52 protein-coding genes are annotated in these 56,783 nt (G+C 72.2%); 32 read left to right on the forward strand and 20 right to left on the reverse strand.

Translation table 11 applies throughout. From position 1 onward, the window contains the following. Positions 1–116: 116 nt before the first annotated feature. From otsB to AB0F61_RS01525, 3 genes are all read right to left on the reverse strand, one after another. Positions 117–941 carry a trehalose-phosphatase gene (gene otsB / locus AB0F61_RS01515; RefSeq protein ID WP_357802118.1) on the reverse strand — a complete coding sequence of 275 codons (825 nt, stop codon included), beginning with the start codon at positions 939–941 and terminating at the stop codon, positions 117–119. 67 nt (positions 942–1,008) lie between these two features. Further along, on the reverse strand, positions 1,009–1,362 hold the full coding sequence (locus AB0F61_RS01520) for a hypothetical protein (protein WP_357802121.1): 354 nt from the start codon (positions 1,360–1,362) through the stop codon (positions 1,009–1,011). A 162-nt stretch (positions 1,363–1,524) separates the two neighbouring features. Beyond that, positions 1,525–1,968, reverse strand: a complete 444-nt coding sequence (locus tag AB0F61_RS01525; protein WP_355027993.1) for an XRE family transcriptional regulator — start codon at positions 1,966–1,968, stop codon at positions 1,525–1,527. A 264-nt stretch (positions 1,969–2,232) separates the two neighbouring features. On the opposite strand from AB0F61_RS01525, the gene AB0F61_RS01530 reads away from it, so the two are divergent. The 6 genes from AB0F61_RS01530 to AB0F61_RS01555 all read left to right on the forward strand — a co-directional run bounded on the left by AB0F61_RS01530 (position 2,233) and on the right by AB0F61_RS01555 (position 7,562). Beyond that, a complete protein-coding gene (locus tag AB0F61_RS01530; RefSeq protein WP_354995764.1) occupies positions 2,233–2,577 on the forward strand; it encodes a hypothetical protein in 345 nt (114 codons plus the stop codon). 28 nt (positions 2,578–2,605) lie between these two features. Continuing rightward, complete coding sequence (locus AB0F61_RS01535; RefSeq protein ID WP_357076516.1) at positions 2,606–2,941, forward strand: hypothetical protein; 336 nt, start codon at positions 2,606–2,608, stop codon at positions 2,939–2,941. A gap of 415 nt (positions 2,942–3,356) precedes the next feature. Further along, the gene (locus AB0F61_RS01540) at positions 3,357–4,772 is read left to right on the forward strand and encodes a PhoH family protein (RefSeq protein ID WP_357802125.1); all 1,416 of its coding nucleotides are present in this window, start codon (positions 3,357–3,359) and stop codon (positions 4,770–4,772) included. A gap of 277 nt (positions 4,773–5,049) precedes the next feature. Beyond that, entirely contained in the window at positions 5,050–5,727 is a 678-nt protein-coding gene (locus AB0F61_RS01545) for a lytic transglycosylase domain-containing protein (RefSeq protein ID WP_357802128.1), read from the forward strand. Between the two features lie 107 nt (positions 5,728–5,834). Continuing rightward, positions 5,835–6,488 carry a rhomboid family intramembrane serine protease gene (locus tag AB0F61_RS01550; protein ID WP_357802131.1) on the forward strand — a complete coding sequence of 218 codons (654 nt, stop codon included), beginning with the start codon at positions 5,835–5,837 and terminating at the stop codon, positions 6,486–6,488. Between the two features lie 105 nt (positions 6,489–6,593). Beyond that, positions 6,594–7,562 (forward strand): NAD(P)/FAD-dependent oxidoreductase, encoded by a 969-nt coding sequence (locus AB0F61_RS01555; RefSeq protein ID WP_357802134.1) that lies wholly within the window; start codon positions 6,594–6,596, stop codon positions 7,560–7,562. Positions 7,563–7,656: 94 nt separating this feature from the next. On the opposite strand, the gene AB0F61_RS01560 is transcribed toward AB0F61_RS01555, so the two are convergent. Together AB0F61_RS01560 and glpX are read right to left on the reverse strand one after the other, a co-directional pair. Next, positions 7,657–8,661, reverse strand: a complete 1,005-nt coding sequence (locus AB0F61_RS01560) for a DMT family transporter (RefSeq protein ID WP_357802136.1) — start codon at positions 8,659–8,661, stop codon at positions 7,657–7,659. Then, positions 8,658–9,689, reverse strand: coding sequence for a class II fructose-bisphosphatase (gene glpX / locus AB0F61_RS01565; RefSeq protein ID WP_357802137.1), 1,032 nt, complete (start codon positions 9,687–9,689; stop codon positions 8,658–8,660). Before glpX ends, AB0F61_RS01560 begins: the two co-directional genes overlap by 4 nt. A 159-nt stretch (positions 9,690–9,848) precedes the next feature. On the opposite strand from glpX, the gene AB0F61_RS01570 reads away from it, so the two are divergent. Beyond that, complete coding sequence (locus AB0F61_RS01570; protein ID WP_357802139.1) at positions 9,849–10,496, forward strand: DUF4245 domain-containing protein; 648 nt, start codon at positions 9,849–9,851, stop codon at positions 10,494–10,496. Positions 10,497–10,725: 229 nt separating this feature from the next. Beyond that, on the forward strand, positions 10,726–11,574 hold the full coding sequence (locus tag AB0F61_RS01575; RefSeq protein ID WP_357802141.1) for a hypothetical protein: 849 nt from the start codon (positions 10,726–10,728) through the stop codon (positions 11,572–11,574). Positions 11,575–11,617: 43 nt separating this feature from the next. Here the strand turns inward: AB0F61_RS01575 and AB0F61_RS01580 are convergent, their stop codons facing one another. Together AB0F61_RS01580 and xseA are read right to left on the reverse strand one after the other, a co-directional pair. Continuing rightward, entirely contained in the window at positions 11,618–11,839 is a 222-nt protein-coding gene (locus AB0F61_RS01580) for an exodeoxyribonuclease VII small subunit (RefSeq protein ID WP_030328827.1), read from the reverse strand. 45 nt (positions 11,840–11,884) lie between these two features. Then, entirely contained in the window at positions 11,885–13,099 is a 1,215-nt protein-coding gene (gene xseA / locus AB0F61_RS01585; RefSeq protein ID WP_357802144.1) for an exodeoxyribonuclease VII large subunit, read from the reverse strand. Positions 13,100–13,202: 103 nt separating this feature from the next. Between xseA and AB0F61_RS01590 the strand changes: the two genes are divergently transcribed. Both AB0F61_RS01590 and AB0F61_RS01595 read left to right on the forward strand, forming a co-directional pair. Then, positions 13,203–14,189, forward strand: a complete 987-nt coding sequence (locus AB0F61_RS01590; RefSeq protein WP_357802146.1) for a 4-hydroxy-3-methylbut-2-enyl diphosphate reductase — start codon at positions 13,203–13,205, stop codon at positions 14,187–14,189. A 40-nt stretch (positions 14,190–14,229) separates the two neighbouring features. Then, positions 14,230–14,664: a hypothetical protein gene (locus AB0F61_RS01595; protein ID WP_357802148.1), complete on the forward strand. Its 435-nt coding sequence runs from the start codon at positions 14,230–14,232 to the stop codon at positions 14,662–14,664. Between the two features lie 9 nt (positions 14,665–14,673). Here the strand turns inward: AB0F61_RS01595 and AB0F61_RS01600 are convergent, their stop codons facing one another. Further along, a complete protein-coding gene (locus AB0F61_RS01600) occupies positions 14,674–15,837 on the reverse strand; it encodes a DNA recombination protein RmuC (protein WP_357802151.1) in 1,164 nt (387 codons plus the stop codon). A gap of 54 nt (positions 15,838–15,891) precedes the next feature. On the opposite strand from AB0F61_RS01600, the gene AB0F61_RS01605 reads away from it, so the two are divergent. Continuing rightward, positions 15,892–16,740, forward strand: a complete 849-nt coding sequence (locus AB0F61_RS01605) for a hypothetical protein (RefSeq protein WP_357802154.1) — start codon at positions 15,892–15,894, stop codon at positions 16,738–16,740. 70 nt (positions 16,741–16,810) lie between these two features. On the opposite strand, the gene ppc is transcribed toward AB0F61_RS01605, so the two are convergent. Together ppc and AB0F61_RS01615 are read right to left on the reverse strand one after the other, a co-directional pair. Next, a complete protein-coding gene (gene ppc, locus AB0F61_RS01610; protein ID WP_357802157.1) occupies positions 16,811–19,597 on the reverse strand; it encodes a phosphoenolpyruvate carboxylase in 2,787 nt (928 codons plus the stop codon). 129 nt (positions 19,598–19,726) lie between these two features. Further along, positions 19,727–20,800: a hypothetical protein gene (locus tag AB0F61_RS01615; protein WP_357802159.1), complete on the reverse strand. Its 1,074-nt coding sequence runs from the start codon at positions 20,798–20,800 to the stop codon at positions 19,727–19,729. Positions 20,801–20,871: 71 nt separating this feature from the next. On the opposite strand from AB0F61_RS01615, the gene AB0F61_RS01620 reads away from it, so the two are divergent. The 6 genes from AB0F61_RS01620 (at position 20,872) to AB0F61_RS01645 (ending at position 30,746) form a co-directional block, all read left to right on the forward strand. Further along, positions 20,872–21,912 carry a S66 peptidase family protein gene (locus tag AB0F61_RS01620; RefSeq protein WP_357802161.1) on the forward strand — a complete coding sequence of 347 codons (1,041 nt, stop codon included), beginning with the start codon at positions 20,872–20,874 and terminating at the stop codon, positions 21,910–21,912. A 100-nt stretch (positions 21,913–22,012) separates the two neighbouring features. Further along, a complete protein-coding gene (locus AB0F61_RS01625; RefSeq protein ID WP_357802164.1) occupies positions 22,013–23,389 on the forward strand; it encodes a S8 family serine peptidase in 1,377 nt (458 codons plus the stop codon). Between the two features lie 133 nt (positions 23,390–23,522). Next, complete coding sequence (gene mfd, locus AB0F61_RS01630; RefSeq protein ID WP_357802168.1) at positions 23,523–27,152, forward strand: transcription-repair coupling factor; 3,630 nt, start codon at positions 23,523–23,525, stop codon at positions 27,150–27,152. A gap of 64 nt (positions 27,153–27,216) precedes the next feature. After that, on the forward strand, positions 27,217–28,023 hold the full coding sequence (locus AB0F61_RS01635) for a hypothetical protein (protein ID WP_357802171.1): 807 nt from the start codon (positions 27,217–27,219) through the stop codon (positions 28,021–28,023). Positions 28,024–28,025: 2 nt separating this feature from the next. Then, complete coding sequence (locus AB0F61_RS01640; protein WP_357802173.1) at positions 28,026–28,997, forward strand: nucleoside triphosphate pyrophosphohydrolase; 972 nt, start codon at positions 28,026–28,028, stop codon at positions 28,995–28,997. A gap of 129 nt (positions 28,998–29,126) precedes the next feature. Beyond that, positions 29,127–30,746 carry a DUF885 domain-containing protein gene (locus AB0F61_RS01645; RefSeq protein ID WP_357802176.1) on the forward strand — a complete coding sequence of 540 codons (1,620 nt, stop codon included), beginning with the start codon at positions 29,127–29,129 and terminating at the stop codon, positions 30,744–30,746. Here AB0F61_RS01645 and AB0F61_RS01650 read toward each other — a convergent pair. Then, on the reverse strand, positions 30,743–31,315 hold the full coding sequence (locus tag AB0F61_RS01650) for a DUF3592 domain-containing protein (protein ID WP_357802178.1): 573 nt from the start codon (positions 31,313–31,315) through the stop codon (positions 30,743–30,745). The two genes, AB0F61_RS01645 and AB0F61_RS01650, sit on opposite strands and share 4 nt — an antisense overlap. A gap of 289 nt (positions 31,316–31,604) precedes the next feature. On the opposite strand from AB0F61_RS01650, the gene AB0F61_RS01655 reads away from it, so the two are divergent. After that, positions 31,605–32,603 carry a DUF1996 domain-containing protein gene (locus tag AB0F61_RS01655; protein ID WP_357802180.1) on the forward strand — a complete coding sequence of 333 codons (999 nt, stop codon included), beginning with the start codon at positions 31,605–31,607 and terminating at the stop codon, positions 32,601–32,603. Positions 32,604–32,641: 38 nt separating this feature from the next. Here AB0F61_RS01655 and AB0F61_RS01660 read toward each other — a convergent pair whose 3' ends face one another. Further along, a complete protein-coding gene (locus AB0F61_RS01660) occupies positions 32,642–33,100 on the reverse strand; it encodes a DUF4333 domain-containing protein (RefSeq protein ID WP_357802182.1) in 459 nt (152 codons plus the stop codon). A gap of 17 nt (positions 33,101–33,117) precedes the next feature. Beyond that, complete coding sequence (locus AB0F61_RS01665) at positions 33,118–33,816, reverse strand: hypothetical protein (RefSeq protein ID WP_357802185.1); 699 nt, start codon at positions 33,814–33,816, stop codon at positions 33,118–33,120. Between the two features lie 235 nt (positions 33,817–34,051). Here AB0F61_RS01665 and AB0F61_RS01670 point away from each other — a divergent pair, with 235 nt between their 5' ends. Then, on the forward strand, positions 34,052–34,348 hold the full coding sequence (locus AB0F61_RS01670; RefSeq protein ID WP_357802187.1) for a WXG100 family type VII secretion target: 297 nt from the start codon (positions 34,052–34,054) through the stop codon (positions 34,346–34,348). Between the two features lie 90 nt (positions 34,349–34,438). Further along, positions 34,439–38,833: an FtsK/SpoIIIE domain-containing protein gene (locus AB0F61_RS01675; protein ID WP_357802189.1), complete on the forward strand. Its 4,395-nt coding sequence runs from the start codon at positions 34,439–34,441 to the stop codon at positions 38,831–38,833. 92 nt (positions 38,834–38,925) lie between these two features. Here AB0F61_RS01675 and AB0F61_RS01680 read toward each other — a convergent pair whose 3' ends face one another. Both AB0F61_RS01680 and AB0F61_RS01685 read right to left on the reverse strand, forming a co-directional pair. Further along, positions 38,926–39,591, reverse strand: coding sequence for a hypothetical protein (locus tag AB0F61_RS01680; protein ID WP_357802192.1), 666 nt, complete (start codon positions 39,589–39,591; stop codon positions 38,926–38,928). After that, positions 39,588–39,893: a hypothetical protein gene (locus tag AB0F61_RS01685; RefSeq protein ID WP_357802195.1), complete on the reverse strand. Its 306-nt coding sequence runs from the start codon at positions 39,891–39,893 to the stop codon at positions 39,588–39,590. The genes AB0F61_RS01680 and AB0F61_RS01685 overlap by 4 nt, the downstream gene beginning before the upstream one ends. A 207-nt stretch (positions 39,894–40,100) precedes the next feature. Here AB0F61_RS01685 and AB0F61_RS01690 point away from each other — a divergent pair, with 207 nt between their 5' ends. The 6 genes from AB0F61_RS01690 to AB0F61_RS01715 all read left to right on the forward strand — a co-directional run bounded on the left by AB0F61_RS01690 (position 40,101) and on the right by AB0F61_RS01715 (position 45,947). Continuing rightward, positions 40,101–41,945, forward strand: coding sequence for a putative T7SS-secreted protein (locus AB0F61_RS01690; protein ID WP_357802198.1), 1,845 nt, complete (start codon positions 40,101–40,103; stop codon positions 41,943–41,945). Positions 41,946–41,955: 10 nt separating this feature from the next. Further along, positions 41,956–42,522: a type VII secretion system-associated protein gene (locus AB0F61_RS01695; RefSeq protein WP_357802201.1), complete on the forward strand. Its 567-nt coding sequence runs from the start codon at positions 41,956–41,958 to the stop codon at positions 42,520–42,522. Positions 42,523–42,536: 14 nt separating this feature from the next. Continuing rightward, positions 42,537–43,922 (forward strand): hypothetical protein, encoded by a 1,386-nt coding sequence (locus tag AB0F61_RS01700; RefSeq protein WP_357802204.1) that lies wholly within the window; start codon positions 42,537–42,539, stop codon positions 43,920–43,922. A gap of 43 nt (positions 43,923–43,965) precedes the next feature. Next, complete coding sequence (locus AB0F61_RS01705; RefSeq protein ID WP_357802206.1) at positions 43,966–44,553, forward strand: hypothetical protein; 588 nt, start codon at positions 43,966–43,968, stop codon at positions 44,551–44,553. A 123-nt stretch (positions 44,554–44,676) separates the two neighbouring features. Further along, entirely contained in the window at positions 44,677–45,225 is a 549-nt protein-coding gene (locus AB0F61_RS01710; RefSeq protein WP_357802209.1) for a sigma-70 family RNA polymerase sigma factor, read from the forward strand. After that, positions 45,222–45,947: a zf-HC2 domain-containing protein gene (locus AB0F61_RS01715; protein WP_357802212.1), complete on the forward strand. Its 726-nt coding sequence runs from the start codon at positions 45,222–45,224 to the stop codon at positions 45,945–45,947. Before AB0F61_RS01710 ends, AB0F61_RS01715 begins: the two co-directional genes overlap by 4 nt. A gap of 37 nt (positions 45,948–45,984) precedes the next feature. On the opposite strand, the gene AB0F61_RS01720 is transcribed toward AB0F61_RS01715, so the two are convergent. The 4 genes from AB0F61_RS01720 to AB0F61_RS01735 form a co-directional block, all read right to left on the reverse strand. Then, complete coding sequence (locus AB0F61_RS01720; RefSeq protein ID WP_357802725.1) at positions 45,985–47,421, reverse strand: neutral zinc metallopeptidase; 1,437 nt, start codon at positions 47,419–47,421, stop codon at positions 45,985–45,987. Positions 47,422–47,537: 116 nt separating this feature from the next. Further along, positions 47,538–48,455 carry a hypothetical protein gene (locus AB0F61_RS01725; protein ID WP_357802214.1) on the reverse strand — a complete coding sequence of 306 codons (918 nt, stop codon included), beginning with the start codon at positions 48,453–48,455 and terminating at the stop codon, positions 47,538–47,540. Between the two features lie 147 nt (positions 48,456–48,602). Then, positions 48,603–49,469, reverse strand: a complete 867-nt coding sequence (gene nudC / locus AB0F61_RS01730; RefSeq protein WP_357802216.1) for an NAD(+) diphosphatase — start codon at positions 49,467–49,469, stop codon at positions 48,603–48,605. After that, on the reverse strand, positions 49,466–50,161 hold the full coding sequence (locus tag AB0F61_RS01735; protein WP_357802219.1) for a hypothetical protein: 696 nt from the start codon (positions 50,159–50,161) through the stop codon (positions 49,466–49,468). The genes nudC and AB0F61_RS01735 overlap by 4 nt, the downstream gene beginning before the upstream one ends. A 213-nt stretch (positions 50,162–50,374) precedes the next feature. On the opposite strand from AB0F61_RS01735, the gene eno reads away from it, so the two are divergent. The 4 genes from eno to AB0F61_RS01755 are packed head-to-tail and all read left to right on the forward strand — an operon-like array spanning position 50,375 to position 53,456. Next, positions 50,375–51,658 (forward strand): phosphopyruvate hydratase, encoded by a 1,284-nt coding sequence (gene eno / locus AB0F61_RS01740; RefSeq protein WP_184181511.1) that lies wholly within the window; start codon positions 50,375–50,377, stop codon positions 51,656–51,658. Positions 51,659–51,689: 31 nt separating this feature from the next. Next, on the forward strand, positions 51,690–52,331 hold the full coding sequence (locus tag AB0F61_RS01745) for a septum formation initiator family protein (RefSeq protein WP_357802727.1): 642 nt from the start codon (positions 51,690–51,692) through the stop codon (positions 52,329–52,331). Between the two features lie 34 nt (positions 52,332–52,365). Beyond that, a complete protein-coding gene (locus AB0F61_RS01750) occupies positions 52,366–52,923 on the forward strand; it encodes a DUF501 domain-containing protein (protein WP_357802223.1) in 558 nt (185 codons plus the stop codon). Then, complete coding sequence (locus tag AB0F61_RS01755; protein WP_357802225.1) at positions 52,920–53,456, forward strand: amino-acid N-acetyltransferase; 537 nt, start codon at positions 52,920–52,922, stop codon at positions 53,454–53,456. Before AB0F61_RS01750 ends, AB0F61_RS01755 begins: the two co-directional genes overlap by 4 nt. On the opposite strand, the gene AB0F61_RS01760 is transcribed toward AB0F61_RS01755, so the two are convergent. After that, complete coding sequence (locus AB0F61_RS01760) at positions 53,457–54,329, reverse strand: PHB depolymerase family esterase (protein ID WP_357802729.1); 873 nt, start codon at positions 54,327–54,329, stop codon at positions 53,457–53,459. It abuts the gene before it with no gap. Positions 54,330–54,435: 106 nt separating this feature from the next. On the opposite strand from AB0F61_RS01760, the gene AB0F61_RS01765 reads away from it, so the two are divergent. Then, a complete protein-coding gene (locus AB0F61_RS01765; RefSeq protein ID WP_357802227.1) occupies positions 54,436–55,473 on the forward strand; it encodes a helix-turn-helix transcriptional regulator in 1,038 nt (345 codons plus the stop codon). Between the two features lie 22 nt (positions 55,474–55,495). After that, a complete protein-coding gene (locus AB0F61_RS01770) occupies positions 55,496–56,437 on the forward strand; it encodes a Ppx/GppA phosphatase family protein (protein ID WP_357802731.1) in 942 nt (313 codons plus the stop codon). Positions 56,438–56,783 lie beyond the last annotated feature (346 nt).

Consider the following 56,783-nt stretch of genomic DNA (forward strand, 5'->3'; position numbering starts at 1 on the left):
CGTCGATCATCGTCTGGGCCTCCGGCGAGGCGACGATCTCGGTGTAGCTGCGCCCCTCCAGCGGCCCGCCGGCGACCCAACCCCGGATCGCGTCCAGTCGCCGCGGGGCCGGTCGGTCAGGGCAGGTGGGTGAGCGCCTGGGTGAGGAAGTCACCCAGGGCGGCCGGGGACTCGATCGTCAGGTCGGCGGCGTTTGCCACCTCGTGGCCGGTCTCCGGGTTGGCCACGGCCACGCAGACGCCGAGGAAATCCGGGTCGGCGGCGGCGCGGGCGCGCAGTGCGGCGAAGGCCTTGATGTCCGAGACGTCGTCACCGAAATACCAGGCGCCGGTGGCGCCCTTGATCGCCTCGCCGATCACCATGCCCTTGTCCCGGTCGACAGGCGGTTTGAGCTCCAGCACCATCCGCCCGGCCTGGACGCGCAGCCCCAGCCGGTCGGCCTGTGCCTGCCCCCACTGCTGCACGGTCGGGCCGAGCTGTGGGGCGGTACGCCAGTGCAGTGCGACGGAGAGCCGCTTGTATTCCACGAGCGTGCCGGGCGGCAGCTCCGCTCGGGCGAGGTCGGCCAGCTCCGCCATCGTCGGCACCCAGGGCAGCGCGGCCGGCTCGGTCACCGTCTCGCCGCCGGAGTGGCTGTGCTCCAGCCCGTAGAGGCCGTAGAGGTCCACGCCGGTGAGCCCGCCGAGCTGTTCCCGAAGGAACTCGACGGGCCGGGCGGAGACGATCGCGACCCGCTGCACGACCGGGGCCAGCGCCTCGATCGCGGCCAACGCCTTGGGCGCCGGGCGTACCGCGGTCGGATCGTCGTCGACGGGCGCGAGCGTGCCGTCGAAGTCGAAGAAGAGCACGGTCCCGGCCGCCCGGGTGGCGGTGGTCCGCCAGGCCTGGTCGGCGTTCAACGGAGTTGTCGGCTGGTGATTGCCCAGATTCAACGGCGGCACGCGCGTCAGCGTACCCCGGCGATGAAGGCTCATTCCTGGCCGAGCGGACCCGTTGGGCGGTAGGCGATCAGCGTTCGGCGGCTCCTCGTCCGCGCCGACCGAACGGCACCACCGCCGCGTCCTGGCCGTGGCTCAACAGGTAGCCCTCCACGAACCCGGTATTGCGATCGCCGGTGTGGTTCTCGATCTCGTTGAGTCGTGCCACCAGGAACTCGGTGAGCGCGCTGATCCGGTCGTTCATCCGCTCGTGCAGCTCGGCGACGACGGCCAGGACGACCGCGGTACCGGCGGTGATGAGTACAAAGAGGTTGACGAGCAGCGGAAGCTGCCCGCCGTTGACCGCGAGGGTCACCGCGTTGCCGGTCGCCCACAGTGTCATCGACACCGTCGCGACCACGACTGCCAACCACTTCAGGGTCATGGACAGACCCCTCCTTATGTCCCGCAGGGCTGGGTTCGGCCTTGTCCCGTCCCCCCGCCGATGACGAGCCCAAGCAGTACGAGTAGGGACGCTAGCGTGCCCGTTCCGGCCCCGGAGGCAAACGAATAAACCCGACCAGGCGTTCTTTCGCCATCTGAGGAACTAGCCTGCTTGATTGCCTCTATTTCGGACATCGACCGGCAACGTTGGGCGGTATGCGAGATATCTGATGGTTTCACGGATGTGGAACTTCTCCGCGTCCGAGACGTTGGGGTCGACCAGGCGGCGGAGCAGAGCCTCCACGTCCGGGTCCATCGGAGGGGCGGGCTGGCCGCTGCGGGGGCCGGCCGCGGTGCGGTCCCAGCCGAGCGCGGCGAAGGCGGCCGCCGGATTCAGCCCCAGGCCCTCGCAGAAGGCGACCACCCGTTCGGCTTCCGGGTCGCTGGCCCAGTCGCCCCGGACCCACCGGTTGATGGTCTGCCGGGAGACGCCGGTGCGCCGGGACACCTCGGTGCCGCTCCAGGCTCGGGTCGCTCGGGCTTCGTCCAGGGCGCGGCGGACGAAGGTGGCGAAGGCGATCTTCCGCGCATTGGCCGTCTCGGTCACTCCGTGACGGTACGGCCAGCCGGCGGCGAGCGCGCGCCCCGGCTCGCCACTGTCACGCATACGTGACGGGATCTTCGGATTTCCGGTAAACGATTCAGCGCCACTGTTGAGGGGTGTCACGCGGGCAGAATAGATGCCCGTAGTGACGAGCGTAAGCGGACGAAAAGCTGATACTGTCACGCCCATGGGACAATCTACGGTGTGTCACGTGCATGAGACGATTGGTGCTCACATGCGTCACGCCCCCGGTTCCGAGGGGGTGTGGTGACCGAGCTCGCCACCCGCGCCCAGGCCTTCGGGCTGATTGCCGAGGGGGTGGCCGCGGGGCTGACCGCCCCCTGGCGCCTCTACCTCGCCCGAGGCTGCCGCTATCTGTCGCTGAGCGTCGGCGACCGCGCCGAGTGGAACGCCTGGCGTACCCATCTCGGCTGCCCGGAGCTGAGCGTCCGGGTCTACGACGCCGGCGGCGAGATCCGCCGGTCCTCGGTGGCCGAGATCGTGCTGGACGGCTGCCGGATCAGCGTCGAGCTGGTCGAGGAGGTCAGCACCGACGACCTGGACCGGCTGCTCGTCGCGGATCCCACCACGATCGAGCCGGAGGAGCGATGACCGGGCTTCCGGGCCGGGCGGTCGCCCGATGAGCCCGTTCCTCGCGGTGTTCCTCGTCCTGGTGCTCGGCGCGACCAGCTACGCGGCCGGCCGGTTGCACGGGCAGCTCAGCTACCGCATCGGCTACCGCTTCGGCTACCGGCAGGGCTACTTCGACGGTGACCGGGGCGCCTGGAACCGGCGTCGCCGCGACGCCCAGGCCGCGATCGCCTCCGCCTTGTCGGTCTCCCCGGCGGGCGTCGTCCGTTCGGCCAGCACCGTCGCCCGCCCCGGCACCACGTACACCGGCTCGTCGTTCAGCGCGCCGGCCGCCCCGATCACCGGGCGGCACCCGACCGGCACGCTCGTTCGACGGACCGGTTGAGGTCGGTCGGCGGGCACGGGCCCGCCGGCCGGCACCACCGACGCGGTGCGTCGTCCGCGGCGGACACGCACCGTCGGGGTCACGTCAGACCGGTGACGGTGACCCCAACCGGCCGGGGTGCGCGCAGGGGGCATGCATCCCGGCCGGTTCCGCCGCGCCCGTTCGCCCACATCCGCGCTGGTGCGGGCCTCGGCGAACGGGTGTGCGGACACCCGACTCGGGAGATCCACGTCCGGCCACTAGCCGGAAGGGTCCGGCGGGGCTAGCGTCTAGGCATGGCACGGGGTTCTCCCGAGCCAGCCGGTCCGCCCGGATCTGCGACCTCGCGCATGGGGTTCCGCATCCGACCCCGTGTCCCCGGGCACCGGAGGAGGCGGAACACGGGTGGCGGGTGCCCATCCGTCGGAGCAGGCCTGTGACGACTCGCCGTACCACCGCCGGTGCCGACCAGACCCCGGCCGCGACTGCCACGACCCGCCGTGCCACCAGGAGCCGCCGTACGGCGGCTGCCGCGCCGGCCGACCCGAAGGAGCCGCGACCAGCCGGCCAGGCCTTTGTCCTGGACACGTCAGTGCTGCTCTCCGATCCGGCGGCGTTCCACCGGTTCGCCGAGCACGAGGTGGTGCTGCCTCTGGTGGTCATCACCGAGCTGGAAGGCAAGCGGCACCATCCGGAGCTGGGCTGGTTCGCCCGGCAGTCGCTCCGGATGTTGGACGACCTCCGGGTCCGGCACGGCCGACTCGACCGTCCGGTACCCGCCAACGACGCCGGTGGCACCCTGCGGGTGGAGCTCAACCACACCGACGACGGCGTGCTGCCGCCCGGTTTCCGGACCGAGAGCAACGACGCCCGGATCCTCTCCGTCGCGCTCAACCTCGCCGCCGAGGGGCGGGAGGTGACACTGGTCAGCAAGGACATGCCGCTGCGGGTCAAGGCTGCCTCGGTGGGCCTGCGCGCCGACGAGTACCGCCACGGTCAGGCCAGCGACCCGACCTGGACCGGCATGTCCGAGCTGGAGTTGACCGAGGAGCAGATCGGGTCGCTGTACGCCGGCGAGACGCTCGACCTGGACGAGGCGGCGGGTCTGCCCTGCCACACCGGCCTGGTGCTGCACTCGGGGCGTGGTTCGGCGCTCGGGCGGGTGCTGCCGGACAAGTCGGTCCGGCTGGTCCGGGGCGACCGGGAGGCGTTCGGGTTGCACGGCCGCTCGGCCGAGCAGCGCATCGCCCTCGACCTGCTGCTCGACGAGTCGATCGGGATCGTGTCGCTGGGCGGCCGGGCCGGCACCGGCAAGTCGGCGTTGGCGCTCTGCGCCGGGCTGGAGGCGGTGATGGAGCGCCGCCGGCACAAGAAGGTGATCGTGTTCCGCCCGCTGTACGCCGTCGGCGGCCAGGAGTTGGGCTACCTGCCCGGGTCCGAGTCGGAGAAGATGTCGCCGTGGGCCCAGGCGGTCTTCGACACGCTCGGCGCTGTGGTGCACGAGAACGTGCTGGAGGAGGTCACCTCGCGGGGCATCCTGGAGGTGCTGCCGCTGACCCACATCCGGGGGCGCAGCCTGCACGACGCCTACGTGATCGTGGACGAGGCCCAGTCGTTGGAGCGCGGGGTGCTGTTGACAGTGCTGTCCCGGATCGGCCAGGGCTCCCGGGTGGTGCTCACGCACGATGTGGCCCAGCGGGACAATCTGCGGGTCGGCCGGCACGACGGGGTGACCGCTGTCATCGAGGCGCTCAAGGGTCATCCGCTGTTCGCCCACGTCACCCTCAGCCGGTCGGAGCGGTCGCCGATCGCCGCGATGGTCACGGATCTCCTGGAGGACATCCCGATCTGACGGGTGCTTATGTGGGGGTTTGTCCGCATATTTAGTGTGGTGCAGATCACAAACAGCGTGGTTGGTTTCCCATCAGCCTCACTGTGCGCAATCGTGTCCCACGAGCGTCCACGCGCCACCGGGATCGTTGATGATCGAACGTCGCGAGACGGACGACATCGGCGGCGGTCGGTGCGTCGGCGCGACCGGCAGACGGTCGGGGCGCTCGTGGCACGGTTGACGGTCCACCTGTGGCCGCGCCGCGCCGCGTCCATGCCCCCGACGAAGGGACCACTTCGTGAGTCGGCTGTGGAGCCGGTTGGGCGCCCGTACGGCTGCTGTAGCGCTGCTCTCCGTGGGCGTTGCCGGTGGCTTCTACCTGGGCGAAGACCGGGAAACCCAGCAACAGGGGCTGACCGAGCAGGTCAGCCGCGAGGTCGACCAGGCCGACCTCGCGTACCAGCGCGAGCGGCAGGCCGCCCACCAGGTGCAGTTCTCCAAGCAGCGGGCCGCCGAGTACCAGGCCAAGCTGCGGGCGGCGCAGGCCGCGAAGGAAGCCGCCGAACGAGCCCGCAAGGCCGAGGCCGCCGCGGCGTCCCGCAAGCGCGAGCGCGAAGCCGCCAACGCGCCCGCCAAGCCGTACGACGGGCCCATCCCGGCGTCCTGCGAGGAGTACAGCGGCAACCGCAAGACCGGCTGCGCCCTGATGATCGACGCGGGCTTCGGCATCGCCGAGTTCCCCTGCCTGGAGAAGCTCTGGACCAAGGAGAGCGGCTGGAACCACAAGGCCCGCAACTCCTCGTCCGGCGCGTACGGCATCCCCCAGGCGTACCCGGGCAACAAGATGAGCGCCATCGCGTCGGACTGGCAGACCAACCCCGCCACCCAGATCAAGTGGGGGCTGGGCTACGTCAAGGGCAAGTACAAGACGCCCTGTGGTGCCTGGACCTACTTCCAGAACAACAACCACTACTGACGGCTTCCGAAGGCGGGGCGGGTGGCTCTCCACTCGCCCCGCCTTCGCGCGTACTCCGGACGGGATGCGAGTGGCGGTCGGCCGCTTTTGCTGATAGCAGTTGTCAGGTGACCCTGCACCCGTCAAGCGGCGACCCCTTCCGGTTCGGCACCGAGGCGTTCTACGCCGCGCTCGGCCGGGCGTTCGTCGCCATGTGCGCGGTGGTCCCGTTCCTCTTCCTCATCGAGGCCGTCGACCAGGGGCTCGCTTTCGGCCTGGACGCCAACGCCGGCATCATCCCGCAGCGCATCGAAGGGTTGGACGGGGTCTTCTTCTCCCCGTTCCTGCACCACGGCTTCGACCACCTCTACAGCAACAGCATTCCGCTGATCCTGCTGGGCACGTTCGTCCTGGCGGCCGGCGCCCGCCGCTTCCTCTGGTCGACCCTGGTCATCATCCTGGTCAGCGGGCTCGGCGTCTGGTTCACCGGCTCGCCCAACTCGGTGGTGGTCGGCGCCAGCGGCGTCATCTTCGGCTACCTGGGCATCCTGCTCACCCGGGGCATCGTCGAACGCAGCTGGTGGAACTTCGCGGTCTTCCTGTTGGTCGGCCTGCTCTACGGCTGGCAACTGGTCGGCATCCTCCCCACCGACGAGCGGATCTCCTGGCAGGGCCACCTGTTCGGCCTGCTCGGCGGGGTGGTGGCGGCGATCCTGTTCCGTCGCCGACGCCCGACGGTGGACGGGCCGGACCATTTCGGGTCCACACTCAGCCTGCCCTGACCAATTCTCCGGCGCGCCCCTGAGACGTGCTTGCCGGACCGCCGCCACCCGCCTACGGTCGAGATCAGCAAGCGTTGATCCGTAAGCGGAAAGCGACGGTACGCCATGCGTGAGGTCGATATCGCCGTGATCGGGGCCGGTCCGGCCGGTCTCTTCGCCGCGTACTACGCCGGGTTCCGGGGTCTGTCGGTGGCGGTGATCGACGCGCTGCCTGAGCCCGGCGGTCAGGTCACCGCCATGTACCCGGAAAAGTTGATCCTCGACGTGGCCGGCTTCCCCGCCGTCAAGGGGCGGGACCTGGTGGCGAACCTGGTCGCACAGGCCGCCCCTTTCGCACCCGAGTACCTGCTCAACACCCGTGCCGAGAAACTCTCGTACGCCGACGACCGCCCGGTGCTCGGCCTGGCCGGGGGCGAGCAGCTCGGGTGTGGGGCGGTGGTGGTCACCGGTGGGCTCGGCAGCTTCAGCCCTCGGCCGCTGCCGTGCGCCGACGGCGCTCCCGGCACCGGGATCGTCTACTTCGTCACCGAGCCGGCCGCGCTTGCCGACCGGGACGTGCTGATCGTCGGTGGTGGCGACTCCGCGTTCGACTGGGCGTTGGCGCTGCAACCACTTGCCCGTTCGGTGACCCTGGTGCACCGCCGGGAAAAGTTCCGGGCGCACGCCTCGACGGTGGCCCGGGTGCTGTCCCTGCCGGTGCGGGTGATGGTCAACGCCGAGGTCAGCCGGCTGATCGGGGAGGGCGCGGTGACCGCCGCCGAGGTGACCGTACGCGGTGGTGCCACCGAGACGCTGCCGGTGGACACCGTGGTCGCCGCGCTGGGCTTCACCGCCGACCTGGGCCCGCTCGCCGAGTGGGGGCTGCGCCTGGACCGCCGGCACATCCTGGTGGACAGCGCGATGGCGACAAACCTGCCCCGGGTCTTCGCGGCGGGTGACATCACCGAATACCCGGGCAAGGTGCGGTTGATCGCCACCGGCTTCGGCGAGGCCGCGACGGCTGTCAACAACGCGGCAGTGGCCATCGACCCGAGCGCCCACCTCTTCCCGGGGCACTCCTCCGACGCCGGCTGACCGTCGGTATCGGACTCCGACCGACCCGTGTCCGGATCGAGACACGTTCGGCGCAGTGCCGCCAGCGTGGGGGTCTGATCTGCGCGGAGGTCGGTCAGCGGGCGGGTCGGTCGGCGGCCGGGCCGGTCAGTGGGCGGGCCGGTGGCGCCAACGCGGCGATCAGCACCGCCACCATGGTCAGCGCGGCGCCGAGCAGGGTGTTCGGGCCTGGGTGGGAGGCCGCCGTGGGCAGCACCAGGTCCAGCAGGACCGCCCCCACGATCTGGCCGGCGATGGTGGCCAGGCCGAGCAGGAGCACCCCGGTGAACCGCACGATCGCGGCGGCGATCGCGATGAACACGATGCCGATCGGGCCGCCCAGGTAGAGCCACGGCTCGCTCGGCAGGTGGCCGGTCGGCCAACCGCGTACCGCGATGTCGATGGCGAACGCGACGAGCAGGGTGGCGGTGCCGACGGCGAAGTTGACGAGCGTCGCGGTCAACGCGCTGTCGGCCGCCGCCCGGACCCGCCCGTTGACCGCCTGCTGCCAGGCGGTGCCCACCCCGGCGACAAGCGGCAGCAGGGCCAGCGCCAGCGTGCCCGGAGCACCGAGCCGGTCGCCGACCGCCAGGCCGACCGCGAGCACGGTGAGGACCGCGCCGGCCAGTCGTTGCCGGGTCACCGGCTGCCGGCCGGTCGGACCGATGCCGGCCCGGTCCACGGCGAGGCTGCTGCCGGACTGGCCGGCGACCACGGCCACGGTGAAGACCGCGACGCCCAACGTACCGATGGTGAGGCCCTGGGAGGCCACCAGGAACGCCCCGCACATGCCACCGAGGCACTGCCACGGCCGCAGCGTGCCCGTCGCGAGCGCGCGCCGCACCCCGACCAGACCCCGCCGCCCGGCGGCGGTGGCGGGCACCAGCACCAGGAGCACCACCAGGCCGATGCCGAACGAGACGACCGCGGCGGCGAAGCCGTCGGCGAGGCGTACCCCCAACTCGCCGTTGATGCGGGACTGCACCGCCACCGCGACCCCGGAGACGGACGCCAGCGCGACGCCGGTGATCCGGCGGGCGGCCGACAGGACCTGCGGTGTCTCCGTGTTGGTGGCTGTCACTCCTGCTCAGCCAGCGGACGACCGTCGAAGTCGACGGCGGAGTAGAGCGCCAGCTTCTCCAGCCGGTGATACGAGTCGATCACCCGGATGGTGCCGCTCTTCGACCGCATCACGATCGACTGGGTGTACGCGCCGCCGGCCCGGTACCGCACCCCGCGCAGCAGATCTCCGGAGGTGACGCCGGTCGCCACGAAGAAGCAGTTGTCACCGGTGACCAGATCATCGGTGCCCAGCACCCGGTCCAGGTCGTGCCCGGCGGCGAGCGCCTTCTCCCGTTCCTGCTCGTCGCGCGGCCAGAGCTTGGCCTGCATCGCGCCGCCCATGCACTTCAGGGCGCACGCGGAGATGATGCCCTCCGGGGTGCCGCCGATGCCCATCAGCACGTCGACCTCCGACTCGCCCCGCGCCGCCGCGATGGAGCCCGCGATGTCGCCGTCGGAGATGAACCGGATGCCCGCCCCGGTCCGGCGGATCTGTGCGACCAGGTCGTCGTGGCGGCTGCGGTCCAGCACACAGACCGTCACCTCGGAGACGTCGGTGCCCTTGACCTTCGCGATCCGGCGCAGGTTCTCGGCCACCCCGGCGTTGATGTCCACCACATCGGCGTACGCCGGCCCGACGGCGAGCTTCTCCATGTAGAAGACGGCGCTGGGGTCGAACATCGCACCCCGCTCGGAGACGGCGAGCACCGCGACGGCGTTCGGCATGCCCTTGCTCATCAGGGTGGTGCCGTCGACCGGGTCGACGGCGACGTCCACCTCCGGGCCGGTGCCGTCGCCGACGTGTTCGCCGTTGAAGAGCATCGGGGCGTTGTCCTTCTCGCCCTCGCCGATCACCACCACGCCACGCATCTGGATCGAGTTGATCAGCTTGCGCATGGCGTCGACGGCCGCGCCGTCGCCGCCCTCCTTGTCGCCCCGGCCCACCCACCGGCCGGCCGCCATGGCGGCGGCCTCGGTGACCCGGACCAGGTCGAGGGCGAGGTTTCGGTCGAGATCCTGTGGGATCCGCGTCCTGGTGTTGGTCATGACGGCTGCTCCTCCTCGCGACGGTGCGGGGACGACCGGCGGCGGGGCGGTCCCCACTGCCGGCTCTGTCGCTGATCCTCACACGATGGCCGACCGGGCGTTGGCGCGGGGCGGTGATGGCCTGGATACCGCCGGTCGGGCGGCTGCGAAGATAACGGGGTGGAACCCGCACAGCCAGCCGACCGCGCACCCGCCGACCGCACGCCACCCGACGGTCAGCCGCCGGTCGACGTCCCAGTCGTGTCCGGCGGTGAACCCGCCGGCGATGACCCGACGCCACCGCCGCGGGTGCAGTCCGCCAGATCCGAGCGGTCGCCGAAGGACATGGCGATCTCGCTGCTGGTGCTGCTCGTCCCGATCGCGCTGCTGCTGGCGTTCTACCGCGGCTTTCTCGGTGGTGACCAGGCCACGACCGTCGATCCGGCCCCGGCCATCGAGCAGGCCCGCTCGGCGAACGCGTTTCCGGTGAGCCAGCCGGAGGGGCTCGGCTCCGACTGGTCGACGGTGAGCGCCCGCTACCAGACCGTCGACGGCGGTGCGAACCTGCGTATCGGCTATCTCACACCGGAGGGGCGAGGCGTCCAACTCCTGCAGAGCAGTGTGCCGGCCGAGCGGCTGCTCCCCGCCGAGTTGACCGACCAGGGTCAGCCCCAGGGCCCCACCGAGCTGGCCGGGCGGACCTGGCAGCTCTACGCGGCCCGGGGTAACCAGCAGGCGCTGGTCCTGCTGGAACCGACCCGCACGGTGATCGTCGTCGGCGATGCCCGGGACAACGAACTACGCGAGTTGGCCGGCTCGCTGCACTGAGCGGGCTGGACCGATCGACGGATCCGGTGGCGGTGAAGGGTTGCTTCCGCGATGGTCGCGGAGGCAATCGGACACAAGGGTGATTGTCCGACGCGCCAACAGGGAACAGAGAGGGAGTGACCCCGGGCGCGCTGCTCGGCCCGGGTCGCGCGGCGCGGCCGACGGTGCTGTCGCGTCGCCCGGTTTCCGGCGCCGTCCAGGCCGTCGGGTGACCCTCTTGGGAGACACTATGACTGTTCGACGACTCGGCGCCGGCCTGGTAGCCGCCGCTCTGTTCACGCCCGCCCTGGCTGCCTGCGGCGACGGGACGACCGGCACCGCCGGATCGACCGCGTCCCCGACGGTGACCGCGTCCGGCACGGCCAGCCCCTCCGGTGCCCCGGCGGCGGGCGACGCCAAGCAGGCCCTGCTGGACTCCACCAAGGAGATCAGCAGCGGCAACTTCCGGTTCACCCTCGCGGGCGCCGGCTCGACCGTCGAGGGCCAGGTGCACCAACCGAGCCAGAGCGCGGAGATGAAGGTCGCCATCGGCGGTCCCTCGTCCGACCTGGCGATGAAGCTCGACGTGATCCACTTCAAGCCGGACAGCTGGGTGAAGCTGGAGCTGACCGGCCCCACCGCCGACAGCCTGCCCGCCATCAAGCAGCTCAACCTCGGCAAGTACCAGCACCTCGACCAGGCCCGGATCAAGGGCAACCGCAACCTCGGCTTCGACTTCGACAAGGTCGACCCGGCCGGCAGCGCGGTGCTGACCCAGGGCATCACCGAGGTCCGCAGCACCGGCACCGGCGCGTACGCGGGCACCATCGACGTCACCAAGGCCGCCGAGGCGGGCTCGCTGAACGCCGCCACGATCGCCGCGCTGGGCACCCAGGCGAAGACGGTTCCCTTCACCGCGAAGGTGGACCCGCAGGGCCGGCTCAGTGAGCTGGTGCTGCAGTTGCCGGCCGCCGGGCAGACTGCCGCCCAGGAGATCAAGATGACGTACTCCGACTACGGTGCCGCCACCGCTGCGCAGAAGCCGCCGGCGGGCCAGGTCGTCGAGGCCCCGGCCGAGCTGTACAGCCTGTTCAACTGACGTGTCCGGGTGGGGCGGCTCCGGCCGCCCCACCGGCGGTCGGTCAGGAAGCGGGCTCCTGCCGGGCGGCGTCGATCCGCGCCCGCGCCCCATCCAGCCAGCGTTGGCAGATCACCGCCAGCGCCTCGCCGCGCTCCCAGAGCGCCAGCGACTCCTCCAGCGACGTGCCGCCGGCCTCCAGCCGCTCAACCACCGAGGCCAGCTCGGCGCGGGCCTGCTCGTAACTGAGCCGTTCGTCCGGCCCGGCCTTCGTGTCGTCAGTCATCGCACCCATCTCAGCACACCGCTCGCCAGGTCACCGCGCCGCCACTCAGCCGTCGACGGTAGCGGCCAGTTCGCCGTCGGCGAGGCGTACCCGCAGCGGGTCGCCCTTGCCCACCTCGGCCGCTGCCCGCACCACGTGCCCGTCGGCGCGCTGCACGATCGCGTACCCCCGGTCGAGGGTGGCGGCGGGGGAGAGCGCGCGCAGCCGGGCGAGGGTGTGGCGCAGGTCGTCCTCGGCGGCGGTGAGGCGGTGCTCCAGGCAGCGGCCGGCCCGCTGGCGCAACGCGGTCAGCTCGGTCGCCCGATGCTCCACCATCACCTGCGGTCGGGCCAGCACCGGCCGGGAACGCAGCCCGTCGAGCCGGTGCGTCTCCCGATCGACCAGGTTGCGCACCGCCCGTTCCAGGCGGTGCCGGGCCTGACCGATGAGGCGTACCTCCTCGGTGAGGTCGGGGACGACCCGCTTGGCCGCGTCGGTCGGGGTGGAGGCACGGACGTCGGCGACGTAGTCGATCAGGGGCGCGTCCGTCTCGTGACCGATCGCGCTGACCACCGGCGTACGGCAGCCGAACACCGCGCGGCAGAGCGCCTCGTCGGAGAAGGGCAGCAGGTCCTCGATGCCGCCGCCGCCGCGGGCAATGATGATCACGTCGATGGTCGGATCGGCGTCCAGCACCCTGAGCGCGTCGACGATCTGCGGCACCGCGGACGGCCCCTGCACGGCCACGTTCACCGTGCGGAACTCCACCGCCGGCCAGCGTCGCCGGGCATTCGTCAGCACGTCCCGCTCCGCCGCCGACGCGCGCCCGGTGATGAGCCCGATCCGGCCGGGCAGGAACGGCAGTCGGCGCTTGCGGGCGCGGTCGAAGAGCCCTTCGGCGGCGAGCAGCTTCTTGAGCTTCTCCAGTCGGGCCAGCAGCTCACCGAGCCCCACCTGGCGGATCTCGTCGGCGCGCAGGCTCAACGTGCCCCGGGCGGCGTAGAACTCCGGCTTGGCGTGCAGCACCACCCGGGCACCCTCGCGCAGCTCCGGCGCACCGGCGTCCAGCACGTCCCGGTTGGTGGTGACGGTCAGGCTCAGGTCGGCCGACGGGTCACGCAGGGTGAGGAAGACAGTGCTGGCCCCGGGGCGGCGGCTGATCTGCGCCACCTGCCCGTCCACCCACACCCAGCCGAGCTTGGCGATCCATGCCCCCACCTTCTGGCTGACCACCCGCACCGGCCAGGGCTCCTCCGCGCTGCTCCGCGCCCCCTCGGTCACCCGCCCACCCTACGGACCCTCGCGGTGATCAAGAAGTTTGCGTCGGCATCGGGCGCGTTCCTCTTGATCACCGGGTCGGTCCGGGGGCACGTACGATGGACGGGTGACTGAGGCTGAGGCGACTCCCCGGACCGGCAAGCGCGTGCTCCTGGCGAAGCCCCGCGGCTACTGCGCTGGCGTCGACCGCGCGGTGCAGACCGTCGAGGAGGCGCTGAAGCTCTACGGCGCCCCGATCTACGTGCGCAAGCAGATCGTGCACAACAAGCACGTCGTGCAGACCCTGGAGGCCCAGGGCGCGATCTTCGTGGAGGAGAACGAGGAGGTGCCGGAGGGGTCCACCGTCATCTTCTCCGCGCACGGCGTGGCTCCCGAGGTCTACGAGCAGGCCAGGGCGCGCTCGCTGAAGGCGATCGACGCGACCTGCCCGCTGGTCACCAAGGTGCACCACGAGGCGAAGCGGTTCGCCGCCGAGGACTACGACATCCTGCTCATCGGCCACGAGGGGCACGAAGAGGTCATCGGCACCGCGGGTGAGGCTCCCGCGCACATCCAACTGGTCGACGGCCCGGACGGCGCCGACAAGATCACCGTCCGGGATCCGGAAAAGGTCGTCTGGCTGTCCCAGACCACGCTCTCGGTCGACGAGACGCTGGAGACGGTGGCCCGGCTCAAGCAGCGACTGCCCCTGTTGCAGTCCCCGCCCAGCGACGACATCTGCTACGCCACCTCCAACCGGCAGCACGTGGTCAAGGAGATCGCCCCCGACTGCGACGTGGTGATCGTGGTCGGCTCGACGAACTCCTCCAACTCGGTCCGCCTGGTCGAGGTCGCCCTGGACGCGGGCGCGCGCGCCGGCCACCTGGTCGACTTCGCCCACGAGATCGACGACGCCTGGCTGGAGGGGGCCAACACCGTCGGCCTGACCTCCGGCGCGAGCGTCCCGGACGACCTGGTCCAGGAGGTGCTGGCGTACCTCGCCGCCCGGGGCTTCGCCGACGTCGAGGAGATCACCACCGCGAACGAGCGGCTCACCTTCTCCCTCCCGCAGGAGCTGAAGCGGGACATGAAGGCCGCGGCGGCGCGCGGCTGAGCACGGGAACGAACTCGACCCGGCGTACGTCAGATCCGGCATGAGGACCATTCGGCTCGCCGTCTGCGCGCTTACCGTCTGCGTGGCGCTGAGCGCCTGCGGCAGTCAGGACGCCGGACGCGGCAACCCCCCGCCGACGCCGACCGGGACGCAGCCGGTGACCAGCCAGCCCACGCCCGACCCGACCGGCACCCCGTCGATCGTCGACCCCGCACCGCCCACCCGGCCGTCGAGCCCGAAGCCGGGCGGCCCGAGCACGCCCCCGGGCGTCCGAGCCACCACCCTGACCGGCACCGTGCAGAGCGGTGTGGAACCCAACTGCGTACTGCTCGACGGTTACCTGCTGCTCGGAGGGCCACGGGACGTGCTGACCCCGGGTGCGCGGGTGGAGGTCACCGGCCGCGCCGAGCCCGGCATGATGACCACCTGCCAGCAGGGCACCCCGTTCGTCGTGTCGAACGCCAACCGGTCCTGACCGGCCGCGCTAGCGGGCCGTGACCTCGTCGTCGGCCGGATCGGCCAGCTCGGGCGCCTGCGGCTGTCGGGGCGTCAACTCGACCTGCGCGGGCGTGGCCAACTCCTCGTCCGACACGCCCAGCTCGGCGAGCTTGCGCGCGCTGACCAGCACCCGGGCCTCCAACGAGCCGACCGCCCGGTTGTAGGCGGTCACCGCCCCGGCAAGTGACGACCCGAGCTTGCCCACGTGGTCGCCCAGGGTGGAGAGCCGACCGTACAGCTCGCGGGCGAGGGTGTGCACGGCCAGCGCGTTACGGGCCAGCGCCTCCTGCCGCCACGAGTAGGCGACAGTGCGGAGCAGGGCGACAAGCGTCGCCGGCGTGGCCAGCACCACGTTGCGGGTGAAGGCGTGCTCCAGCAGCGTCGGGTCCCGCTGGAGCGCGACGTCGAGGAACGGGTCGGCGGGGACGAACAGCACCACGAACTCGGGTGAGTTGTCGAACGCCGACCAGTACGACTTGGCGGCGAGGGCGTCGACGTGCCCCCGCAGGTGGCGGGCGTGCGCGTCGAGGTGGGTGTCCCGGCCACGCTCGTCGCGGGACTCCATGGCCGTCAGGTACGCGTCGAACGGCGCCTTGGCGTCCACCACCACCGATCGGCCGCCGTGCAGCCGGACCACCAGATCCGGGCGGACGACCTGCCCGTCGTTGTCGGCGGTGACCTGCTCGGAGAAGTCGCAGTGCTCCAACATCCCGGCCGCCTCGACGATCCGGCGCAACTGGTGCTCGCCCCAGCGGCCCCGCACCTGCGGTGCGCGCAGCGCCGCCACCAGTTGCTTGGTCTCGGTGCGCAACTCACCGGAGACCGCGTTCATGGAGCGGACCTGCTCACGCAGCTCGGCGTACGCGTCGACCCGGTCGTGCTCCAGCTCGGCCACCCGCTGCTCGTAGCGGCGCAGGGTGTCGTGCAGCGGCGCGACAGCTCGGGCCACCGCCTCCTGCGACTGCGCGGTCGCCTCGTAACTCAACGCCCGCATCGACTGCTCCAGCCGGCCCTCGCCCTCCCGGGTGGCGGCCAGGGTGGCATCGAGGCGGGCGATGTCGGCCGCCGATCGGGACCGGGCCGCGAGCCAGCCCACCGCCCCGCCGGCGCCGAGGCAGACGATCACCACAAGCAGCGTCGAGACGTCCATCACCGGAGCTTGCCAGACCGGTACGACGTGCGAGGCGGGGGTACGTTCGTTGACATGGAACTTGTGCTCTGCCTCGCCGTGGTGGTGGTCGGCGCGTTGGGCGCCGCGGCGCTCGTCCGCGCCCAAGCTGGAGCCCGCCAACGCACCGCGCTCGGCGACGCCCGCGCGGAGGCGCAGCGGTGGTACGAGCGCCTCGGCGGCCAGTTGCTGAACCTGCACGGCGACGAACCAGCGGTACGTCAGGCGCTTGCCGATGCCGGCGAGCGGTACAACGCGGCCGGCTCCCAGTTGGAGCAGGCGCGCACCCCGCACCAGTTCGGGCTGGCCCGGGAGACCGCGCTTGAGGGGCTGGCGTACATCCGGGCGGCGCGTACCGCGCTGGGCATCGACCCGGGCCCGGAGGTGCCGACGCTTGCCGCCGCACGCGGCGTCGGGCAGCTCACCAAGGAGCGCGAGGTCGACGTGCAGGGGCAGACCTTCCGGGCCGGCCCGCAGCCCGGTCGGGAAACGCCGTACTACTACCCCGGTGGGCGTTATCAGGGTCGGCCGGTGCCGGCCGGTTGGTATTCGACGCCGTGGTGGAAGACGGCGCTGGGCGCCGGCGCCGGTGTGCTCGGCGGCATCCTGATCGCCGACGCGCTGTTCTCGCCGGCCTTCGCCGACCCCGGGTACGGCTATGACGCCGGCTACCAGGAGGGCTTCGGTGACGGTGTCGATCAGGGCGGTGACGGCGGCGACCAGGACTTCGGCGGTGACCAGGGTGGCGACTTCGGCGGTGACCAGGGTGGTGACTTCGGCGGCGGGGACTACGCCGGTGGTGACTTTGGCGGCGGCGATTTCGGCGGCGGCGGCTTCGGTGGCGGGGACTTCGGCGGTGGCGATTTCGGCGGTGGCGACTTCTGACCGTCGTTGCGTGATCTGACAGAACAGGCCCCGGTCGCAGCGACCGGGGCCTGTTCCGCGTTCTGGCTGATCAGCCGGTGTTGCGCATTCCGGCGGCGATGCCGTTCACCGTGGTGAGCAGGGCCCGCTCCAGGGCGGTGCCGTCGCTCGGCGCGCGTCGGCCGCCCGGCGCGGTGGCCACCGCCCGGCCGGCGGCACCGGACTCCCGGTACTGCCGCAGCAGCGCCACCTGGAGATGGTGCAGCGGCTCCAGGTAGGTGTCGCGTACGGCGAGGGTGCGCTGGAGCACCGGCGAGTTTTCCAGCAGGGCGGGCGAGGCGGTCACCGCCAGCACCTCCCGCTTGGTCAGCTCGTACTCCTGCTCGATCTGTTCGAAGATCGGGTGCAGCTTCTTCGGGACCAGGGTCTCGACGTACCGGCGGGCGATGCTCAGGTCGGTCTTGGTCACCATCATCTCGACGTTCGACAGGAACGTGCGGAAGAAGTGCCAGTTGCGGTGCATCTCGGCGAGCACGTCCGCCAGGCCGGCCTCGCGGGCGGCGGCCAGCCCGGAGCCCACGCCGAACCAACCCGGCACGATCTGCCGGGTCTGCGTCCACCCGAACACCCACGGGATGGCCCGCAGACCGGACAGGCCCGCGCCGGTGTTCGGGCGCTTCGCCGGCCGGGAGCCGATGTTGAGCGCGCCGAGCAGCTCGGTGGGGGTGGACGCCCAGAAGTACGCCGGCAGGTCCGGGTCCTCGACGAGCGAGCGGTAGGACCGGTACGCCGACTCGGAGACCACGTCCATGGTGGCGTCCCAGCGTTCCAACATCTCGGCCGGCTGCCGTGGCGCGGTGTGCAGCAGGGTCGCCTGGAGCACCGCGGCGAGGGTGAGTTCCAGGTTCTCCCGGGCCAGGGACGGCAGGGTGTACTTGTCGGAGATCACCTCGCCCTGCTCGGTCACCTTGATCGCGCCGTCCAGGGTGCCGTACGGCTGCGCCAGGATCGCCTCGTGCGTCGGCCCGCCGCCGCGCCCGACCGTGCCGCCCCGGCCGTGGAACAGCCGCAGGTGTACGCCGTGCCGGGCGGCCACGTCGCGCAGCGCGCGCTGCGCCCGGTGGATCGACCACTGGCTGGTGGTGATCCCGGCCTCCTTGTTGGAGTCGGAGTAGCCGAGCATGACCTCCTGCACGTCGCCCCGGGCGCTCACCAGCGCCCGGTACGCGGGCAGCGACAGCAGGTCGTCGAGGAGTTCGCCACCGGCGTTCAGCTCGGCCGGGGTCTCCAGCAGCGGCACGAACCCGATCCGGGCCCGCCCGCTGTGCACGTCCACGAGGCCGGCCTCGCGGGCCAGCACCACAGCGGCCAGCACGTCGTCGACGCCCATGGTCATCGAGATGATGTACGACTCGATCACCTCGGTGCCGAACCGGTCCTGGGCCTCCCGGATCGTGCTGAACACGTCGAACGTCTTGCGGGTGGGCTCGGTGAGCGGGGTGTCGAGGGTGGACAGCGGCCGGCGGCCGGTCAGCTCGTCGGCCAGCAGCTTGGTGCGTTCCAGCCGGGTCAGCGCCGGATAGTCGGAGACCTCGCCGACGGCCTCGTAGAGCTGGGCGAGCACCGCGTGGTGCGCCTCGGCGTGCTCCCGGACGTCCATGGTCGCCAGGTGCAGGCCGAACGCGGAGACCGTACGGATGGTGGAGGCCAACCGGCCGACGGCGGTGAGCTGCCCGGAGTTGCGGGCCAGCGAGGCGCGCAGCAGATCCAGGTCGGCGATCAGCTCGGCGGAGCCCTGGTAGTCCCGGCCGGGCACGTGCGCGGTGCCCTGGCGCAACCGCTGCCGGGTGTTGGCGAGCTTCGCCTTCACGCAGCGCGCCTTGAGCCGGTACGGCTCCTCGGCGTTGACCCGGCGGAACCGCGTCGCCACCTCGGGCAGCGCGTCCAGGTCGGCGGCGAGGCTGGCGGAGAGGTCAAGCGACACCCCGCGCAGCCGGCGGGAGACCGAGACCTCGTTGATCAGGTGATCCATCGCCTTCTCGGTGGCCGCGATGCCGTGCTCGTGCTGGATGGTCAGCACCTCGCGGGTGACCGCCGGGGTGACGAACGGGTTGCCGTCGCGGTCGCCGCCGATCCAGGTGCCGAAGCTCAGCGGCCGGGCCGTCGGCGAGGTCTCCACGCCGAGGGTGCGCAGCGTGTCGGCCAGGTCGTCGAGCACCTGCGGGGCGGCCTCGGCGTAGAGGTCACGCAGGTAGTAGATGGCGTTGCGGGCCTCGTCGGTCGGGTCCGGCCGGTCGAGGCGCAGCTCGTCGGTCTGCCACATCAGGTCGAGCAGCTCGGCCAACCGACGGTTGGCCGGGCCCTCGTCGCTGGCGCCGTAGAGGATCGCGTTGGCGGTCTCGGTGTCCAACTCGTCGGCGATCGCCCGCAGCTTGGACAGGATCGAGCGGCGGGCCGCCTCGGTCGGGTGGGCGGTGAAGACCGGGCGCACCGCCAGCCGGCGGGCCGCGTTGGCGATCTCCTCGGCGGGCACCCCGCGCTCGGCGATCATCTTGGCGGCCTGGTCCAGCCAGCCGCCCTGCACCGCGCGACGGCGGCGCAGATCCCGGGCGCGGTGCACCTGCTCGGTGATGTTGGCGAGGTGGAAGTAGGTGGAGAAGGCGCGGGCCAGCTTGGTGCCGGTGGTCACGTCGAGCCCACCGAGGCGTTGGGCGGCTGCCGGGGCGTCGGTGCGGACCTGGGCGCGGATCTCCTCGACGAGGTCGAGCAGCGGCCGACCCTCCTGGCGGGCCAGCGTCTGCCCGAGCAGGGTGCCGAGCCGGCGGATGTCGGCACGCAGCGCGGCGTCGGGGCCGTCGTGGTCGTGCTGGTCGGTCACGGTGCGCTCCCTCACGTGGTTACGAAGGACAGCGCTGTCCGACTTACTGGATGGTATCCGCGCGCACCGGGTGTCTGGAGGGCCCCCTGGTGATCCACTGTCTCCGAGGTGGTGTTTTCGGGCGTGATCTCAGCCACCGTCGCGGGCTGCTCCGGGGCCACCGGAGGCCGACCCGGGACCGGGGCGGACTGACCCGGGACCGGCGGTGGCGGCCCGGCGGCCCCGAACCAGGCTGGCGCTGACCAGGCCGAACGCGCCGAGCACCGCCCAGAGGGTGAGGGCGATCGCCGGCCAGCCTGCCGATCGCCAGTCGAAGTAGACGGCGGCCTTGGTCAGGTCGTTGGCGAGCCCGGGGATGTTCCACCGGTGCATGCCGCGCAGCAGGCCGGGCAGGAACTCGGGCGCGTAGATGCCGCCGGACCCGGGGTTGCCGAGCACCACCAGGAGCAGGATGACAAGCGCGGTGCCGGCGACACCGAGCCAGCCCTGGATGGCGCTGGCGAACATCGCGGCGGCGAAGACGGCGAGCGCGCCGATGGCGGCGATCGTCGGTACGTCGTGGTGCCAGATGTCCAGCACCGGTCCGACCACCACCGCGCCGGCGATGCCGAGCAGCACGCTGTAGACGGCCAGGGCGGCGATGCGCAGACCGGCCCGCCGTGCCGTACGCGGGGTGGTGCCGACGGACAGCCCGAGCACTGTCGAGGCGAGGTAGCCGCCGAGCACGTACCCGACGTTCAGGTAGAAGGGCACCACCCCGCGCGGGTCGGCGGAGGTGACAGGCACCTTGTCGACGATCTGGAGCGGGGTGCCGCTGCGGGTGGCGGCGGTGGTGAGCACCTCCCGGATCGCGCTCGTGGCGGACGGGCCGGAGGCGCTGGACACGGTGAGGAGCAGGCCGTTGTCGGCTCCGGTGCTGAGCACCGCGTACACCGCCCGGCTGAGCAGGCCGTCCTCGGCGGCGCCCGCGTCGTCGTACCCGATCGGTTTGATGATCGTGGTCTGGCCTCGGATGGCGTCGAGCGTCGCCCGGGCGCGCTCGTCGCCGACGGCGACGCCGACCGGCAGGTCCCGCGGGGTGGGCTGGTGCAGCGCGCCGACGTAGGCGGCGATGAACGCGGTGGCCAGCGCGAGGGTGCCGAGGAGCAGCCCGATGCTGCGCGGTGCCCAGTCCCGGGCTCGCCCCTGCGGGTTTTCGTCCATGTTGTCAGCGTATGGTCCGGTTCGCCGTCCGCCGGGCGGAAACCCCTTGGCTGGTCGGATAGCTTCTGATCATGGTGACGCTGCGCTACCCGCCCAAACCGCGGCGGGGCGACCGGGTCGCGGTCGTCTCGCCGTCCGCCGGCCTGCCGGCGATCTTCCCCCACGTGTACGAGTTGGGGCTGCGTCGGCTGCGTGAGGAGTTCGAACTGGAGCCGGTGGAGTATCCGACCACCCGGGTCATGGGGGCGGACCCGCGTGACCGGGCCCGGGACCTGACCGCCGCCTTCGCCGACCCGAGCATCACCGCCGTGCTCGCCACGGTCGGCGGCAACGATCTGATCACGGTCACCCCGCACCTCGACGACGACGTGGTGCGGGCCAATCCGAAGCCCTACTTCGGCTACTCCGACAACACCAACGTGCTCAACCACCTCTATCGGCTGGGCATCGTCGCCTACCACGGCGGATCGGTCCTGGTGCACCTCGGCCGGCCGGGCGCCGCACACCCGCTGACCTTCGACTCGCTGCGCGCCGCCCTGTTCAGCTCCGACTGGTACCCGCTGACGCCCGCGACCACCTGGGGTGACCGACCGAACCCGTGGACCGAGCCCGAAACGCTGGCGTACGAGCCGGAGATGCTGCCCGGCGAGGGCTGGCGCTGGCGGGGACCGGAACGTGTGGTGCGGGGACGTACCTGGGGTGGCAACCTGGAGATCCTGCACTGGCTGATGGCCACCGACCGGGTGCCCGCCGTCGCCGAGCTGGCCGGGTCCGTGCTTGTCGTCGAGACCTCGCAGGAGATGCCCGGCGCGCAGGAGGTGTTCCGGATCGTGCGGAACATGGGGGAGCGAGGGCTGCTCGCCGCCTTCCCGGCGATCGTCGTCGGCCGACCGAAAGCGTGGGATTTCGACAAACCGCTGTCGGTGCCGGAGCGCTCGGCGTGGGGCGAGGCCCAGCGGGAGGCGATCATCCGCGCCCTCACCCCGTACAACCCGGACGCGGTGCTGGTCTTCGATGTCGACCTCGGTCACACCGACCCGCAGTTGATCATCCCGTACGGCGGCGAGATGGTGGTCGACGCCGTCGACCGCCGCATAGCGGTTCGCTACTGACCATCGCCCGACGGGATAACCGGCGCTTTGTGGGGGCCTACGAGAGCGGTGGCGATGTGGGAACATCCTGCCCGTCACGCATCGAACGGGGGAGAACCACATGGAACGTGGCAACCGTCTGCCGTCTGCTGCGCGCCGCCTGGAGCGGCTGCTCTGCGCCTGCCTGCTGCTGGCAATCGGGACGGTCGCGGTGCCGGCGCCGGCTGCCGCCGCACCGCAGACGCGCAAACAACAGTGGTACCTGGACACCCTGCGGATCCCGCAGGCCCATCGGATCACCACCGGGCAGGGGGTCATCGTCGGTCTGGTCGACACCGGCGTCGACGCCACCCATCCCGCCCTGCGCGGGCAGATCCTGCCTGGTCACGGTGTCGGCAATGACGCCCCCGCCGACGGCCGGACCGACCCCGACCGGAAGAAGGCCCACGGCACCGCCATGGCGGGCCTGATCGTGGGCAACGGTAAGGCGCCCGGGGGCTATCTCGGCATCGCACCGGGGGCGAAGATCTATCCGGCCGCACTGGGTAGCGACCTCACCGACGGGGCGATGCAGTTCGCCGTCCGGTGGGCCGTCGACAACGGCGCGAAGGTGGTCAACATCTCGGCCGGCGGCGAAGAGATGAGCTGGGAACACTACAGCGCCGTCAAGTACGCGCTCGACCATGACGTGGTGGTGGTGTCCTCGGCGGGAAACACCCTCGACGGTCGGGTCAAGGTGCAGGCGCCAGCCAGCGTGACGGGTGCCGTCGCGGTCGGCGGCACGAGCCGGCGCGGTGAGTTCTTCACCGGTTCGGTCCAGGGGCCGGAGATGGTGATCGCCGCGCCGCAGCAGGACATCATGCTGGCCAATCCGCTCCGGGAGGACGGCTACGGGATGCTCGCTGACGGTGGCACCAGTTCCGCCGCCGCCATCGTCAGCGGGGTGGTCGCCCTGATCCGTGCCCGCTACCCGGACCTGGACGCCAACGGCGTGATCAACCGCTTGATCCGGACCGCCGACGATCGCGGCGCGCCCGGCCGGGACCCGCAGTACGGCTTCGGACTCATCGATCCGGTGGCGGCCCTGACCGCCGACGTGTCGCCGGTCACCGCCAACCCGCTGGGGGTGCCGAAGGACCCCTGGAAGTCGACGTCCACCGGTTCGAACGTGCGCTACGACAGGCTGGCGATCGTCGTCGGCGTGCTCGTCGCCGTCCTGCTGGGCATCGTGCTCCTGGTGGTCCTCCTAACCCGGTCGCGCCGGCGACGCCCCGTCCCCGGGGCAGCCGGGCCCCCGCCCGGCTGGGCACCGCCGCACCAGCCGGCGGTGGGCGGTCACCCCCCGGCGGGCCAGTCGACGCCGCCCGGTTGGGCGCCGACGCCGCCCGGTTGGGCGCCGACGCCGCCCGGTTGGGCGCCGACGCCGCCCGGACCGCCGGCGCCGGGGCAGGTCCCACCAGCGCCGGAGGGCCACCTGCCGGGGCGGCCGGCGCGGTGAGTCGGCCTCCGGGCGCGTAGCGAGCGCGGGACACGGAGGCCCCGGCGAGAGATAGGCTGGCGGGCGAACACCCCCCGTCCCGGCCGGACGAGGGGCATCTGTCGTGTGCCGAGCGCCCTGGAAGTGATGACACATGCTCACCGGCCTGTTCTCCGCAGCCCTCGCCGACCCGGCCCTCGCCCGGGTCCGTGACCTGGCGCGTTCCGGTGCGGCGCAGGTCGACGGCCTCGATCTGACCGCCCCGTCGGCACTGCGCCCGTTCGCCGTCGCGGCGGTCGCCGCCGACGATCAAGGGGCCGGTCGACCGGTGCTGGCGGTGACCGCCACCACCCGGGAGGCCGACGACCTGGCCGCCGCGTTGGGTGGGTTGCTGCCGGCGGACCAGGTGGTGGTCTTCCCCTCCTGGGAGACGCTGCCGCACGAGCGGCTCTCCCCACGCTCGGACACTGTGGGTCGGCGGCTGGCCGTGCTGCGCCGGTTGGCGCACCCGGAGTCGACCGACGCGCACGGCGGCACCGGGCCGCTGCGGGTGGTCGTGGCTCCGGTCCGTTCGCTGCTCCAACCGCAGCTCAAGGGTCTCGGTGACCTGGAGCCGGTGCAGCTCGCCGCGGGCGAGGAGGCAGACCTGGAGGAGGTCGCCCACCGTCTGGTCGACATGGCGTACGCGCGGGTCGACCTGGTCACCAAGCGCGGCGAGTTCGCCGTACGCGGCGGCATCCTGGACGTCTTCCCGCCGACCGACGAGCACCCGTCCCGGGTCGAGTTCTGGGGCGACGAGGTGGAGGAGATTCGCACCTTCGCCGTCGCCGACCAGCGGACCATCGAGCAGGTTCCGCTGCTCTGGGCGCCGCCCTGCCGTGAGCTGCTGCTCACCCCGGCGGTCCGCGAGCGGGCCGCCGCGCTCGCCGAGCAGCACCCCGAGCTGGCGGAGATCCTGGACAAGCTCGCCGAGGGCATCCCGGTGGAGGGGATGGAGTCGCTGGCGCCGGTGCTTGTCGGCCCCGACTCGCTGGAGTTGCTGCTGGACGCCATGCCGGCCGGCACCCACGTGCTGCTCTGCGACCCGGAGCGGATCCGCACGAGGGCGCACGATCTGGTGCGTACCTCGGAGGAGTTCTTGCAGGCCAGCTGGGCTGCCGCCGCGGTCGGCGGCCAGGCCCCGGTGGACGTCGGCGCCGCCGCCTTCCGGACCCTCGGTGAGGTGCGCGCCACCGCCGGCCAGCTCGGCCAGCCGTGGTGGACGCTGTCCCCGTTCGGCTTGGTGGAGGCCGAGGCCGCCGAGACGCGACAGCCCTGGGAGGACGCGCCCGAGCAGGCCGCCGTCACCCCGGACGACGCCATCGCGGTGACCCTCGCCGCCCAGCCGGCGCCGCTGTACCACGGCGAGACCACGCGGGTGGTCGAGGACCTCAAGCGCTGGGCTGGCGAGGGCTGGTCGATCGCGCTTGTCTTCGAGGGGCACGGCCCCGCCCAGCGGGCGGTGGAGGTGCTGCGCGACGCCGGTCTGGGCGCGCGGTTGACCGAGGAGGTGCCGACCGCGCCCGTCCCCGGCGAGCTGGTGGTCACCTGTGGCGCGCTGAGCAGCGGGTTCGTGGACGAGGCGTCCCGCTTCGTGCTGCTCACCGGCAATGACGTGACAGGTGGTCGGGGCAGCTCGACGCGGGACATGCGCAAGATGCCGAGCCGGCGGCGCAACACCATCGACCCGCTGGAGCTGAAGGCCGGCGACCACGTGGTGCACGAGCAGCACGGCATCGGCCGCTACGTCGAGCTGGTGCAGCGCACCGTCAACGGCGCCAGCCGCGAGTACCTGGTGATCGAGTACGCGGCCAGCAAGCGGGGCCAGCCCGGCGACCGCCTGTTCGTGCCCACCGACCAACTCGACCAGCTCTCCCGCTACGTGGGCGGCGAGCAGCCGACCCTGCACAAGATGGGCGGCTCGGACTGGCAGAAGTCCAAGGCCCGGGCCCGCAAGGCGGTCCGGGAGATCGCCGCGCAGCTCATCCAGCTCTACGCCGCCCGCAAGGCGTCCAAGGGCCACTCGTTCGGCCCGGACACCCCGTGGCAGCGCGAGCTGGAGGACGCCTTCCCCTGGCAGGAGACGCCGGACCAGCTCGCCGCGATCGACGAGGTCAAGCGGGACATGGAGCAGACCGTCCCGATGGACCGGCTGATCTGCGGCGACGTCGGCTACGGCAAGACCGAGATCGCGGTACGGGCGGCCTTCAAGGCGGTGCAGGACGGCAAGCAGGTGGCGGTGCTGGTGCCGACGACGCTGCTGGTGCAGCAGCACTACAACACGTTCGCCGAGCGGATGAGCCAGTTCCCGGTCGAGATCCGGCAGTTGTCGAGGTTCCAGACCCCGAAGGAGACCGAGCGGACGTTGGAGATGGTCGCCGACGGCACCGTCGACATCGTCATCGGCACCCACCGGCTGTTGCAGACGGCCACCCGGTTCAAGCAGCTCGGCCTGGTGATCGTCGACGAGGAGCAGCGCTTCGGTGTCGAGCACAAGGAGCACCTGAAGACGCTGCGCGCCTCGGTCGACGTGCTGAGCATGTCGGCCACCCCGATCCCACGGACCCTGGAGATGGCGATCACCGGCATCCGGGAGATGTCCACCATCGCCACCCCGCCCGAGGAGCGGCACCCGGTGCTCACCTTCGTCGGCGCGCAGGACGACCGGCAGGTGGCGGCGTCCATCCACCGCGAGTTGCTCCGCGACGGGCAGGTGTTCTACCTGCACAACCGGGTCGAGTCGATCGACCGGGCGGCACGGCGACTGCGGGAGCTGGTGCCCGAGGCGCGGGTCGCGGTGGCGCACGGTCAGATGGGCGAGGACGCCCTGGAGAAGGTCATGGTCGGCTTCTGGGAGAAGGAGTTCGACGTCCTGGTCTGCACCACGATCGTGGAGTCGGGCATCGACATCCCGAACGCCAACACGCTGATCGTGGAGCGGGCCGACCTGCTCGGCCTGGCCCAGTTGCACCAGATCCGGGGCCGGGTCGGCCGGGGCCGCGAGCGGGCGTACGCGTACTTCCTCTACCCGCCGGAGAAGCCGCTCACCGAGCACGCCCACGAGCGGCTGGCGACCATCGCCCAGCACACCGAGCTGGGCGCCGGCATGTACGTGGCGATGAAGGACCTGGAGATCCGGGGCGCCGGCAACCTGCTCGGCGGTGAGCAGTCCGGGCACATCGAGGGTGTCGGCTTCGACCTGTACGTGCGGATGGTCGGCGAGGCGGTCTCCGCGTTCAAGGGTGAGCGGCCCGAGGAGGAGACCGACGTCAAGATCGACCTGCCGGTCGACGCGCACCTGCCGCACGACTACGTGAGTGTGGAACGGCTGCGCCTGGAGATGTACCGCAAGCTCGCCGAGGCACGCGACGAGGAGCGGCTGCGCGAGGTGGTCGCCGAGATGACCGACCGGTACGGCGAGCCGCCGGCCCCGGTGCAGAACCTGGTGGAGGTGGCCCGGTTCCGCCTGCTGGCCCGCCGGTACGGCCTCACCGACGTGTCCATGCAGGGCAAGCACGTACGGTTCGGTCCGCTGCCCCTGCCGGATTCGAAGCAGTTGCGGCTCAAGCGCTACCACCCGGACGCCGTCTACAAGCTGGCCACCGACCAGGTGAGCGTGCCTCGTCCGACCACCCGTCGGGTCGGTGGCGAGCCGTTGCGGGATCAGGCGCTGCTCCAGTGGTGCGCGCAGTTGCTCTCCGATGTGCTTGGTGCCCCCGCCCCGCTCGCCGTCGCGGCGGGGTGAGGTGGGGGCCGGGGTGAGGTGGGGGCCGTCACAGCGCGGACGAGGGCATGAGAGAGTGACGGGCATGCGTGCTCGCCGTGTGATCGCCGCCGCCAGCGTCGCGGCCCTGGGTGTCCTTTCCCTCGCTGCCTGCGGCAGGTCCGCGCCGGACGTCGCCGCGTATGTCGGTGACACCACCTATTCGGTGGACCGGGTCGACGAGATCTACGCCGATGTGCAGGCGCAGTACGGCGACGTGGTCCGGCAGCAGGCGTCCCAGGCGGGGGCGACGCCGTCGCCGGAGCAGTTGCGTTCCACTGTCACCCGTCAGGACGTGGTCGATCTGCTCGTCAGCCTGGACCTGGGCAAGCGGGTGGTGGCGGCGAAGAACCTGCAGGTGCCCGACGAGATCACCCCGCAGCAGCTCGAACAGAACCTGCGGGTGCCGGCCACCACCGAGTACGCCAAGCTCTGGGGCGAGTGGGTCGACCTGCTCCAGGTGCTCAACCAGCAGCTCCCGCCGGCCGACCTGAGCGACGAGTCGCTGATGGCCGTCTACGGCGCCCTCACGAAGGCCGGGGCGATCGACGCCGGAATGTCGGTGGCCGACGTCCGCCGGGCGTTCGGCGACGGCGGTTTCGTCCGCACCGCCACCGCCCTGGGCGCCGCACTGGGTGAGGAGGCGGGCCGGGTCGACGTGTCGGTCAACCCGCGCTTCCGGGCGGTCGGGGTGCCGTCGCTGGTGAGTACCGGCCAGTCGGTGGTGTTCTACTCGCTGCCGTACATCAACGAGGACGGCCCGGTCACCGACATCTCCACCCCGGAGCCGGTGCCGTCGACCGGCTCCCCGAGTGCCGAGGGCCCAGCGCCGGACCAGGGCACGGCCAGCTGAGCATGACGGCACGGATCGTCCTCCTGGTCACCTCACCCCGGCTGCCGGCCGGCCTGTTGACCTCCGCGGCCTGGGACGTCGTACGCCAGCACCCGGTGTTGACCGGCGCGGAGAGCGAGTTGGTCACGGCCGCGCGCCAGGCGGGCGCCGAGGTGACAGTGGTGGACGGTCCGGCGACGCAGCTGTTGCTGGATGCGGTGGCGACCCACGGCACGGTGGTGTGGCTTGCCGGCCCCGCGGGCGACGAGGCGCTGGCCCGGGAGTTGGGTCTGCGGCTGGCCCGGCAGCCGGGGTTGGCCGAGATGGAGCTGATGTACGGCTCGTGGGACCCGCCGGGTGCCCGGCTGCTCGACGCGGTGGCCGTGCTGGACCGACTCGCCTCGCCCGGTGGCGACCCGTGGAAGAGGGCGCAGACGCACCGCAGCCTCGCGGGTTATCTGCTTGAGGAGAGCTACGAGGCGTACGACGCGATAAGCGCCGACGACACCGACGCGCTGCGCGAGGAGTTGGGTGACGTCCTGTTGCAGGTGGTCCTGCACGCGCGGCTCGCCGAGGAGCTGCCCGAGGACGAGCGGTGGACCATCGACGACGTGGCGGGTGGCCTCGTCGACAAGATGATCAGGCGCAACCCGCATGTCTTCGCCGGGGCGGAGGCGGGCACGCTTGAGGAGATCACCGAGAACTGGGAGCGGATCAAGCGGGCGGAGAAGGCACGGAGTTCGGTGCTGGACGGGGTGGCCCTGAGTCAGCCCGCCCTGGCCCTGGCCGCGCAGATCCTGGGCCGCGCCGCCCGCGGCGGCCGAGCGGTCCCGCCACCACTTGCCGACACCCAGGTGGACCCGGAGGCACGGTTGGGCGCCAGCCTCCTGGCGACTGTCGCGGCAGCCCGCGAGGCGGGCATCGACCCGGAGGCGGCCCTTCGCCGTGCCACCCTCGCCTACGCCGAGGCGGTCCGCGCCGCCGAGTCCGACTGACCGCAGGGCCGCCCTGGGCCGGGCTCAGCCCGCAGAGCGTTCCGCCCCGTGCCGGTGGCCGGCAGCTCGACTGGTGTGCCGGGGGTCGGTACGGCGGATCGGGTCAGGGGTGCCGTCTAGGGTCGGGGCATGGAGCCCTTCGTGCCATTGGCTGAGCGGATCGTCGACGCGGTGTTGGAGAGCCGGCCCGGCCTCGCCACCTCGGTGGGGGACCACCGCTACGACGACCGACTGCCGGACCTCTCCGCCGACGCGGTCGCCGCCGACCGGGCGATGCTCAAGGAGGCCGCCGACGCGCTCTCCGACATCGATCCTGACGCTCTGGACCTCGCGGAACAGGTCGACCACGCGCTGCTCAGCTCACTTGTCGACAGGGGGTTGTTCGAGTCGACCGAGATGCGGGCCCACGAATGGGATCCGCTGACCCACAATCCCGGTCCGCTGCTGCACGCCCTTCTCGCCCGTCCGTTCGCTCCCGCGGACGTCCGGCTGACCAGCCTCGCCGGCCGGCTCGCCGCCGTACCGGACGCTCTCGCCACCGCCCGCGCGACGCTGCGGGACATGCCGCGGATCCACGCCGAGACGGCGGTCAGGCAGTTCACCGGTACGGCCGCGCTGATCCGCGACGAGCTGCCGGCGTTGCTCGCCCAGGCGCCGAGCACCCTCGACCGGGTCGAGCCGGCGGCCACGGCGGCGATCGCCGCGCTTGAGGAGTTCGTCGCCTGGCTGCGTGTCGGCCTGGCCGACGACGCCGGCCCCGGCCGTGACCCGCGACTGGGCCGACGCCGCTGGGAGGCCCGCCTCTGGCACACCCTCGACACCGAGCTGAGCGCCGCCGAGATCCAGCGCCGCGCCTGGGCCAACCTGGACCGGGTCACCGCCGAGATCCGCGAGGCAGCCGTCGAGCTGGTCGGCGGCCCCACCGACGACGCGGCCGTCCGCCGGGCACTGGACCTGCTGGCCGCCGAGCACCCGGACGACGGGACCATCGTCGACCTGGCCGGCGTCACGCTGGACGAGGCCACCGACTTCGTCCGCGTGCACGACCTGGTCACCCTTGTCGACGACCGGTGCGTGATCCAGGAGATGCCGGAGTTCGCCCGGGGCGTCGCGGTGGCCTACTGCGACGCGCCCGGTCCGCTGGAGACCGCGCCCGTGCCCACCTTCTACTGCATCGCGCCCACCCCGTCGGAGTGGCCGGCGCACCGGGTGGAGTCGTTCTACCGCGAGTACAACGACCACATGATCCGCAACCTGACGGTGCACGAGGCGATGCCGGGGCACTTCCTCCAACTCGCCCACGCCCGGCGCTACGTCGGTGGCACCCGGGTCCGGGCTCTGGCGGAGTCCGGGCCGTTCATCGAGGGCTGGGCGGTGTACGCGGAGGAGTTGATGGTGGGGCTTGGCTTCGGCGGCCTGCCGGTGCGGTTGCAGCAGCTCAAGATGCAGCTCCGGATGACGATCAACGCGCTGCTCGACCAGTTGGTGCACGCCGAGGGTCTGTCCGAGGCCGAGGCGATGGCGTTGATGACCGAGCGGGGCTTCCAGGAGGAGGGCGAGGCGGCCGGCAAGTGGCGCCGGGCGCTGCTCACCTCCACCCAGCTCTCCACCTACTTCGTCGGCTACAGCGAGGTGGCCGAGATCGCCGCGGCCCGCCCGGCCGGGGTGTCGGTCCGCGACTGGCACGACGCGATGCTGGCCCACGACTGCCCGCCGCCGCGCCACCTGCGCACGCTCCTCGGCCTCTAAGTGCGCCGCGCCGCGCTGACCAGCAAACCGATGCCAGCGACGAGGGTGACCAGACGGACCAGGAAGATGACCCCTCCGATGGCCGCGGCCAGCGCGCCCATGGCGATGACGCCGTACGGGAGCCAGTCGGTCTCCGGAACGACGCGCGCGGACCCGGGGTCTTGCGGCAGGTAGGAGACGGTGGCGGTGGAACGCAGCGCCGGGCGCTTGCTGCTCTGCTCCGGCTCGGTGAACTCCACCCGCCGGTTGTCCGGCGTGGTGAAGGTCAGGACCCGCGAGTACATCGTGCGGCCGTCGCTGTCGCGGGAACTCGTGATCCTGGTGACGGTGGCGGTCGTCGACGTTCCCGCCGGGTAGGGCTGGTGCTGACCGTGCCACCACCAGCCGAGACCGACGAACAGCAGGCCGACGGCCAGCACCACGAGGGATCCGAGGATGCCGGTGCGCTTGCGTCCGAAGGGGACATCGATTCCGACCAGCCCGTCCGCGACGAGCGCTGCGCCCGCGGCGGTGCGCGCTCCTCGACCGGACAGAATGGTGGCGAGGGTCCTCAGGATCTGGGTGGGCATGTCAGCCGTCCTCCGGTTTACAGGGCTTACAGCGTGGTCACCGCAGCCACGTGAGGCGAACGGCTGCCGGTTCGACCGTCCGTCGTCAAGTGACCGGGATCTCGTCCCGTCGCACGCGACCTCATGGGCCGCTCCGACCCGGGAGTCGTGGCGCGGGTGTAACGGGCCGACGAGTCGTTGATTCGCGTCACACCGTCGTCGGACGGCCCGGCTGTTACTGCTGGTCCCAGGCTCAGCAGGGGCAGCCCACCGAGTCGGGTGCGATGGCGTGCCGCATAACCTTCGAGCCATGAGCGAGTCGGCGATGGCTCGACGGCGGGGCATCGCCGTCATGCTGGTGTTGGAGCTGCTGCTGATCGGCCTCGGCGTCGGCGCGGTACAGGCGATCGGCGGCGCCGACGCGGGACACTCCTCGCGAAGGCCGCTCGCCAGCCTGCTGAGTCCCGACATCGTGGGCATCAGTTCCGTACGCTCCGACGCCGCGCAGTCCGCGGCGCCACCTCCGGCGGGCGCCGGAAGTTACACCTGGGACTGCGGCCGCAACGAGATCGGCCACCGCAACACCGCCAACATCGTGACGGCGCCCGGCTACCCGGGACAGGCGCACCACGTGCACGACTACGTGGGCAACGTCTCCACCGCTGTGGGGTCGACCCCGCGCAGTCTCGCCACGGCCCGCACCACCTGCCGCAACGGCGACCGCTCCACCTACTTCTGGCCGGTGCTGCGGACCGTACCGGCCGGGAACGGCGGGCAGCCGGGGCACGACGGCGAGATCCAGGTGCCGGCCACCGTCACCCTCACGTTCCTCGGCAACCCGCTCGGGCACGTGGTGCCCATGCCGGCACGGCTGGCGGGGACCGTGGGGGACGCGGTGGCCGTCACCAGCGGCGGTGCCAGTGCGGCGGCGACGTGGACCTGCTCCAGCACACCGGAGCGCCGGACCACCGCCTACCCCGTCTGCCCCGTCGGTGACCGGGTACTGCGGATCTTCGACTTCCCCAGCTGCTGGGACGGACGGCGGCTCGACAGCCCGACCCACCGCGCGCACCTCCTCGCTCCCAACGAGGACGGCGCCTGCCCCCACAACACGTTCCCGGTGCCGCGGCTGCGGATGACGCTCGCGTACGACCTTCCGCCGGGCGTCCGGTTCCAGATCGACGCGTTCGACGGCCAGCACAACAGTTCGCTCACCGATCACGCGTTCTTCCTCAACCTGATGTCGGAGACGGTGACAGCCACTGTGGTGGACTGCCTCAACGCCGGCCGGACCTGCCACGACGGCTGAGGGCCGCGACGAACCGCAGGGCACAGCCGCGACCGGGGTCAGTCCGGTCGGCCGACCTCGAATCGGCCGGCGGACGACACGACCGTCACCGTGACCGTCCTCGGCTCACCGGCGATCCGCGCCGAGCAGGAGAACCGGTTGTTCACCGTGACCGGCGGTGCGACCGGACAGGCGACCTCGTCCGCGTCGAGCTGGTAGTTCTCGCGCAGCACGGTCAGCACCCCGCGCTGGAGCGCCGCCGTGTCGAAGACCTTGCGGTTGAGGAACCCGGGCCAGAGCAGGCCGAGTACCAGCACGACCGCGACCGCGAGCACGACCGGCCCGCCGATCGCCGCCACGAGCTTCGGGGAGACGCCGCGCCTCGGGGCGCGGCCGGTCTGCGGGCCCGTGGCGGCCGGGCCGAACTGCGGCGGCGGCGCCGGGGCCCAGCGGGGCGCCGGGGGCGCCGCCGCCGGGGGAGGGGTGGAGCCGTCGAGGCGCCCGTACGGGTCGGTCATCGTCGTTCCCCCGGTCCTCAGCGAGCCGAGGCGGTCGGCACGGCGACCACCTCGGGCAGCGGCTTCGTCCTGCCCCCGGTCGGGTTGACCGCGAACCAGGTGCCGCCGACCCCCTGGCCGGCGATGTCACCCGGCGCCTTGTCCCCGGCGAACCGGTAGACCGGCCAGCCGCCGATGGTCACCTGACAGGTGCCGTCGGCGCGCTCCACGTAGCCGACGAGCTGCGGGTTGATCCCGCTCGGGTAGATCTGGCCGGGCGAGTGGATCAGCAGCGGCGGCCAGGTCTTCGCGCAGTCGCCGTTGCAGGTCGACTTCGGCGGCTTGGCGCTGTCCTTGTCGAACCGGTAGAGCGTCCGGCCCTGCCCGTCGGCGACGTACGTGCCAATGTCGGCGGAGGCGGTGCCGTTGAGCTGCACGATGGTGCTGCCGCGCCCCCGGTCGGGTGGGGGCGAGAGCGGGCCGGCGGCGGGACCACTGTAGATCTGCACGCGGCGCTGGGTCTTGGCCACAGTGGGCGTCGCCACCGGCGACGCCGGCGCCTCGATCACCTCGGGCACCTGGTCCGGGCTCGCGGCCACGGAGACGGCAGGGCTGGGCGCTGCGGCCGTGGGAGCGGGGGGCGCCGCGGCCCCGGGCGCCTTGGTGCCGCACGCGGCCAGGGCCGCCACGCTGGTCAGTGCGATCGCGGTACGCGCGATCCGGCTGGACAACAACATCAGTGCTCCACCTCGTGCTCGGTGCGACCGTGCCCGTACGCCCGGTCGGCACCCACACGGCCGGGCGCGCGATGTGGTTCACCGCGAGGACGGGAAGAGCCGCCGTCACGAACCCGAAAATCCCGCTGAACCGTTCCCGAGCGCAATCCGTGTGGGTGGCGGCAACGGCGGAAGGCGGTCCGCACGACGACCGCCGAGCCCGCCGGGAAGACCCACGAAACGAGGGAGCGGGAACGTGGCCACGTACCACATCGTCAGCGAGGACATCCAGGAGTCGGCGAGCTGGCTGCAGCAGAACATGCAGACGCTGCTGGACGGGATGACCCAGGCCAAGAGCAAGATCGACACGCTGATCCAGGGGGGCTACAACACCCCGGGCGCTCAGCAGCAGTTCGGCCCGTACTTCGAGGAGTACAAGGGCAGCGTGGACCAGACCCTGGAGGGCATGGAGGGCATCAGCCAGTACCTCAAGCAGGTCAGCGACGCCTTCTCGGAGACCGACAGCCAGACCGCCAGCAGCCTCGGCCGCTGACGAACGAACGGCCCGGGGCCGCGTGGTGAGCAGATCACCACGCGGCCCTGACCGTTTCCTTCCGACGGACCGTCCGACCAGGAGAAACCCGTGCGCCTGCTGCTCACCGTTGCGGATCCCGGCACCGCCGTCACCGACTACCAGGTGGAGACGGACCCCGACACCACAGTCGGGGAACTCGCCGCGGCGCTGGCCGCCCGCCGTCCGTCCGCGGCGGACACGTCGCCGACGGTCTTCGTCGCCGGCGCGCCCCTGGATGCGCGGCTGACCCTTGCCGAGGCCCCGGTACACCAGGGCACGGTTCTCGGCCTGGACCGCCCGGCGCCCGAGGCGCCCGCACCACCGCCGGGCCTGCTCGAGGTACGGGTGGTCGGCGGCACGGACGCCGGCGACGTTCACCAGCTCGACATCGGCGAGCACACGATCGGTGCCGCCAGCACCAGTCGCGTCCGCCTCTCCGACCCGTCGCTCGCCGCCGTGATGGCACGGGTGCGGGTCACCCCGGACGGCGAGTGCCGGCTGCGCCCGCTCCAGCCGGGGCTGCTGCTCGACCGCACCGAGGTCTCCGCTGAGCAGGTGTGGCCGCCCGGCGGGCAACTCGCCGTCGGATCCTCCCTGCTGGAGCTGCGCCACCCGGTCCGGGCGGAGGCGGCGCTGCAGGTCTCCGAGGACCGGACCGGTCTGGACTACAACCGCCCGCCGCGGCTGCTCCCCGCGGCCCGGGCCACCCGGTTCGCGCTCCCCGCACAGCCGTCGCCACCCGAACGGCGGCCGATCACGCTGATCACCGTGCTGGCGCCGCTGCTGGTCTCCGGGGGCATGTACCTCGCCACCCGGAACCCGCTGACCCTGCTCTTCGCCGTCCTGTCGCCGGTGGCGCTGATCGTGAACCAGATCGCCGCCCGGCGGCAGGGACGGGCCAGCCACCGGGTGCGGATGGCGGAGTACGAGGCGAAGAAGGAGCGGATCGCCGCCGAGGCGCAGGAGGCGCTGACCGCGGAACGGCTGGCCCGCCGGGACACCCATCCCGATGCGGCGGCGGTGCGGTTGATGGCGGTCGGACCGCAGCGGCGGCTCTGGGAGCGGCGCCGCACCGACCCCGACTTCCTGGAACTGCGCGCCGGCACCGCGGACCTCCCCTCGGAGGTGGTGCTCACCGACCCGAGTCAGGACGAGCACCGGCGGGAGATCCGGTGGAGCGCGCTCGACGTGCCGGCCGTCGTGCCGGTACGCAAGCACGGTGTCGTCGGTGTCGCCGGTGGCCCCGTGGCCCGTACCACCGCCCGGTGGATGGTGGCGCAGGCGGCCACCCTGCACAGCCCCGAGGACCTGCAGATCTACCTGCTCGCCGGCGCGGGCGACGAGGGGGACTGGTCGTGGACCCGCTGGCTGCCGCACGCGGCACCGCGCGACGGCCAGGACACCTTCGCCACCGTCGGCACCGACACCCAGACGCTGGGCCGGCGCGTGGCCGAACTGGTCGCCGTCATCTCGGCCCGCTCCGCGCAGCGGCAGGACGGCGCGTTCCGCGACATCCTCGTCGTGCTCGACGGGGCGCGCCGGCTGCGGTCCCTGCCGGGGGTGACGCAGATCCTGCGGGAGGGGCCGTCGGTCGGCGTCTACGCGCTCTGCGTGGACGCCGAGGAGAGGCTGCTGCCGGAGGAGTGCCAGGCGGTTGTCGCGCAGCAGACCGACGGAACGCTGCTGGTCACCAGGACGCTGGCCGAGCCGATCGCTGGCGTCCACGCAGACCTGGTCCCGTCGGACTGGCTGCGGACGGTGGCCCGGGCGCTGGCGCCGCTGCGGGACACCGGCGGTACGGACGAGGGTGGTGCGCTGCCCGACGCGAGCCGGCTGCTCGACGTACTCGGCATGGAGCCGCCGGAGTCGGACGCCGTGGCGGCGCGCTGGACCACCGGGGGTCGCACCACCGAGGCGGTGCTCGGCGTCTCCCTGGACGGGCCGTTCGCCCTGGACCTCAAGCGGGACGGGCCCCACGCCCTGGTGGCCGGCACCACCGGCTCGGGCAAGTCGGAGTTGTTGCAGACCCTGGTCGCCTCGCTCGCCGTGGCCAACCGGCCGGACGCCATGACGTTCGTGCTCGTCGACTACAAGGGCGGCAGCGCGTTCAAGGACTGCGTCCTGCTGCCGCACACCGTCGGCATGGTGACCGACCTGGACACCCACCTGGTGAGCCGGGCCCTGACCTCGCTCTCGGCCGAGCTGCGGCGTCGGGAGCACATCCTCGCCGAGGCGGGGGCGAAGGACATCGACGACTACGTCGACCTGCTGCGCCGCGAGCCGACCCGGACGCCGATGCCCCGGCTGCTCATCGTGATCGACGAGTTCGCCTCGATGATCCGTGATCTGCCCGACTTCGTGGCCGGTCTGGTCAACATCGCGCAGCGCGGCCGGTCCCTCGGCATCCACCTGGTGCTCGCGACCCAGCGCCCGGGCGGTGTGGTCTCGCCGGAGATCCGCGCCAACACCAACCTGCGGATCGCCCTGCGGGTGACCGACAGCAGCGAGAGCCAGGACGTGTTGAACGCGCCGGACGCCGCCTCGATCTCCAAGTCCACGCCCGGGCGGGCGTACGTGCGCCTCGCCCAGTCGTCGCTGGTGCCGTTCCAGGCGGGCCGGGTGGGCGGGTTCCGCCCGGGCGTCCGGACCACCACCCGGCGGGCCCCTTGGCTGGCGCCGCTCTCCTGGCCCGACTTCGGCCGGCCGGCGCCGACCCGTCCCGGTGGCGGCAGTGCGGAGCCCTCTGCGGAGCTGACCGACCTCGCCGTGCTGGTGGAGGCGATCCGGGGCGCCAACGAGCAGCTCGCCCTCGCGCCCCAGCACAGCCCGTGGCTCCCGGCACTGCCGACCACCCTCAGTGTCGACGCGCTCCCCGCCGCCCGGGGCAACGGTTACCTGCCGGCCGTCGCGTACGGGCTGGTCGACCTGCCGGCACAGCAGGAGCAGACGCCGCTGGAGCTGGACCTGGCGACGCTGGGGCATCTGCACGTCATCGGGTCCTCGCGCAGCGGCCGGTCGCAGACACTGCGGACGATCGCCGGCACGCTGGCCCGCGCCCACTCCACGGCCGACGTCCACCTCTACGGCGTCGACTGCGGCAACGGTGCCCTGCTGGCACTCAACGACCTGCCGCACTGCGGTGCGGTGGTGCAGCGGACGGAGGCCGAACGGCTCGGGCGGCTGTTCGGCCGTCTCCTCGCTGAACTGGGACGGCGGCAGCAGCTGCTCGCGTCGAGCGGCTCGGCCAGCCTCGTGGAGTACCGCTCAGACGCGGTCGAGGGCGACCGCCCACCGCACATCCTCGTGCTGCTGGACCGGTTCGAGGTCTTCGACAAGACCTTCGCCGACTACGACAACGGCACGGTGATGGCCGCGCTGCTCACGCTGCTGCGCGAGGGTGCCGGGGCCGGGATCCACGTGGTGCTGGCCGGCGACCGGAGCATGTTCTCCACCCGGATCTCCTCGACGACCGACGACAAGCTGGTGCTGCGGCTCACCGAGCGCAGCGACTACAGCATGGTCGGGATCAACTACCGGCAGCTGCCCGAGGAGATCGATTCGGGCCGGGCCATCCGAGCGGCCGACAGCGCGGAGGCGCAGATCGCGCTCCTCGCCGAGGACAGCTCCGGTCAGGGGCAGGCCCGGGCGCTCGCCGAGATTGGCGCGGCGGCCCGGTCGCGGGACGAGGCCCTGCCCCGCGTCGCCCGCCCGTTCCGGATCGACGTCCTGCCGGACGAATTGACGCTGGCGGACTCGCAAGCCCTGGCCCGGCCGTCGGGCCCGCTGTGGACGCTGCTCGGAGTCGGTGGCGACGAGCTCACCGGCATCGGGCCCGACCTGGCGGAGATTCCTACCTTCGTCCTCGGCGGGCCGCCGCGTTCCGGCCGGAGCACGGCGCTGCTGGCGATGGTGGCGGGTCTGCTCGCGCAGGGGACGCCGGTGGTGATCGGCGCCCCGCGCCGGTCGCCGCTGCGGGACCTGGCCGGCGTGCCCGGCGTGCTCGACGTCGTGGCGGGCGAGGACTTCACGTCGGCGCGGCTCGCCGCGGCCCTCGACGGGCGCGACGGCCCGGTCGTGGTCGTCCTGGACGACGCGGAGCAGCTGCTCAAGTGCGACGCCGGCAGCGACTTCGGCGAGATCGCGCGGACCGGGGCGGAGACCGGTCGTGGCCTGGTCATGGCGGGCACCATCGACGGCCTCTCCGGGGGCTTCGGCGGCTGGCACGTCGACGCCCGACGCAACCGGCAGGGCGCGCTGCTCAGCCCCCAGGGCCTCGGCGACGGGGAGCTGATCGGCGCCAAGCTCTCCCGGGGGCAACTGGCCGGCGGCCGGCCCGGCCGGGCGCTGGCCCACTTCGGCGACGGCCGGCTGCACCTCGTGCAGGTGCCCCGCGCCGATGTCGCCGCAGTGCGGGCGGTGCTCGGCCATGAGCCTCCCGCGGGCGCCCTGTCGACGGGATCGTGACGGGCCCGGTACGACCTTCGGCCCGCTGAGCGGCGTCGAATACACGTCAGGGGGGCACCGGGAAAGGTGCCCCCCTGACGCGCGTCGGCGACTCACCCCTGGGTCGCCGACTCCCCCAGGAAAGTCTGCGGCGTCGCGAGCGCCGGGGCTTCGTCCCCCCAGGTGAACGTCAGGGTCCCGGTGATCGTGGCGAACAGCTCGAACAGTTCCTCCGCCTCGGCGAGGTTCGGGCTCGAACCGGTGACCACCAGGACGTTCGAGGAGCCCGGCAGCGGTACGACAGTGTGCATGACGGCGCAGCGCATCGTCGCGCCGTCCTGGGTCACGTTCTGGATGCCGTGCACCCGGCCGACCGTGCCGATCCCGGGGATCTGCGCCGTGCCCACCCGACGCCAGGTGCCGTCCGCCCGGCCGGGTTGCCCGACCGCGGTGAGCGCCCCGATGATGTCGCCCGTCGCCGGCGGGGTGACCACCGCAATCAGCACCGTCGCGGTGAGCGGACCATCCTCGTACAGCTGGAAGACGCCGGCGGCGTGCACCGCACCGGCGCGGCGGGCCTCGCGTACCGAGCGACGCAGTTGCTCGGCGTACTGACCGGCCTGCTCCTCCGCAAGGCCGCCCTCGCGGGCGCGGGTCCACACCTCCTGTGCCATCCGGTTCTCGCTCGCCTCGTCGGCGACCGAGTAGTCCACCCAGTCCTCCGGCGTGCGCAGCTCGAAGCCGGTCGGGGCCGGGGTCGAGGCCGTCGCGCTGGTCACTTGCTCCCCCCGTCGTCCGGGTTGGTGAGGGCGTTGACGGTCTGCTCGTCCGTCTCCCGGAACGCGTCGGCGACCGCCTTCGCGGCGTCGCGTACCCCTTCCAGGTCCTTGGCCACGACGTGGCGACCGTCACCCCACCGCTTCTCGAAGTCGTGGGCGGCCTTCTGCAGGTCACGCTGGCCGAGCGTGTCGACCACGTGCCCCATGGACTTGATCGGGGCACTGTCCATCAGATCCTTGGTGCGCTGCAGCAGGTCGTGCACCCGCTCCAGCTCCGCACCCGGTACGTCGATCACGCTCATGCCGGCACCGCCGCGCCGAGCCTGCCGGTTCGCTCGCTCATCTCCGACTCCCTCCGGGGCCGTCACAGCAACTCTGCGCCGTACACGGACGGCGTGCCGTTGTGGTTCAGCGCTGAACCGATTCTCGGTCGCCTACGTGTGCGAGTCGGCTCCCGGCACCCGGTGCGGTTGCGGGGGGACCAGACGGCGCGATAGGGGAGGTTGGTCATGGCGCGTCCGGGGGACGCCGAGTGGTCGGTGTTGCAACTGGACTCCGACCCGGTGCCAGGTGATCCGGAGTCCTTCGAGGAGATCACCCGGGCCTACCAGGAGTTGGCGAGGACCACCCAGGAGGCGCACGACCTGCTCGCCACCGGCGGTCAGCTCGACGTGGGGCAGGGCAAGGCGATGGAGGCCTTCCGGGACCTGATCGGCAAGCTGCCGCCCCGGCTGGACCGGATGGCCCACTCGTACGCCGCGGCGGCCGACGCGTACCTGCGCTACCTCCCGTCGCTGGAGGAGGCGCAGACCATGTCGATGCGTGCTCTGGACCAGGCCCGGCAGGCCTCCGGCGACCAGGGGTCGGCGCAGGCGGCGCTGTCGTCGGCGCAGGCGGCGCTCACAGCGCTCACCGGCAACGCGGAAGCCGCCAAGGACGCCAAGGACAGAGCCGACGACGACGTCACCGCCGCCCAGCGCCGGGCCGACGATGCCCGGCAGGCGCTCGACCAGGCCAGGGCACTGCTCGGGCAGGCGACCGCGCTGCGCGACCAGGCGGCCCGATCCGCCGCCGAGACGCTGCGGCAGCTCGCGAAGGACGCTCCCCAGCGGTCGCTCTGGGAGAAGATCGCCGAGGCGTTCCACGCGTTCATCGAGTTCTTACGGAGCACGGTGATCGAGTGGATCACCTTGGTGCTGGACGCGCTCTCGGTGATCGCCTCGTTCATCTTCCCGCCGCTCGGTGAGGCCATCGGTTTGCTCTCCGGTGCGATCGACCTCGCCGGAGCGGTGCTCGGCGGAGATCCCGCCGAGATCGGGATGGCCGCCGGCGGCATGGCCCTCGGCCTCATTCCCGGCGGCCGCATCGCCGCGCGGCTCATGAAGTTCGCCCTCAAGGGAGGTAAGGCGCTCCCCGGCACCGTCGCCGACGGGGTCAGGAACAGCACGAAGGGGCTCGGCGGCGGAACCGGCACCCGCAGCGTCGACAACGCCGGCAAGCCCGGGGCCGGAACCGACACCGTGGTCACCCGGCTCGGCCCCGGCAACCTCATCAAGGGGAAGTTCGCCGACTTCAAGAAAAAGGTCGCCGACTTCAAGGACAAGCGCGCGGACAAGCAGTTCGAGCGCGACCTCGACAAAGCCTTGGAGAAGCGCGAGAAGGACCCGAGCCTCATCTTCGGCCAGACCGGCAAGGGCCGCCTCAAGACCTTCCATGCCTCGGACGTCAAATCCGTCCCACTGCACGACAACAACGGCAAGCAGATCGGCGTCCTCTTTCCGAGCAAGCCGAATGACAACCAGGTCTTCACGGACTGGGCCAAGACGGAGTCCAACCTCGCCTTCGGCAAGAATCTGGGCGGACAGTTGGACATCTCCGGCCGCAAGATCATCCGGGGTGTGCCGGGGCAGGAGGACGCTACCTTCGCCAACAGCAATCTCAAGGCCGCGCCGTGGAGCAAACTGAAGAACGACCCGATCTCCGTCGTCGCCCACGGCAGCCCGGAGGACGCCGCCGTGACCTTGAACAACGGCAAGGTCATCCGGGTGACTGGCGCTCAGTTCGCCAAGGTCCTGCACAACGACGACGTCTTCAAGGCGGCCGCGGACGCGAACCCGAAGGGTTCGATCGCGATGCTCTCCTGCAACTTCGGCAACGCCTCGGGCTCGGCCGGCCAGGACTTCGCCGACACGATGCGTGAGCTGGGCAGCAAGCGGCCGGTCTTTGCGGCGACCGACACGGTGCAGGCCATTCGAGGCAAGGACTCCGAGGGAGTGTTCACCGACCCCGGCCGCAGTATCGCCTCACTGGCCGTCGAGAACGACGGCAAGTTCATCCACATCAAGCCGAACTGACGAGGGGCCGATGAACGAGCGCAACGAGCCCGCCGACCAGCGCAACTGGATGCTGCTACTGGACAGCGACTGGGACGGGCCCGGCGACGACGATCCGGACGCGGCGGACGTGCCCCCGGTGGAGGCGATCGTCGGCGGCTGGCTGGTCGACGACGACGGCACCGTCGGGGAGTTCGAATCCAACCCGCTCTACCGTCCGCGGAACGCGGATTCGCCCACGAGCCCGGTGGACGCGGCGGTCAAGCTGGTCGCGGCGGGCCGGGCTGACGCCGACCTGGTCCTGCTGGCGCTGCGCGACAGCCTGGTCGACTTGGCGTTGGACGAGGCAGGTGACGTGCTCGTGGCGTCCGCCCCGGACGGCGTCACCTGCGTACTGGTCGTGACCAGCGCCGCCGACCAGGTCCGGATCGACGACGTACCGCAATGGCGGCAGGTCGACGTGTACGAGCTGCTGCGCCTGCTGCCGAGCGGCCTCGACGTGCTGCTCAACCCCGCCGGGCCGCGCGCGATGCGACTGCTCGCCAGCGCCCTGCGTGACGCCGCCGGCCAGACCACCGACGAGTCGGCGACGCCGTGAGTGAGGTGGTGGGAATGCGCAGGCTGCTCCGTGCCGCCTTACGGCGCTCGTCCCGGCCGGGCCGGATGCTCGCCGCCGCCGTACTCGTGGTCCTGCTGCTGCCGCTGACGCCGGGCACGGCCGGAGCCGTGGAGCCCGCGGTGCCCTACTGGGTGGTCCCCGGCGAGCCGGGCGCTGCCAGTGAGCTGACCCTGCCCGGTGTGGCCGACCGTGTCCTCGGCGACAGCCGCCGCTGGCCCGAGCTGTACAAGCTCAACAAGGGTCGGGTGCAGCCGGACGGGCTGGTGCTGACCGAGCCCGGGCAGGAGATCCGGGCGGGCTGGGTCTTCGTCCTCCCCGAGGGCGCGGCCTCCGGTGAGATCCGGATCGGCGCGCCGCCGACCGCCGTACCGCCGGCCAACCAGCGGCCGGATCCGCCGCCCGGTGACCAGCAGCCCGCCCCGCCGTCGGCCGGTCAGCCGGCGAGCGCCCCGGTGGCCGGTCAGCCGCGGCCGGCGGCGACGTTGGCGGCCCAGCCGACCGGGACCCGGGTCCTCGGCCTGCACCCGGTGGTGGCGGTGCTGCTCGGCGTGGGCGTACTGCTGGTGCTGGCCGCCGCCGTGCTCGTGCCGCTCCTGCTGCGCCGGCGTCGTCCGGCCACCGTGGCGCCGCCATCGGCGCCGCCCGGCTCCCGGGCGGTCCTGGACCGCGCGTTGCGGCAGTTGGCCACCCAGGCCAGCCACGCTCAGGTGTACGCGGCACTGATCGGTCCCGACCGGGTCTCGTTGCGGCTGGCGCCCGCACTGCCGGAGGCTCCGCCACCGTGGCAGGCCCGGCAGCGAGGCGCCATCTGGGAGGCGCCGAGCTGGCAGCTCGACCAGGGCGGCGAAGCCCGGTCCGGGCTGCCGCTGCTCGTCACCGTGGGCACGGTCGGCGGGGAGCTGGCCGTCGTCAACCTGGGGCGTGCGCCGGGGATCGTGGCGCTCACCGGGGACGAGGCGACCGCCATGCGTATCGCGGGCGCCTTCCTCGACGAGATCAGCCGCGATCCGGCCACGACGATCACCCTCGTCGGCCCGCCACCTCAGCTGTGGTCCAGTCCCGGGCAGATCCACGTCGCCGCCGACGTACGGGTCGCGGTGCCGCCGGCGGGTGGCACGGTGGACGCCTCGTTGTCCGGCGGGCTGCGCGACCACCTCGTACTGGTCACCGCCTCGATCTCACCGGCCGAGGTGGAACGGCTGGGTGCGCTGGCGGCGGTTTCGGGCAACTCGGCGGCCGTGCTTGTCGTCGGCGAGGCGCCGAACGCGGCCTGGCGCTTCGAGGCTGGCTCCGACGGCTCGCTCGACGTCGGGGTGCTCGGGCTCGACCTCGACCGTCCCGGCCCACGCGGCGGCGTCACCTCGGTCGCTCGGGGCTGAGGCCGTGTCTCCTGTCTCCAACTGTCCAAGGAACGGTGTGGCGATGAAGACCCTCATCCCTCGTCCGCTGGTCGGCACTGTGGCGCTCGCCGTGGCGCTGTTCGTGAGCGGATGCACGACCACGGTGACCGACCCGGTGGCCGTGCCCCGGCCGGACAGCGGCACGGTCCAGCCGAGTAGCACCCCCGGCGCGGTGGCGAGCCCGGAAGCGGCGCAGAACGACCTCGGGCGGCGCAGCTCCGACGGCGGCTACTGGCCGGCGTCGCTGCAGCTCGGCGACAACCCGGAGCTGGGGCCGGTGGTGCTCGACGGGCAGGGCTTCACCCTCTACCGGTTCGACAGCGACAGCTCCGCGCCGTCGCGGTCGACCTGCACCGAGGGCTGTCTCATGCGGTGGCTGCCGGTGCTGGTCAGCGAGAAGATCAAGTTCGACAACCTGGACCCTGCGAAGCTCGGGGCGGTGGCCCGGCCGGACGGCACCCAGCAGGTGACCGTGGGTGGCTGGCCGGTGTACCGCTTCGCCGAGGACCGGGTGCCCGGCCAGGTCTCCGGGCAGGGTGTCGACGGGGCCTGGTTCGTGGTGGCCCCGGACGGCAGCAAGGCGGCCGCACCGACGGACCAAGATAGTTGACGTCGCAAACAAGTGACGGAAGATACACATTCATCCGTGATCTTCCGCATACGAAGAGCACACCCGCATCCTGTCTGTGCACCGATCAAGATCGGCATCGTGGGGCAGCAGAGGGTGGTACGTATGGCGGGTTCACAGCCCGTTCGGCGGCAAGAGGTCGCGGATGAAGCCTTGGTCCGATCCCTGTACGAGGAGCACGGTCGCGCGATGCTCGCGTACGCGACGCAGTTGACCCGGGACCGCGCGGCGGCGGAGGACGTCGTCCAGGAAGCGCTCGTGCGGGCCTGGCGCCACCCGGACAGTCTGGTCAACGGCAAGGGTTCGGTCCGGGGATGGCTGCTCACCGTGGTACGCAACATCGTCACCGACACGGTCCGCGCCCGCCGGGCACGGCCCCCGGAGGTGCCGGAGAGCCCCACGGACGTCGCCGTCGAACGGGACCACGCCGAGCAGGTGGTGGCCTCGGTGGTGGTGGTGGACGCGCTCAACCGCCTGTCCCGTGAGCACCGTGAGGTGCTGGAACAGGTATACCTACTGGGGAGTACAGTCGCCGAAGCCGCGAAGGCGTTGGGCATCCCGCCGGGCACGGTCAAGTCACGCTCCTACTACGCACTCCGGGCGCTCCGCGACATGGCGGGTGGCCCAGCCGGGGTGGAACGGTCTGTCTCATGAAACCCGACGGCGCTATGCCGGCCAGCGACCACATGGACATCGGCGGCTACCTGCTGGGCGAGCTCGATCAGGAGCAGGTCCGGCAGGCAGAGGAGCACCTGGCGAGCTGCGCGGAGTGCCGGGCCGAGGTCGAGTCGCTGCAGGGGTGGAAGACGGCACTCGGGGCGGTACCGGAGGCCATGCTGCTCGACGGCCCACCCGAGGGTGGCGACCTGATGTTGCAGCGGACCCTGCGTCAGATCCGCAGCGAATCGGCCGGTCGGCGCCAGCGCCGAGGGCTGCTGCTGAGCAGCGCGGCTGCCGTGGTCGTCGCGGCCGCCATCTCGGGCGGCGTCCTGCTGGGCCGCACGACCGGCGCGTCCCCCGACAGCACCGCCCAGCCCGCCCCGTCGGCGAGCACGACCTCCGCCGACCCGGCGACCCGGTACGCCAGCGTCACCGACCCGACCACCGGCACCCGGCTCACCGTCGCCGTCACGCCCGCCGCCGGCTGGGTACGTGTCAATGCCGCCGTCTCCGGCGTGCCCGCCGGGGAACGCTGTCGACTCATGGTGATCGGCAGGGACGGCAGCACCGTGCAGGCGGGTAGCTGGCTCGTGTCCCCGAAGGCAGCGACCGACGGCATCACGCTCGACGGCAGCGCCCTGATCGACACCGCCCAGGTCGACGCCGTGCGGGTCGAGACCACGGACGGCAAGGAGTACGCCACCGCGAAGCTGTAGGCGCCGCGGGCCCTTCGGGGACGGGTCCGCTGCGGTCCTACCGGTACTTCTGAAGGCACGGCGTGGCCCCGCCGCCGGTGAAGCCGTCCCGGAACGCCTCCACCCGGGCGAAGCCGGAGGGAATGCCGGCGCCGTTGACGTCCGCGGCGATCAGGCTCCGCGGCCGGAGCATCTCCGCCACCGCCTCGTCCAGATCACCGGGCGACAGTTGCAGGAGTGCCCCCCGGCCCGCCGTGATCGTCGCCGCCCAGACCCCGGTCAGACACGCCGTACGCTGTGCCGTGGACAGACCGGTGAGGGGATAGCCGGCCGCGTGCTGGACGGCCAGCGCGTACCGGGAGGCGACCTCGGCGAAAGCCGCGAAGTCCCCGAGCCCGCCGCCCGTCCCCTGGTCGGGCGGGGTGCCGATGCGTGCCAGCTCGGCCAGGTCGAGTCCCACCGTTTTCGTCAGTGGGCAGTACGAGGCGGGGGCGGTGCCCCGCACCTCGGCGCACGGCGGCGCGCTCGGGTCGACCGTCGGCGTTGCGACGCCGTGTCGGTCGAAGGCGGCACGGAGCGTCTGCTCAAGCGCCCGCAGGGCGTTCCGGTCGTCGACCCGCAGGTTCCCGCCGCCCGCATCCAGCGTCGACGCCTGGCCGCTGGCGGGTTGGGTGATCCGCCGTCGGACCTCCGCCTCGTCCATCCGGAGGCACCGGGCCGGCCCCTCGCCGAAGCCGAACTGGAACGCCGAGACACGGTCGAACGCGTTGCCGTGGGCGCCCTCTGCGTCGAAGCCGGTGCCGACCGCGTCGCGGATGAAGAAGAGGGTGGCGAGGACCTGGTTGAGCCCGGGCCCGATGGCGAGCTGGAAGTGGGGGGCGTTGCCCTCGGCGACCCAGCGGAAGACGCTGCCCGCGTAGCAGTCGGCCTGCTGCTCGCGGACGATCGAGCTGGTCCGACCGTCGGTCGTGCCGAGCCGGGACTGCACGGCGTGCCCCACCTCGTGGGCCAGCACGGCCACCACCGCCATCGGCCCGAAGGAGTCATCGAGGAGGGGCAGCAGTTGCCCCCGGTCCCAGGCCACCGAGTCGTCGGCGCGGCAGTAGAAGGCGTTGACCACGCCCGCGGTGCCGGTGCCACAGACCGTCGTGTCGGGGCCCGTGGAGTCGTACGAGATCAGCCGGACGACGGGCTCGAACCGTCGTCCGAAGGTCGCCGGCAACTCGTCTCTCCAGTACCGCTGCACGTCGTCGACGGCGTTGCGGGCGAGCCGGTCCAGTTCGCCGCCGTCACCACCGACGACCGCCAGGGGAGAGTCCGGCACCCCGGGGCGGGGCCCGCTCGCGCCGTTGGTGATCTCCAGGCCGGCGACCGTGGTGGCGTTCCACCGCTCGGCGTCACCGGTACCGCTCACGGACCGCGCGCAGCCGGCCAGCAGGGCGGCCGCGACCAGGGCCGACCCGACGAGGCTCGCCGCCCGCCTCCGGTGAATCATCAAGCTCACGTACCTTCCGCTCCTGGTGACCGCGGGCCGGGCCATCGGCGCGGCGCGTACGACGACGGGTGTGCCGGCCGGCGCGAAGCCGGACAGCACACCCGTGGTGGGGCCGGTCAGTTGAAGCGCACGGAGGCCACGGCGTCGTCGAAGCCGATCGTGGCCAGATCGGCGACGTCACCGTTGATCACCATCGAGCGACCGGTGCAGTTCGGTCCCGTCCAGAGCTTCAGTGACCCGGGCGCCGCGACGGACGAGGCGACGCCGGGACGGCTCAGGTTTTGGCAACCGCTGCCGGCGGCACCCTGGGAGGCGCCGTTGTCGCTGAAGTTGGCGTCGTCGAAGAGGACGGCGCTGGTGGCGGGGGGAGCCGTCGACCCGCCGGCGTCCGGCGTGGTCTGGTCGTCGGTCGGTGCGCCGGCCTTGCCGCCGGTGGGTGTCACGCCGAACCAGGTGCCGCCAACGCCCTGCCCGAGGGTGTCGCCGCGCTTGGTGTCCTTGGCGAAGCGGTAGACGGGCCAGCCGTTGATGGTGACCTGACGGGTGCCGTCGGCGCGCCGGACGGTGCCGACGGCCGCCTTCTTGACGCCCGCGATGAAGATCTTGCCGCCCGGGGTGACGGTCACCGGCGGCCAGGTCGCCGCGCAGTCACCGGAGCAGTTCGAGGTGGGCGGGTTGTTGCTGTCCTTGTCGAAGCGGTAGAGCGTCAGCCCGGCCCCGTTGACCACCACGGGGTCGAGGTCGCCGGCCCGGCTCGCGGTCAGCTGAACCCACTTCTGCGTGGTCTGGCGTACGGCTTCGGGCGCGACGCCGCCGTCCGGCAGGGCCCAGTCACCGGTGCCGGCCTGCGAGTTGTTGGACTTCGCGGTGCCGGGAAGCAGCGACAGGTCGTCGGCTGCGGCTGGCGTGGTCGGGCTGTTGGTCGCCGCGGCGCGTGCGGGCTGTGGCGCCTGCGGGGTCGAGCCGCACGCGGTGAGCGCGGCCAGGCCGACGGCCAACAGGGCGACGAAGGGCGCGAGGTGCTTGCGCATCATGTCGGGGTCTCCACGGTGTCTACCCGGTTCCAGGACGTCCGGAAGCGGTTCGGCATCCACACGGGCCCCGACCGGGTTCGGTTCAGCCGTAACCCCTCCACGATGGACCGGCGTGGCCGCGCGGATCGCCGGGCCGCGCCGCCGCGGTCAGCGCCGCGCGGCGGTCACCGTCGCGTCGATCAGCCAGCGCGAGATGGAGTACGCGGGCGGTAGCTCCGCCGGCAGCGCATCCAGGCCGAACCAGCGGGCCTCGGTCAGCTCCCGCCCGTCGATCACCGGCTCGGCGTGCGGGTCGGCGGCGGTGGCGGTGAACCCGGCGAGCAGCACACCGGGGCCGGAGATGGCCCACGGCTGGCTGCCGAAGTAGGCCGGGCGGTCCACGGTCAGCCGGACCTCCTCGCCAACCTCGCGGTGCACCGCCGCCTCCAGCGTCTCGCCGGCCTCGACGAAGCCGGCGACCAGCGCCCACAGCCCGGTCGGCCCGGTCGCGTGCCGGACCAGCAGCAGCTCGTCGGCGCGACCGGCCGGACCGGGCCGGGTGATCGCCACCAGCACGGCGGCGGAAAGCTGCATCGGCACGTACAGGCCGCAGTCGGGGCATCGCCGGGCGGTCTCGTCGGGCAGGTCGGTCAGCTCGGCGCGGCAGGCGCCGCACCACCGGTGGGTACGCCGCCACGTCATCACCGCGAGCGCCCGCCCGGCGAGCGTGGCGTGTGGCTCTGGCACCTCGGCGGCGAGTGAGGCCCAGCCGCGCGCCCGGCCGGGCGGATCGTCGGCGGTGGACAACTCGGTGGCCCACGCGGGTGTTCCGTCGAGGGTGCCCAGCGGCACCCAGTCGGTGTCAGCGGGCAGGTCGCCCACCCGGAGTGGTCGGCCGTCGGCGCTTGTCACAAGCTTCGCGCCGGTCACCGGCAGGGCCAGGTCGCCGGGGGCGGGCGGCCGGCTCCGGTCGGCCCCCGGCCGGAACCCGCCGGGCGGCGCGGTGGATGAGGGCCCGGCTGCCGGATCGGTCACGAGCCGCCGGGGCGACGGTCCACGACACCGGCGCCGGCCGGCGGGTCGAACGCGCTCGTGTCGACGGTCGCGGAGTATCGGCTCAGCGCCAGGTCCACAGGTCTGCCGTCGACCGGGCCGGTGAAACTGCCGAGCACGCCCTCGGTGGTCACGCAGGCGGTGAAGTCGCCGGACGACGAATCCTGCACCTCGACACAGGCGGCGTGGTGCCCGGCGACCGTGGTGTCGCTCTGCTTGATCACCGCCTGCGGGTCGAGCGCGGCGGCGGTCAGCAGGCCGACCACCACGGGTGGCGTGACCAGGCCCTGCTTGTTGGCCTCGCCGAAGAGCGTCACGGTGGGCTTGCTGCCCGGGGTGGGCGGGGCGACAAGCGTGCACTGGGGGCGGGCGCCGGTGGTCGTACACCGGGTGACGGCCTCCGGGGTGACGGTGAGTCGCCCACCCGGGTAGGTGTACGCGGACCGGGCCGGATCCTGCGCCTGCACGATCGCGGCGCTCTGGCCGCCCGGGAGCTGGTAGTCGGCCGAGTAGGTCAGCTCCAGCGCCCGGTCGAGCCGGGCGGCGAGGTCGTTGACGAGTTCCGAGCGACCCATGGCGACTCCGGCGTCCTCGAATGTCTGACAGCCGGTGACCGTGAGCGACGCGATGACCGACACGGCGAGCATGCGGAGGGTGGTCGAGGCGGCGGGCATGACGACCAGCCTGGTGGATCTGGTCCGCGCAGCGCAAACCCGTTGCCGGTTGACGCCCGGAAATCCGGGAATGTCCGTCAACGCGGGGCGACTCGGGTGCGCGGGCGACGCCGTGCCCGTTCGCGCGGCCCGATACGCTGCGTTCAACACCTGCCTCAGCCGCACCGTCGCGGCCCACCCACGGACCGGATCACAACAACGAGGAGCGACTTAGTGGCAACCATCGAGGGAATCGTCGCCCGGGAGATTCTCGACTCGCGGGGCAACCCGACGGTCGAGGTCGAGGTCGGCCTGGACGACGGCACGGTCGCCCGCGCCGCCGTGCCCTCCGGCGCCTCCACCGGCGCCTTCGAGGCGATCGAGCTGCGCGACGGTGACGCCGACCGCTACCAGGGCAAGGGCGTGGAGAAGGCGGTCTCCAACGTCGAAGACAAGATCGTCGACCAGATCATCGGGTACGAGGCCAGCGAGCAGCGGCTGATCGACCAGAAGATGCTCGACATCGACGGCACCGACAGCAAGTCGGAGCTGGGCGCGAACGCCATCCTCGGGGTCTCCCTGGCGGTGGCGAAGGCCGCTGCCGGCAGCGCCGAGCTGAGCCTCTTCCGTTACCTGGGCGGCCCGAACGCGCACCTCCTGCCGGTGCCGATGATGAACATCCTCAACGGTGGCGCGCACGCCGACTCGAACGTCGACATCCAGGAGTTCATGGTCGCGCCGATCGGCGCCCCGACCTTCCGTGAGGCGCTGCGCTCGGGCGCGGAGGTCTACCACGCGCTGAAGTCGGTGCTGAAGAAGAAGGGCCTGTCGACCGGGCTCGGCGACGAGGGTGGCTTCGCGCCGAACCTGCCGACCAACGCGGCAGCCCTGGACCTGATCGCCGAGGCGGTCGAGAAGGCCGGTTACCGGCTCGGCACCGACATCGTGTTCGCGCTCGACGTGGCGGCCACCGAGTTCTTCGACAACGGCACCTACACCTTCGAGGGTGCCGCGAAGTCCGCCGAGGAGATGAGCAACTACTACACGAAGCTGGCCGGTGACTACCCGATCGTGTCGATCGAGGACCCGCTGGCCGAGGACGACTGGAGCGGCTGGCAGACGCTGACCGCCTCGATCGGTGACCGGGTGCAGATCGTCGGTGACGACCTGTTCGTGACCAACCCGCAGCGCATCGCCCGCGGTATCGCGGAGAAGTCCGCGAACGCGGTCCTGGTCAAGGTCAACCAGATCGGTTCGCTGACCGAGACCCTGGACGCGGTGGACCTGGCCCACCGGGCCGGTTTCAAGTGCATGATGAGCCACCGTTCCGGCGAGACCGAGGACACCACCATCGCCGACCTGGCGGTGGCCACCGGCTGCGGCCAGATCAAGACCGGCGCGCCGGCCCGCTCGGACCGCGTCGCGAAGTACAACCAGTTGCTCCGGATCGAGGAGGAGCTGGCCGACGCGGCGCGCTACGCCGGCGCTGGCGCGTTCCCGCGCTACCGTTCGGCCTGAGCGCACGAAGCCTCGGGGGAGGGGTGTGACGATGCAGCAGCGCCGCACACCGGGTGGTCAGCGTCCCGCCCGCCGGCCGGGTCAGTCCGGTCGGCCAGGTGGTGGCCGCGCCACGCGGGGATCGGTCCGTGAGGCGGGCGTACGCGCCGAGCCGCGCGGCACCGCTGGTCGGGCTCCGGGCGCGGCCCGGGGCGCCGAGGGCGTCCGCTCCGCGAATCGTCCGGCCGCCGCTCGGCGTACCGCCGCCGGTGGCGCCGTCAAGCGGCTCACCGCACCCCACCCCCGTCGCTTCACCGGTCGGGCCACCGTGCTGTTCGCGGTCCTGATCGCGCTCGCGCTGGCCTACACCTACCCGGTCCGGGTCTACCTGGACCAGCAGGCCGACATCGAGCGGATGGAGGCGGCCCAGGCGGTGCAGGAGGCGGAGATCGCCAAGCTCGCCGCCGAGGCCGCCAACTGGAAGGACCCGGCGTACATCAAGACGCAGGCGCGGGAGCGGTTCTTCATGGGCCCGCCGGGCGAGAAGATGATGGTGGTGCTGCACGACCCGGAGGGCGCCGCCCGGGACGCCGGGAAGTCGGCCGGTTCGGCCGCCCCGGCCGGGCCGTCGACCTGGTACGACACGCTCTGGTCGAGCGTGCAGGCGGCGGACAGCCAGCAGCCGGGCAAATGATCCACCGACCAGCACACCAGGAGAGATGGGCACCGTGACTGTCGTACCACCATCGGAGCCGGCGGCGGATTCCGTACCCCTGCCGCAGCGTGAGCCGGCCACCGAGGCGGACCTGGCCGCGGTGGCGGCGCAGCTCGGCCGGACGCCCCGGGGCACCCGGGCGGTGGCCCACCGCTGCCCGTGCGGGCTCCCGGACGTGGTGGAGACGACTCCCCGCCTGGCCGACGGCACGCCGTTCCCCACGCTCTACTACCTGACCTGCCCCCGTGCCACCGCGGCGTGCAGCCGGCTGGAGTCGGCGGGGCTGATGAAGGACATGGCGGACCGGCTGACGACGGATCCCGAGTTGGCCGCCCACTACCGTGCCGCGCACGAGGACTACCTGACCCGCCGGGAGGCGATCGGTGAGGTGCCGGAGATCGCCGGTATCTCGGCGGGTGGGATGCCGGGCCGGGTGAAGTGCCTGCACGTGCACCTGGGGCACGCGCTTGGCGCCGGCCCCGGGGTGAACCCGTTCGGCGACGAGACGTTGGAGCTGGTCGAGCGCTGGTGGGCGGCCGGCCCGTGCGTGGACGTCCCGGCGGGCGAATGAACGTTCAGGCCGAGTCGTCGGCACCCGAGAGTCAGATCCTGGTGCGGCGGGCCCGCACCGGGGACGTGCGCGGCATCCGGCGGCTGGTCGACACCTACACGAACGACCGGCGGCTGTTGAGCAAGGCGACAGTCACCCTCTACGAGCAGGTGCAGGAGTTCCGGGTGGCGGTCCGCCCCGACGACGGCGCGGTGGTGGGTTGCGGTGCGCTGCACGTCATGTGGGAGGACCTGGCCGAGATTCGTACGGTCGCGGTGGATCCGGTGTGTCGGGGTCGGCGGATCGGGCACCGGCTGGTGGGCGAGCTGATCGACGCGGCCCGGGAGTTGGGGGTGGCACGGATCTTCGTGCTGACCTTCGAGACGCGGTTCTTCGGCGCGTTCGGTTTCCAGGAGATCGACGGCGCGCCGGTGCCCCAACCGGTGTACGAGCAACTGCTGCGCTCGTACGACGAGGGTGTCGCGGAGTTCCTGGACCTGGAGCGGGTCAAGCCGAACACGCTTGGCAACACCCGGATGCTGCTGCGCCTGTAGTCAGGCCCTGCGGGGATGTGCCGCGAAGAAGTCCCACATCAGGTCGGTGGCCGACAGGCCCGCGGAGGAGGCGGCGAGCGAACCGGTCGTCGCCCCCGGCCAGCTGTGGCCCATGTCGGCGATCGTGTAGACGCTCACCTCGCTGCCGTCCGCGCAGCCGGCCACCGTGTGCGTCACGCCCGGCACCCCGGACGCCTTCGGGCTCGGCCGGCAGGTGAGCCGCTGCTGCCAGGTCTGGATGCCGGTTCGGAACGTCGAGGCGTACCGGTCCTGACCGCCGATGAAGGTGATCACGGAGACGGGGCTCTTCGGCACGTAACTAGCGGCGGTGGTCAGTTTTCCGCTGTACCCACCGCTCACCACTCCGATCGCGGCGAACCTGCCGGTGCTCTCCACCGCCGCCCGGAAACTCATGTCGCCGCCGTTGGAGATGCCGGTGAGGAAGACCCGGTTCGGGTCCGCGTGCCAGGTCTGCACCAGGTGGTCGGTGAGGGCGGTGAGGAAACCGACATCGTCAGCGCTGCCGCAGCAGACCAGCGCGTTGAAGCCGCCGGCCACCCCGTCGGGGTAGGCGACCAGCACGTTGTCCTTGTCGGCCCTGGCTTCCAGGCCGGCCAGCTCCCGGATGCCGGTGGCGCTTCCGGGATAGAAGTGCAGCGCGATGACCAGCGCGGGCGACCGGCTCGGGTCGTACCCGGGTGGCGCGTGCAGCAGGTAGGTGCGGTCGAGGCCGTTGTGGGTCAGGGTGAGGTCGTGGTCGCCCGCGGTCGGGGATTCGCTTGACGCGGAGGGCGGGGCCGGCGAGGGCCGCCCCCGCTCACCGCAGGCCGGAGCCACGACAATGAGGCAGAGCCCCGTCAACACCGCTACCATCCGCCGCACGTCGGCCACCCCCCGTAGACCCGCGGTCCACTCTGGATACGGCCCGCTGGTGGGTCAACCCTTTCGGCCCTGGGCGAAGGAGGGCAGGCTGTCCCTCATGCTTCGTCTCCACCTCGGGCCGGCGGACCTCTGCCGGGTGCGGTTCGCCGACCGGTTGCATCCGGTCGGCACCGCACTGCTGGCCGGTCAGTGGCTCCGGGACCCGACGGTTGCGGCGTTGGCGCCGGCACTTGCCGAGCGGGCGGCGGCAATCGAGAGCACGGGCACCGCGCAGGCCGCCACCGCGCTGCTGCGGCACCTGCTGCCGGCCCGGGGCCGCCTGCCGGATTTCGTCACCCCGCTGTCCGGCCGGGACTCGGTCGAGGCTGGGCTGGAGGCGATCCGGGCCACTCCGGCACGGCGGATCCGTGCCGAGGCCACCGCGGCGTACGCGCGGACCGCCGTCACCCCGCTGCGACGGCGGTTCGCGGCCGCTGACCCGGAGGTGTTGGACCTGTTCGGCGGGGCCGTCCGGACCTGGTTCGACGCGGTCCTGGCACCGCTCTGGCCCGACCTGACCTGCGCGTACCGCCAGCAGGTGACCTGTGCCAGCCAACGGCTGGCGCAACATGGCCTGGACGGCCTCCTCGCGGGGTTGCACCCGACGATCCGGTGGCGGGAGCCGGTGCTGGAGGTGCGGACGTGGTGGAGCGGAAATCTGCCCGGCACCGGTCACGGGCTGATCCTGCTGCCCTCCCCGTTGGCCGGACCCCGCCCCCGGGTGCTGGTTCAGCCCGGTCACCCGATCCTGCTCGTCTATCCGACGGTGCTGCCCACGCTCGGGGCCACCGCCGGGGGTGACTCCCTCGGCCGGCTGCTCGGCGTCACCCGGGCGCTGGTGCTGCGCCGGTTGGCGGCCGACGGCGCGCTGACCACGACAGTGCTGTCCCGGGCCGTCGGGATCAGTCTCTCCTCGGCCTCGGAGCACGCCACCGCGCTGCGGTCTGCCGGTCTGGTGGTCAGCGAGCGGGAGGGCGGGGCGGTTCGGCATCACCTGACCGCGCTCGGCGCGGAGTTGTCGAGAGGCTCGACCGGCGACTCGGCCGAGGGGTTGCCGCCCCACCAAGCCACGGGGCGCCCGCCCGTCCTGCCGTAAGGTTGCTGCCGTGACGACGCGTGTGGCGGCCATCGACTGCGGGACCAACTCGATCCGACTGCTGGTCGCCGACCTGCCCGAGGAGTCCACCGGGTCGCCGGCGCCGCTTGTCGACCTGACCCGGCGGATGGAGATCGTCCGGCTGGGTGAGGGTGTCGACCGCACCGGCCGGTTGTCGCCGGAGGCGATCGAACGAACCCGGGTGGCGCTGGCGTCGTACGCGGCGGACATCGAGAAGTTGGGCGCGGAGCGGGTGCGCATGTGCGCCACCTCGGCCTCCCGGGATGCCGCGAACGCCGACGACTTCACCGAGATGGTGCGGGGCACCCTGGGTGTCGCACCGGAGGTCGTCACCGGCGACGAGGAGGCCCGGCTGTCGTTCACCGGCGCGGTGCGCGGCCTGCCGACCGACGCGAAGGAGCCGTTCCTGGTCGTCGACATCGGCGGTGGTTCCACCGAGTTCGTGGTCGGTGACCGGGCCGCGGGGGTGCGTGCGGCGATCTCGGTGGACATCGGCTGTGTCCGGATGACCGAGCGGCACCTGCCCGGCGACCCGCCGACGCCCGAGCAGGTCGCGGCGGCGGAGTCCGACATCGCGGCCGCCGTGGATCGGGCGCTCGCCGTGGTGCCCGGCCGCGAGGCGGCCACCCTGGTCGGCCTCGCCGGGTCGGTCACCACAGTGGTCGCCATCGCGCAGGGCCTGCGGGAGTACGACCCGGAGCGCATCCACCACGCCCGGGTGTCGTACGAGGCGGTCGCCCAGGTGACGGCGGACCTGCTGGGCCAGACCCGTGAGCAGCGGTTGGCGATCCCGGTGATGCACCCGGGCCGGGCCGATGTGATCGGCGCTGGTGCGCTGGTGCTCCGCGTGATCATGGAACGGGCCGGGATGCCGTCGGTGGTCGCCTCGGAGCACGACATTCTCGACGGCATCGCCTGGAGTCTCCAGCCCGCAACCCGCTGACCGGTTGATCGACTCGGTTTCCGTGAAGTCGGGGTGTCCGGGCAGCGCGGATGGCCCGGCTAGGCGTTGATCGACTGGGCTTCCGTGAAGTCGGGGTGTCCGGGCAGCGCGGATGGCCCGGCTTCCTGAAGACCGAGTCGATCTCGTCCGTCCCGGTCCGACCGGGTTCCGCGTCAGTCCGTCGTCAGGTCAGGCCGGTGCCGCCGTATTCGCGCCGGGCGGTTGATCGACTCGTTATTCGTGTAGGCGGGGTGTCCGGGTCGTGGTGACAGCCCGTTGTTCAGGAACCCGAGTGGATCACGGGCGCGCATGCTCCTCGTCGGCGTCGGCGTCGGCGTCGGCGTCG

It is taken from the genome of Micromonospora sp. NPDC023888 (genome assembly GCF_040639415.1).
Taxonomy (GTDB): domain Bacteria; phylum Actinomycetota; class Actinomycetes; order Mycobacteriales; family Micromonosporaceae; genus Micromonospora.

Coding starts and splice junctions, on each gene's coding strand:
- AB0F61_RS01580 (WP_030328827.1), bottom strand. CDS start 11,839: ATGACTGACGACACGAAGGCCGGGCCGGACGAACGGCTCAGTTACGAG.
- AB0F61_RS01705 (WP_357802206.1), top strand. CDS start 43,966: ATGAAGACCCTCATCCCTCGTCCGCTGGTCGGCACTGTGGCGCTCGCC.
- AB0F61_RS01755 (WP_357802225.1), top strand. CDS start 52,920: ATGAACGTTCAGGCCGAGTCGTCGGCACCCGAGAGTCAGATCCTGGTG.
- AB0F61_RS01605 (WP_357802154.1), top strand. CDS start 15,892: ATGGAACTTGTGCTCTGCCTCGCCGTGGTGGTGGTCGGCGCGTTGGGC.
- AB0F61_RS01535 (WP_357076516.1), top strand. CDS start 2,606: ATGAGCCCGTTCCTCGCGGTGTTCCTCGTCCTGGTGCTCGGCGCGACC.
- mfd (WP_357802168.1), top strand. CDS start 23,523: ATGCTCACCGGCCTGTTCTCCGCAGCCCTCGCCGACCCGGCCCTCGCC.
- AB0F61_RS01660 (WP_357802182.1), bottom strand. CDS start 33,100: ATGACCGACCCGTACGGGCGCCTCGACGGCTCCACCCCTCCCCCGGCG.
- AB0F61_RS01555 (WP_357802134.1), top strand. CDS start 6,594: ATGCGTGAGGTCGATATCGCCGTGATCGGGGCCGGTCCGGCCGGTCTC.
- AB0F61_RS01685 (WP_357802195.1), bottom strand. CDS start 39,893: ATGAGCGTGATCGACGTACCGGGTGCGGAGCTGGAGCGGGTGCACGAC.
- AB0F61_RS01640 (WP_357802173.1), top strand. CDS start 28,026: ATGACGGCACGGATCGTCCTCCTGGTCACCTCACCCCGGCTGCCGGCC.
- AB0F61_RS01625 (WP_357802164.1), top strand. CDS start 22,013: ATGGAACGTGGCAACCGTCTGCCGTCTGCTGCGCGCCGCCTGGAGCGG.
- AB0F61_RS01615 (WP_357802159.1), bottom strand. CDS start 20,800: ATGGACGAAAACCCGCAGGGGCGAGCCCGGGACTGGGCACCGCGCAGC.
- AB0F61_RS01725 (WP_357802214.1), bottom strand. CDS start 48,455: ATGATGCGCAAGCACCTCGCGCCCTTCGTCGCCCTGTTGGCCGTCGGC.
- AB0F61_RS01645 (WP_357802176.1), top strand. CDS start 29,127: ATGGAGCCCTTCGTGCCATTGGCTGAGCGGATCGTCGACGCGGTGTTG.
- AB0F61_RS01575 (WP_357802141.1), top strand. CDS start 10,726: ATGACTGTTCGACGACTCGGCGCCGGCCTGGTAGCCGCCGCTCTGTTC.
- AB0F61_RS01595 (WP_357802148.1), top strand. CDS start 14,230: ATGAGGACCATTCGGCTCGCCGTCTGCGCGCTTACCGTCTGCGTGGCG.
- AB0F61_RS01695 (WP_357802201.1), top strand. CDS start 41,956: ATGAACGAGCGCAACGAGCCCGCCGACCAGCGCAACTGGATGCTGCTA.
- AB0F61_RS01720 (WP_357802725.1), bottom strand. CDS start 47,421: ATGATTCACCGGAGGCGGGCGGCGAGCCTCGTCGGGTCGGCCCTGGTC.
- AB0F61_RS01700 (WP_357802204.1), top strand. CDS start 42,537: ATGCGCAGGCTGCTCCGTGCCGCCTTACGGCGCTCGTCCCGGCCGGGC.
- AB0F61_RS01520 (WP_357802121.1), bottom strand. CDS start 1,362: ATGACCCTGAAGTGGTTGGCAGTCGTGGTCGCGACGGTGTCGATGACA.
- AB0F61_RS01600 (WP_357802151.1), bottom strand. CDS start 15,837: ATGGACGTCTCGACGCTGCTTGTGGTGATCGTCTGCCTCGGCGCCGGC.
- AB0F61_RS01635 (WP_357802171.1), top strand. CDS start 27,217: ATGCGTGCTCGCCGTGTGATCGCCGCCGCCAGCGTCGCGGCCCTGGGT.
- AB0F61_RS01760 (WP_357802729.1), bottom strand. CDS start 54,329: ATGGTAGCGGTGTTGACGGGGCTCTGCCTCATTGTCGTGGCTCCGGCC.
- AB0F61_RS01620 (WP_357802161.1), top strand. CDS start 20,872: ATGGTGACGCTGCGCTACCCGCCCAAACCGCGGCGGGGCGACCGGGTC.
- AB0F61_RS01690 (WP_357802198.1), top strand. CDS start 40,101: ATGGCGCGTCCGGGGGACGCCGAGTGGTCGGTGTTGCAACTGGACTCC.
- AB0F61_RS01650 (WP_357802178.1), bottom strand. CDS start 31,315: ATGCCCACCCAGATCCTGAGGACCCTCGCCACCATTCTGTCCGGTCGA.
- AB0F61_RS01745 (WP_357802727.1), top strand. CDS start 51,690: ATGCAGCAGCGCCGCACACCGGGTGGTCAGCGTCCCGCCCGCCGGCCG.
- AB0F61_RS01715 (WP_357802212.1), top strand. CDS start 45,222: ATGAAACCCGACGGCGCTATGCCGGCCAGCGACCACATGGACATCGGC.
- AB0F61_RS01665 (WP_357802185.1), bottom strand. CDS start 33,816: ATGTTGTTGTCCAGCCGGATCGCGCGTACCGCGATCGCACTGACCAGC.
- AB0F61_RS01735 (WP_357802219.1), bottom strand. CDS start 50,161: ATGCCCGCCGCCTCGACCACCCTCCGCATGCTCGCCGTGTCGGTCATC.
- glpX (WP_357802137.1), bottom strand. CDS start 9,689: ATGACCAACACCAGGACGCGGATCCCACAGGATCTCGACCGAAACCTC.
- AB0F61_RS01655 (WP_357802180.1), top strand. CDS start 31,605: ATGAGCGAGTCGGCGATGGCTCGACGGCGGGGCATCGCCGTCATGCTG.
- AB0F61_RS01765 (WP_357802227.1), top strand. CDS start 54,436: ATGCTTCGTCTCCACCTCGGGCCGGCGGACCTCTGCCGGGTGCGGTTC.
- AB0F61_RS01710 (WP_357802209.1), top strand. CDS start 44,677: ATGGCGGGTTCACAGCCCGTTCGGCGGCAAGAGGTCGCGGATGAAGCC.